Below are 57,296 nucleotides of genomic sequence, written 5' to 3'. Positions count from 1 at the left end.
GGCCTGATGCGACGTGTCCTCGCACGCGATATGACACAGGCCGCACTTGATGCACTTGTCCTGATCGATGCGCGCCTTGATGTCGTACTTGAGATTGAGGTACTTCCAGTCCGTGACGTTCGGCACGGCGCGGCCGCGAATGTCGTCGAGCGTGGCGTAGCCTTTTTCGTCCATCCAGTTCGAGAGGCCGTCCGCGAGATCGGACACGATCCGGAAGCCGTAATGCATCGCCGCCGTGCAGACCTGCACGCTGCCCGCGCCGAGCACGATGAACTCCGCCGCATCGCGCCAGTTCGAAATGCCGCCGATGCCGGAGATCGGCAGGTTGGGCGTTTCCTTGTCGCGCGCGATCTCCGCCACCATGTTGAGCGCGATAGGCTTCACCGCCGGTCCGCAATAACCGCCGTGCGTGCCCTTGCCATCGACGGTCGGCATCGGCGCCATCTGGTCGAGATCCACCGCGACGATCGAGTTGATCGTATTGATGAGCGACACGCCGTCCGCGCCGCCCTTGTACGCCGCGCGCGAACCCATGCGGATATCGCTGATGTTCGGCGTCAGCTTGACGAGGCACGGCAGCTTCGTCGCTTCCTTGACCCAGCGCGTGACCATCTCGACGTATTCGGGCACCTGTCCCACCGCCGCCCCCATGCCGCGCTCGCTCATGCCGTGCGGACAGCCGAAGTTCAGCTCCACGGCATCCGCGCCGGTGTCTTCCACTTGCGGCAGAATCCACTTCCAGTCGCTTTCGTTGCACGGGACCATCAGCGAGACGATCAGCGCGCGGTCAGGCCAGTCGCGCTTCACTTGCGCGATCTCGCGCAGGTTCACGTCGAGCGGACGGTCGGTGATCAATTCGATGTTGTTCAGTCCCGCGATGCGCTGCCCGTTCCACTGCACCGCGCCATAGCGCGAACTCACGTTGACGACGTGCGGATCGAGACCGAGCGTCTTCCATACCACGCCGCCCCAGCCGGCTTCGAACGCGCGGTTCACGTTGTAGGCCTTGTCGGTCGGCGGCGCGGACGCGAGCCAGAACGGATTCGGCGATGCAATGCCCGCGATGTTGCAAGTCAGATCGGCCATGTTCTTGTGTCCCCGTCAGGCGGCTTTGATGGCGGTAAGCGCGAACGACGCATCGATGGATGCCGCCGCGATCTTCCCGTCCTGCACGGCTTGCACCGTGAGATCGAGTCCTTCGTGCGTGGAGCAGTCGCCGCCGGCCCAGACCTTGGCGAGCGTCGTCTGACAGTTCTCGTCGATGACGACGCGCCCTCCGTCGAGCGTCAACAACTCCCGCGACATGCCGACCGGGACCAGCGTTTGTCCGATCGCTTTCAAGACCATGTCGGCATCGATGACGAAACGCCCGCTTAGGCCCTCGAACTCGACGCCCGTGACAAGTCCCGCATCGCCTAGCAAGCGCTTCGGACTCGCGTGCGTGACGAGCGTCACGCCGCTTGTCTGCGCGAACTCGCGTTCGGCCCACGTCGCGCTCATGTGCTCGATGCCGCGCCGGTATGCCATCGTCACCGACTGCGCGCCGAGCTTGCGGCTCTGCACGGCGGCATCCACGGCGGTGTTGCCGCCGCCGATCACGACCACGCGCCGGCCCACCGGCACGCTCGCGAGGTCGTCGGCCTGGCGCACTTGTTCGATGAAATCGACCGCGTTCATCACGCCATGCAGCGCTTCCCCTTCGAGCGCGAGTTCACGCGTGCCCGCGAGTCCGAACGCGATGAACACGGCATCGTGTTGCTGACGCAGTTCGTCGAGCGTGACGTCACGGCCGAGCGCGATGCCGTTCCTGAACTCGATGCCGCCGATTCCATGAAGCCACTCGATCTCGCGCTGCGCGAAGTCGTCGACCGTCTTGTAAGCCGCGATGCCGTATTCATTGAGTCCGCCCGGTTTGTCCCGCGCATCGAAGACGATCGCGCGATGCCCCGCCAGCGCGAGCCGATACGCACAGGCGAGCCCAGCCGGTCCCGCGCCGACGATCGCGATGCTTCGCCCGGTCTCGGGCGCACGCCGGAACAACGGCTCGCCGCGCGCCATCGCCCAGTCGGTCGCATGACGTTGCAGCGCGCCGATTGCAACCGCTTCGTCATCCTGATGATTTCTCACACAGGCGCCTTCGCACAGGATTTCGGTCGGGCACACGCGTGCGCACATGCCGCCGAGCGGATTGGCCGAAAGAATATCCACCGCCGCGCCCTTCAGATTGCCGTTGCCGATCTTGCGGATGAAGCTGGGTATGTCGATATGCGTCGGGCACGCCTGCACGCAAGGCGCGTCATGGCAATAATGGCATCGGCTCGATGCAGCCGCGGCCGCGGTCGCGTCGAGCAGCGGCGCGACGTCCGCGAACTGGCACGCGAGCGCGTCCTGCGAGAGACGTTGCGGCGCGATATCGCCCGTTGTCTTGATGGTCATGCGCGTTCCCTCGTCAATGTGAGGACGTGACCCGGCCCGTGCGGTCCCGCGACCGCATTCTCCGGACAAACAAACGAAAGCCGCCGCGAACTACGAAGCGCGCTCCAGCATGGCGTGCAGAAGCACGTTCGCGCCCGCCTCGATCCATTCGGGCGTCGCGTCTTCGATCTCGTTATGGCTGATGCCGTCGACGCAAGGCACGAAGACCATCGCCGTCGGCGCGACCTGCGCGAGATAACACGCGTCGTGGCCCGCGCCCGACACCATGTCGCGGTGCGAATAGCCGAGACGCTTCGCCGCCGCGCCCACGGACGCGACGCAGTCGGCATCGAATTTGACGGGCTCGTAGTAGAAGATCTGTTCGAGCGCGGTGAGCAAGCCAATTTCGTCCGCGATGCGCGCGACGCCTTCACGCAGCGCTGCATCCATGCGCGCGAGCACGGCATTGTCGGGATGGCGGAAATCGACGGTGAAGAACACGCGCCCCGGAATCACGTTGCGTGAGTTCGGATGGACCTGCATCATGCCGACCGTCGCACAAGCGAGCGGCGCGTGGTCGAGGCCGATGCGGTTCACCAGATCCACCACGCGCGATGCACCCAGGAGCGCGTCCTTTCGGCGCGGCATCGGCGTGGGGCCCGCATGCGCTTCCTGTCCGGTCAGCGTGATCTCGTACCAGCGCTGGCCTTGTGCATCGGTGACCACGCCGATCGTCTTGTTCTCCGCTTCGAGAATCGGCCCCTGTTCGATATGCAGTTCGAACGCCGCATGCACCTTGCGCCCGCCGCACGGCACGTCGCCCGCATAACCGATGCGCTTCAGTTCCTCGCCGATGGTCTTGCCATCGACGTCCGCGCGCGACAGTCCGTATTCGAGCGGGAACACGCCCGCGAACACGCCGGATGCGACCATCGCCGGCGCGAAGCGCGAGCCTTCCTCGTTGGTCCAGATCACGAGTTCGACAGGATGCTCGGTCTCGATGCGATGATCGTTCAGCGTGCGGATCACTTCCAGCCCGCCTAGCACGCCGTAGATGCCGTCGAAGCGTCCGCCGGTCGGCTGCGAATCCGCGTGGGAGCCGGTCATGACGGGAGCCGCGTCCAGATTGCGCCCGGCGCGCCGCATGAAGACATTGCCCATCTGATCCACGCTGACGGTGCATCCCGCTTCCTTCGCCCAACTGACGACGAGATCGCGCCCTTCGCGGTCGAGGTCCGTCAGCGCGAGACGGCAGACGCCGCCCTTTTGTGTGGCGCCGATCTTCGCCATCGTCATGAGGCTGTCCCACAGACGGGGGCCGTTGATTCTGATCGATGTATCGAAACCTGCGATTCCCACTGCATCTGTGACAGCGTTCATTCGCGTTGCTCCGGAGCGTCGACTTCGTTTGAGGGGACTGACTGATGCGTTTTTGTTCTGACGAACCGGATGCAAATCTTGTCCGGATGGACAGGTTGTAGCCGATTAAAATAAGCAAATCAACGTCTTTCTAAAAAGCGTGTGCGGCCGGCCGCGAGAGCGAGAACCATGCCATCGCGCGCTGGCTGACAGTCAATACAATGGATGCACGACCACCCGGACGCGCCATGACGACTACAACGACGACGCATGAAGAAGAGGCCGCGGCTCCCTCTTTGCGGCCCAAGCGGCGCAAGGCGCATATCCGCGAATCGAACGAGGCGCGTCTGCTCGAATGCGCCGAAGCCGTGTTCGCGGAGAAAGGGCTGGAAGGCGCGAGCACGGCCATGATCGCGGAGCGCGCGGGCCTGCCGAAAGCCAACCTGCACTACTACTTTCCGACGAAACTCTCGCTGTACCGGCGCGTGCTCGAAGATCTCTTCGAAGACTGGCATCGGGCGGCGGATACGTTCGAATGCAGCGACGATCCGGTGATCGCCATCGGCGGATACGTGCGCGCGAAGATGGAGCTGTCGCGGCGGCGGCCGCTCGGCTCGAAGGTCTGGGCAAGCGAGATGATCCACGGAGCGGAGCACATGCGCGACATACTCGATGCGCGCGTGAAGCCCTGGCTCGATACGCGCGTGGCCGTCATTCGTGCGTGGATCGATCGCGGGCTGCTCGCGCCTGTCGATCCGAAGACCTTCATGTTCCTGATCTGGGCGATCACGCAGCATTACGCGGACTTCGATGTGCAGATACGCGCGCTCAAAGGCACGCGCGCGCTCAACAAGACGGCGTTCGATGAGGAAACGGAGGAAGTGGTGCGCCTCGTGATTCGCGCATGCGGAGCGGTGTCGCCGAAGGTGGCGTGCTGAGCGCGGCGACACTCACGGTCTTGTTCGTCGCTGTCTCGCGCGCTTGTGAGACTTCGAATCGTTCATAAGCGCGGTGGCTGGCCAGGCAGCCACCGCGCTTCGTCAAACGGGTGCCTCACGCACTGGCTTCCTTCGACCATCCCGCATACCACTTCCGGAACAGTTCGAATTGCGTTTGCGCATAGCGACGCTGCGCTTCGCTGAGTGCATCCGTTTCATTAAAGTGAAGCGTGTATTCCTTGTCGCCGTTGAGCACCATCAGATACTTGTAGTACAGCACGAGATCCGTGCCTTCGTCGAACGATGACAGCACCGCGAGCGCCGCTTCGAGTTCACGCGCCTGACGACGCGCCGTCACGTCGCCGTCGCTGGCCTTGCGGCACAGATCGACCAGATGCAAGACTTCGCGCGGCAACGCATTGCCGATACCGGTGATCGCGCCTCGCGCGCCGCAGTTGACGAAGCCGTGGAAGACCGCAGTGTCGACGCCCACCATCAACGTGACGCTGTCATCCTGACTGGTGATGTGCTCGGCTGCATAGCGCAAATCGGCAGCACCGCCGAACTCCTTGAAGCCGATCAGGTTCGGGTACTTCGCACGCAGTTCGAAGAACAGGTCTGCGCGCGTGGCAAAGCCGTAGTAAGGACTGTTGTAGATGACCGCGGGCAATGCGGGCGCCGCTTCGAGAATCGCGGAGAAATGGGCCTTTTGCGCGGCAGGCGAAGCACCGCGCGACAGCACGCGCGGAATGACCATCAGGCCGCTTGCGCCGACCTTTGCCGCGTGCGCCGCATGCGATACGGCTTCCTTCGAATTCACCGCGCCCGTGCCGACGATAGTCGGCACGCCGGCATCGACCAGCCGCGCCACGCCTTCCTGACGCTGCGCTTCGCTCAAAAGGGGCCAGTCACCCATCGATCCGCAGTACACCACTGCGTTCATGCCGAGGCCGACCAGTTCGCGCCCCTTGGCGACGAGCGCGTCGAAGTCCGGCGTGCGTTGCGCTGTGCACGGCGTCATTAGCGCCGGAATGGTGCCTGTGAAGATGTTGTTGCCCATGTTGTTGCCCTCGACGTTCGGTGACTTTGATCCGTGAAATGAACTCGCCGATCCCTCTGGCGATGCCTTGCAGTATCACAAGCCAGAAGCGTTCCGGCTTGCGTCGATTCGCGGTGTCGCGTGACGAAATCGGCACAGCGGCGCGACGTGTTCCGTTGAACTATCGCGCTTTGTCGGCGCGTATGAGCGTGCGATATTCGCTAGGCGTGAGGCCGACCGTCGCCTTGAATTGCCGCGTGAATGCGCTGTGGTCGTTGTATCCGCATCGCGCGGCGATGCCGGTAATGCTGAGATCGCTCGCGAGCAATCTGGATGCGGCATCGAGCCGTGTCTTGAGCAGCATCTGACGCGGCGTGAGATGAAAGATCTTGTCGAAATAGCGCTCCATTTGCGCCACCGACATGTCGATGAGCGATGCGATATCCGCAAGCCTGATCGGCTGCGCGTAGTTGTCGTGGATATTCCTGGCCGCCACCGCGAGGCGATGATACGCAGGATGAGTGCCCTCGGCCGCACGCAGATCACGCGAAACGCCCGCGACGCCGAGCACGCGTCCTTGCGCGTCCTGCAACGGCAACTTCGACGTGAGGCACCATCCGGGTTCACGTCCCGGATACAGATGAAGCTCCAACTGATCGGTAAAGCGCGTTCGCGTATGGACGATGCTTCTGTCCTGAGCCGTATAAGCCTGCCCGAAGCGCGCGGGAAAGACTTCCTCGGCGGTCTTTCCAAGCAGCGTCGCTTTCTCTTTCATGCCGCAACGCCTGGCAAGCGCGGTATTCACGATCACATATCGCGCCTGATCGTCCTTGACGAAGAAGACCACGTCGGGCATGGCATCGAAAAGCGGCTCGAGCAACGAGAAATGCGCCACCATGTGCTGCATGGATTGCGTTGCCGTGGCAGCAGGCAAGACGATGTCGATCATTGCGCGTCGGTTTCGAGCAGCGTTGCGATGCGCGCAGGCGCGAACGGCGGACGTTGCGCGCCCGTGTTCCAGCCGAAACAGAAGGCAGCCGCTTCGCCGCAAACTTTTCCCTGGCATGGTCCCATGCCGCAGCGCGTGTGCAGCTTCGCGTCGCGCCACGAGCGATACTTCGACGCATCGCCGAAAGCGACGTCTTCGCATCGGCACAAGATGGTGTCGGGCGTGGCCAGCGTGCGAAGTGCCGCGTTCAAGGCGAACGCTTCGTGCAGGCGCCGCGCGAATTGCCGATACGTTTCGCGCGACGCAAAAAGCGCCCGCGCATGTTCGCGATCGCCCATCGCCGCGTGCGCGGCAATGCGCCCTTCGAGCGCGGAAAGCTCCATGCCGCCCACGCCCGTGCATTCACCCGCCGCATAGACATCGGGCACGGAAGTGGCCTGCCATTCATCCACACGCAACGCGGTTTCAGACGGCGTCTCGACACGCTCACAGCCGAGCGCGATGCCGATTTGCGCGTTCGGCACCAGTCCGTACGCACAAGCGAGGCGATCGCAGTCGATACGCATGTCGCTTTCGCCATGACGCACGCGCACGTGCGTAAGCTGCGTCTCGCCATGCGCTTCCGCGACGTAAGCGCCGCGATAGTACGGCGTCGCGCGCAGATCGAAGCGCATGCGCGCCGCCTGAACGAGCTTCGCGGGCGTCTTCAGGAGACCGGCAGCGAAGTGCCGAACCTTGCTTGCCGATGCCTGCTCGACGATAGCCGCCACATGCGCGCCCTGTTCGCGCGCCGTGATCGCCGCAGCCCAAAGCAGCGGCCCGGTGCCCGCAATCACGATACGCTGCCCCGCAACGGGCATGCCGCCCTTGATGAGCGCCTGCAAGCCGCCCGCGCCTGTCACGCCCGGCAATGTCCAGCCGGGATACGGCAGAAAGCGCTCGCGCGCGCCTGTCGCCACGATCAGCTTTTCATAGCCGACTTGATAACCGCGCGCGGCATCTTCGACGAGCAGCTTCTTGTCGTCCAGGGATTGCACCACGCGGGTGCCGGACAGACGCGTGATGTTGTCGTATCGGGAAAGCGCGTCGATGGCCGCGCGCGCTTCGCCTTTCGGCGCATGTCGCGGGCCTTGCCGCCAGATTTGACCGCCGGGCAGCGCGTTATCGTCGATCACGCCGACCTTTGCGCCCGCTTCCGCCGCGACGCGCGCCGCGTGCAGACCCGCCGGACCCGCGCCGATAATCAGGATATCGAACTTCATTTCATCGCTCTTCCCGTCTCGACCGACATGCCCTGTGCACACAACGTCTGGCAGGCGAGCCGATGCTGCACGCCGTCGATCGTGACTCTGCATTCCTGGCATATTCCCATGCCGCATAACGGGCCACGGACCGCACCGCTGACCGAGCGCCGCGTGACGACATCCGCGCCGCCCGCGGCGAGCGCCACTGCCGCCAGCACCGAACTGCCGCTTGCCACGCTCAAGGCGCGTCCGTCGATATGAACCGTCAACGATTGCTCAGACATGCGCGGTTCCTTTGCTGACGCCATCGATCACGCCGCTCGTCTGGAATCGCGACGGCAGATACGGCGTCGCGTCGATCGGCAACCGGGACGACGCGCCCGTCATTTGCGCGGCGATGAGCTTCGCGGTGGCAAGCGCCGTCGTCACGCCGAGGCCTTCGTGCCCCGTCGCGATCCATGCCGGAACGCGGGCCGCATCGTCGTCAACAAAATGCGCCGCCGGGCCGATGAGCGGCAGGCCGTCCACCGTCGCGGGCCGGAAGCCGGTCCACGCGCGGATCGCGTTGAGGCCGGGAAGCCCGGGAAGATACTGGCTCGCGCGCCGAAGCATGCGCGCCATGATGTCGGGTTCGATCGCGGGATCGACGTTGTCGAACTGGCGTGACGAGCCGATCAACAATTGCCCGGTCGGACGCGGCTGCACGTTGAACGCGACCGACGTGCCGCTCGCGTGATGCGCGCTCTTGATATAGCCGAGTTCGAGGATCTGATGCCGGATGGTGCCCGGATAGCGATCCGTGATGAGCAGATGCCCCTTCTTCGCCTGCATCGGCAATCCGGGCATCAGGTCGATGGCCTGCAGGCCGTTCGCGATGAGCACCGCGCCCGCCGCGATCACTTCGCCGTTGTCGAGCACGACGCCTTCGCGCGTCAATCGCGCCACCGATGCGCCGAGCCGGCACGTCACGCGGCCTCCGCTCGACTGCTCAGACGACGCGTCCGCGATGAGCCACGCGGCGGCGGACGGCGCGTAGACGACGGCGTCGTCGGGCACGATCATGCCGCCGCGAAAGCCGTCGCGAAGCTCGGGCTCGGCTTCGCGCAACTGCTGCGCATCGAGCATCTCGCACGCAATGCCCTGACGCACGAGCGAATCGCGACGCTCACGCGCGAGATCGAACTCTTCGTCGTCGGCGGCGACCCAAAGCGTGCCGCAACGCACGAAGTCCTGACGCTTGTCGAGACGCGGCGCGAGATCGAGCCATAACTGACGCGACCACGACGACAGCGCGAATTCAGCGGGCGTATCGTCCATCACGACGACGTGGCCCATGCCCGCCGCCGTCACGCCCCCGCCGATTCCCGCGCGATCGAGCAAGAGCACATCCATTCCGTTACGCGCGAGTTCACGCGCGCACGCCGCGCCGACGATGCCCGCGCCGATCACGATCACATCGGGGCGAGCGCGTCCCGAGGCGGCACTCGCTTTCACGTGCGGATGCCCCACGCGAAGGGATCGTCGTTCGAGAAGACGAGCTTCGCTTCGGCATTCACGTGCGCGGTTCCGCGAATGCTCGGCCGCACGCGTCCCGCCGCGCGATCGCCGATGCTTTCATAACGCGCCTCGAACACGCTGCCGACGATGCTTTCCTGCCGCCAGAGCGCGCCTGGCGCGAGCAGGCCATCGGCGGCGAGGCAGGCGACTTTCGCGCTCGTGCCCGTTCCGCACGGCGAGCGGTCGTACGCCTTGCCGGGGCACAGCACGAAGTTGCGGCTATCGACATTGGGCGTGGTCGAATCGGCGAACAGTTCGATATGGTCGATGAGCGCGCCGCCCTCGCCCGTGATGCCGTTCGCTTCGAGCGCTTCGCGGATCGCCCAGGCGGTCGCGGTCAGCGATTCGACGCGCGCGAATTCCAGCGCCTGACCGTGATCGGACACGAGAAAGAACCAGTTGCCGCCCCACGCGATATCGCCGTGCACGCGCCCGAGATTCGGCACGTCGAGCGGCACTTGCGTACGGTAACGATACGCGGGAACGTTGTGCACGGTCACGCTGAGATCGCCGTGCAGTTCGGCTTCCACGATACCGACAGGCGTTTCTATCCGATGCACGCCGGGCTGCATGCGCCCGAGATGCGCGAGCGACACGACGAGTCCGATCGTGCCGTGACCGCACATGCCGAGAAAGCCGACGTTATTGAAGAAGATCACGCCCGCCGAGCACGATGGATCGTGCGGTTCGCACAACAGCGCGCCGACCATCACGTCCGAGCCGCGCGGCTCGTTGACGATGCCCGCGCGCACGCGATCGTAGTCGCGGCGAAAGATTTCGACGCGCTCGGAGAGCGGACCGCGACCGAGATCGGGGCCGCCCGCGATGACGAGTCGAGTCGGCTCACCGCCGGTATGCGAGTCGACGACTTCGATGTGTGTGAGTGTTTTCATGGGGCAATGGTAAGCGGCCGCACTGCCAGCGTCTTGGCCGAACGCGCCAGCGCGAATGATGAAATCGGCATAGCGTCGCTTGAGAAAGCCCGCTTTCTGCGCGACGAATAACGTCACCGGTAAAAACCCGACTAGTCAAAGACGCATACCGTCGCCGGCCGTGAGCGCCGCGCGACTATGCGGATTTCTGCATCGCCGCTGTTTATTTTCCGCAAGACGCGGCAATGCCCGGCTTCGTATATTTGTGCGCCACGTGCCCGAAGACGTGCCGATAAAACTGAAAAACGGCTACACCGGTTCGAGTTTCACCACTACGACACACGATTAAACCAAAGAGGATGCCTGAGAAATGAAAGTCGCCACTTCGTACGTTTCGGCCGCGCTGGTTGCGTGCTCGACCTTTGCCAGTGCATCGTACGCGCTCGCTGCATCGGCATCGCCGCAGAATGTCCAGATCGGCTTTGCGGCGCCGCTCACCGGCGGCCAAGCGCACTATGGCGCGGATTTTCGAAGCGGCGTCGAGCTTGCGATTGCAGACATGAATGCGACGAAGCCGGTCATCGGCGGGCAGCCCGTGCAGTTCGTGCTCAACGCACAGGACGATCAGGCCGATCCGCGCACCGGCACGACGGTCGCGCAAAAGCTCGTGGATGACGGCGTGGTCGCCGTCATCGGCCATTACAACTCGGGCACGAGCATTCCCGCCGCGCCGATCTACGCGAAGGCGGGCATCCCCGAAGTCGCGATGGCGACCGCGCCTTCCTACACGCGGCTCGGTTTGCCGACGACGTTCCGCCTGCTGACATCGGACACGCAACTGGGCAGCGTGCTCGGCGAGTATGTCGCGAAGGGCCTCAAGTTCAAGCGGCTCGCCATCGTCGATGACCGCACCGCGTACGGACAAGGCGTCGCCGAAGAGTTCGCGAAGGCGGCGAAGGCGGCGGGCGCGACCATCGTCGATCAGGAATACACGACGGACAAGGCGGTCGATTTCCGCGCGATTCTCACGAAGATCAAGTCCGCCGATGTCGATGCGGTCTTCTACGGCGGCGCCGATACGCAAGCCGCCCCGATGCTCAAGCAAATGCGCTCGCTGGCGATCAAGGCGGTGCTGATCGGCCCGGACATGCTGCAATCCGAGAATCTGATCAAGATCGCGGGCGGCGCGGCTGAAGGCACGCTGGCGGCATCGGAGGGAAGTCCGCTCGCGCAGATGCCGGGCGGCAGTGCATTCGCGGAGCACTACAAGGCGCACTTCAGCAAGCCGGTCGAACTGTACGCGCCTTATGCGTACGACGGCACGATGGCCGTTTTCAACGCGATGAAGAAAGCGGATTCCACCGATCCGCGCGTGTTCCTCACCGCGCTCAAGAGCACGAACATGAAGGGCGTGACCACGAGCGAGTTGTCGTACGACAATTACGGCGACCTGAAATACGGCGGCGTGACGGTGTATAAGGTCGCGAACGGGAAGTGGGTGCCGTTGCAGACCGTGGGCACGAAGTAAAGGGGAAGCGGTGGCCGCGTGCTTGGGTCAGCGCGGCCATCGATGCGACGTACGGTTGCGAGCGCGGGCGTATCGCCGGCAACGTAGCGTTCCGTGCGCCAGTCCGATGTCAGCTTCGTCTCGACTGCAACGAAGCCGGAATCGCTTCCGTGCCGATACCGGATGCACGTGAATCCTGCGCAACGGTGAAGCGATCGCGCACGAAGCGTGAACCATGACGTTAGGCCGAAGACACGCTGCGCGCTAGAATCGACACCCACCCTTCCTCCGTTCCCTTGCCTTGATCCGCCGCCCCGACCGCCTCCAGTTCGATCTCACGACGCTGCGTCTCTTCGAGGCGACCGCGGAACTCGGCGCGATCACGAAGGCGGCGGAGCGGCTCTCGCTGGCGCCTGCGGCGGCTTCGCGCCGCATCAGCGAGATGGAAGCGCAATTCGGCATCGCTCTGTTCGAGCGCCGTCCGCACGGCATGGCGCTGACCGACGCGGGCCGCGCGCTCCTCGCCCACGCCCGCAGCATGATCCACTCCGCCGCCCGCATGCATGACGATGCCGCCGCGTTCCGGCAAGGCGCGCGCGGCGTCGTCAAGATTGCGGCGTGTACGTCGGCGGTGCTGCAGTTTCTCGCCGAGGACGTGCGGCGCTGCCACGCGGCGTATCCGGGCATCGACATCGACCTGCAAGAGGCCAACAGTCACGGCGTGATGCAGGCGCTCACGCGCGGCACGGTCGATATCGGCATCTACGAGGCGTCGCTCGGACGGCTCGATCTGCCCACGCGGCTGTATCGCGAGGACCGCATCGTCGTGTTGACGACTGAGGATCATCCGCTCGCCGCGAACACGCAAGTGCGCGCCGAAGCGCTCCTCGACTGCGACGTGATCGGTCTCACCGAAGGCTCCGCCATCTCCATCGCGCTGAGCCGGCTCGCCGTCCAGATGGACCGCACGCTGCACATGCGCATCCGCGTCGGCAGCTTCGACAGCATGACGGCGATGGTCGCGGCCGGCGTGGGCATCGGCGTGATGCCGCTCGGCGTGGCGCGCGTGCTCGCGACGGCGGCGCGCTTTCGCATCCTGCCGATAGAAGGCACGTGGGCGGTGCGCCAGATGCTGCTGTGCCATCTTTCCGCCGATGCGCTTTCGTCGTCCACGCTCGCCGTGCTGGAACTGCTCGCCCAGCCGGTTTCGCAAAACGCGAAACCTGCGTAAGCCAATGAGCGATGGCGTGCGCCGGAGTTTGACCTTAATTTAAGGACATTCCGCCCGCACGAGGCGAAGCCTTCTCCCCGTCAAACGCAGGAGTGTCATGGCATCACCACCCGTTCACATCGCGCTCAGTATCGGCGACCCCGCGGGCATCGGTCCCGAAATCATCGCGCGCTTGCTGGCCGATCCGGCCACGCGACGCATGGCGCGCGTCACGCTCATCGGAAACCGGGATGCGCTTTCGCGCGGCGCCGCGTCCGCCGGCGTGCCGGTCCCGCAGCCCGACGACTGGCTCGACATTCCGCACTGGTCCGGCAGCGACGCCGTGTTCCCGCCCGGCGTCATCAGCGAGGCGAGCGGACGCTTCATGCTCGACTCGCTGCGTCTTGCCGTGCGTCATGTCGTCGACGGACCCGCCGATGCCGTCTGCTTCGGCCCGCTCAACAAAAGCGCACTGCGCGCGGGCGGCATGCAGGAAGAAGACGAGATGCGCTGGTTCGCGAAACTGCTTGATCATCGCGGCGTGTGCGGCGAACTCAACGTGCTGGATCCGCTCTGGACCGCGCGCGTGACCTCGCATATTCCGCTCAAGGAAGTGTCCGCGCGGCTTTCGCCGGAAAGCGTGGCCGACGCCATCGAAATGCTCGCGGCGGCGCTGCGGGCGTCGGGCGTCGCCTTGCCGCGCATCGGCGTCTGCGGGCTCAATCCGCATAACGGCGATCACGGCAATTACGGCAGCGAGGAAACCGACATCATCGCGCCCGGCATGCGGCTCGCCGCGTCGCGGGGCGTTGCGTCGTCCGGTCCCTTTCCCGCCGACACGATCTTCCTGCGCGCCCGCGCCGGCGAACTCGACGGCATCGTCACCATGTATCACGACCAGGGGCAGATCGCGACGAAGCTGCTCGGCTTCGAGGTCGGCGTGACCGTGGAAGGCGGCCTGCCGATACCGGTGACGACACCCGCGCACGGCACGGCATACGACATCGTCGGGCGCGGAGAGGCGAGCGGCACGGCGATGGCGCGCGCGTTCGACCTTGCCTGCCGGATGGCGCGCTCGAAGAACGCCGTGACCGCCTGACGAGCGCGGCAGACCGCGCGGCTCTGTTGCAGCAAACGGCGCACATCCCATTTGAACAAAAGACCGGCGGCGCGCGAAGCGCCGTAACGGCCCCTGCCATTGGTGGAGACATGATCCCGCAATCGATGCGCGTACCGCGCACTCACGTTCAGAAGTATGTGCTCGCGCTGCTGTGCGCGATGTCGTTCATCCTGTATCTCGACCGCGTCAATCTCGCGGCGGCCGCCGGGCCGATCAAGGCCGAACTCGGGCTTTCGAACACCACGCTCGGGGTCGCGTTCTCGGCGTTCGGCTACACCTATGCGATCTTCCAGATCATCGGCGGCTGGCTCGCCGACCGCATGGGCGCGCGCCGTACCCTGTTCGTGTGCGGCTCCATCTGGGTGGTCGCGACTATCGCGACCGGCATGGTCGGCGGGCTCGCGTCGTTGTGCGCGGCGCGGTTGCTGCTCGGTATCGGCGAAGGCGCGGCGCTGCCCGCGCAGGCCCGAGCCATTGCCAACTGGTTCCAGATGAAGGACCGCGGCTTCGTGCAGGGCATCACGCATTCGTCGTCGAGGCTCGGCAACGCGGTCGCGCCGACGCTCGTCGCGCTGCTCGCGACGCTGTATTCCTGGCGGCTGTCGTTCGTGATCGTCGGCGTCCTGACGGCGGTATGGATCGTCGCGTGGGTCTGGTACTACCGCGACGATCCACGCGAACACCCGCGCATCAACGAAGCGGAGATCGCGCTGCTGCCGGCGGCGGGCGCATCGCAAGCGAAGGCGGCGACGCCGTGGCGGCGCATCCTGAACCGCATGTCGCCTTCGATCTTCGTGTACTTCTGCCAGGTGTGGAGCAACACGCTCTTCTTCAGTTGGGTGCCGTTGTTCTTTCTGCACGGCTATGGACTCAACCTGAAGGAATCGGCGATCTTCTCGTCGGGTGTCTTCCTCGCCGGCGTGGTCGGCGACGTTACCGGCGGCCTGCTCAGCGATCGCGTCTTGAAGCGCACCGGGAGTCTCAAGCTGGCGCGTCAGGGCGTGATCGCGTTCAGTCTTCTCGGCGCATTCGCGTTCATGGTTCCGGTAATGCTAAGCCGTGACCTCACGGTCGCCACGACCTGCTTGTCGGGCGCCTTCTTCATGCTCGAATTGACGGTCGGGCCCATATGGGCCGTGCCGATGGACGTGGCGCCACTTCATGCCGGCACCGCGAGCGGCATGCTCAACACCGGCGCGGCACTCGCGACGATCATTTCGCCGGTGGTATTCGGCGTCGTGATCGACGCGACGGGCAACTGGAGCCTGCCGTTCGTCGGGTCGCTGCTGTTCCTGCTGATCGGAGCGTTGATGACCCTCAAGATTCGCCCTGACCGGTCCATCGACGAGTATCGCGTCACGAACGATGTTCACGCGAATGCGCCTGCCGCAGCGGAGCGCAGTCTGTAGGCGCTTCGATATTCCGTGTCGGTCCCGACCTTTCACGCCGTGTTCTTTGCGAGAAAGCGCCCCACGCCGACACGGTCGCGCTGCTAATCAGGACTTTCGGCGCGCGCGAGGCTTCGCGCCGATGAGCGCGAGCACCGGCCTCGCCGCGCCTTCGAGCAGCTCGCGCTTCGGATTGACGCGCGCGAGCACGCGCAGTCCAAGCAGCGAGGCGAGCAGCGCCTTGGCCGTGTCGGATGTGTTCAGTTCCGGCGGAATGGAGCCGTCCGCCTGACCGGCTGCCACGCAACGCGAGAAGAACCCTTCCATGTCCTTCAGCACGCCATTCAAGGCGCGATGAAAATGCGTGTCGTGCGGTGCGAGTTCTATCGCCGAATTCACGATAAGGCATCCCTTGCGATGCGGATCGCTCGCGGAAAGCCGGATGATCTCGTCGAAGAACGCGGCGATCGCCTCGCGCGGCGGCATGTGATGTTCGAGACGCCGCACCCGCTCGCGAAAGCCGCGCTCCACGTACGCTTCGAGCGCGCGTTCATAGAGCGCGCGCTTGTCGCCGAACGTGTTGTAGAGACTCGCCGCCGCCAAACCCATGGTCGCGGCGAGATCGCGCACGGAAGTCGCCTCGTAACCATGCGACCAGAACTGCGCGATGGCCGCATCGAGCACGGCCTCCTCGTCGAACTCACGCGGACGCGGCATGCGACTCCCTTCTCAAGCCGTCTTCGGGTAGTTCGAGGGGAACAGCGCGCGCCTGGTTTCGTCGTCGTTCACCGTCTTGAAGGCGTGCTTCTTGTTCACGCTGCGCGCGCGTTCGACAGCGGGCCGCGCGTCGATCTTCGCGAACCAGCGTTTGAGTTCGGGATACGGCGCAAGCGGATCTTCACTGGACTTGAACACGCGCGATGCCCGATCGATCCAGCCCCACGCCGACATGTCCGCGATCGTATAGCTTTCGCCGACGATGAATTCGCGGCCCTTCAGCCAGTCATTGAGCACTTGATAATGACGGTCCGCTTCTCGCCGATAGCGGTTCACTGCGTAGTCGAGCCCTTCCGGCGCCGCATACTGGAAATGCACCGCCTGCCCCGAGAACGGCCCGAGACCGCTCGCGACGAACATGAGCCACGAAAGAAGCTGCGGACGATCTTCCGGCGCACCGAGAAACTGGCCGGTCTTGTCCGCGAGGTAAAGCAGAATCGCGGTGGAGTCGAACACGAAAGCCGGCTTGCCGCCCGGCCCTTCAGTATCGACGATAGCGGGCACCTTGCCATTCGGGTTGATTGCGCGGAACGCGGGCGAATGCTGCTCGCCCTTGCTGGTGTCCACGGGCTTCAGTTCGTAAGGCAGTCCGGATTCCTCGAGAAACAGCGCGATCTTCGCGGGATTCGGCGTGGGGTGAAAATAGAATTCGATCATGCGGGTCGTCTCCGTGCCGTGGCCAGTGTCGCATCATTTTAGAACGATCGATCCAGAACGTGCAATCGCCTTCGAAGGCGCCGGCATTGATGCATGCCCGCCATCGCACGCGTATTGCGCCCACGGCTTCGCGCGTGGTGTACAACGATCGACCGCGCATCGCCCAATTGGTATGCCGATTCCTGTGCAACGCAGCATGATCGACCAGGGTTTCAGCCCGCGCGCGGCAAGCATCGGGCACGCTGGTAAACCACTATCGCGCGTGGGTGGGTATGCCAGTAGTGTCAGACGCGAACGCGCACGCGCGTACCCTTCCTGTCGCCTCGCGCGGGCACCTTTGCAAAGGTTGTTCTGCTAGTCCGATCCAGTTCCGCTATAGCAAGTCCGCAAGATTTCGTGCTTCCCGCATATCGTGCCGCCCATCCACGACGTGCCATGTGCGCCAGCAGCCGGTGAGTTCTATCCAACAAAAAGGAGACGCCATGCTTGCAGGAATCAAGGTGCTTCGAGTAGTGGTGACTGCGGCGCTGGCGCTGGGCGCGAGTGCGGCCTTCGCGCAGGCGTCGATCGTTTCGGGCCCGGCCAGCGATCCCACATGCATGGTCCCCTGGAAGAGCGACACCAAGTTCATCAAGTATCCGAAGAAAAACGCGCCCTACCGGATCGCACTCGTGAACGGCTATATCGCGAACACCTGGCGGATCCAGATGATCAAGACCGCCAAGGCCTACACCGCGCAACCGGCAGTCGCCGCCAAGCTGAAGGAATTCAAGGTCGTCTCGACGGGCGAGGACGTGCCGGCGCAGATCTCGGCCGTCAATAACTTCATCGATGCGGGCTATGACGCGATCATCGTGGATGCGCAGAATCCCTCCTCGTTCGGCCCGGCGATCCGTCGCGCGAAGAAGGCCGGCGTCGTGCTGATCGCGTTCGACAACACGCTCGACAGCGAAGACGCGATCAACGTCGACGTCGACCAGTATGGGCTCGGCGTGCTGTGGGCCAAGTGGCTCGCGGAACACGTGCCGAACGGCGGCAAGGTGCTCGAGGTTCGCGGCGTGGCAGGCACGTCGGTCGACACGGACCGGCACAACGGCTTCCAGAAGACGCTGGACCAGACAGGCAAGAAGTGGAACATCGTCCAGGTCTACGGCAAATGGGACGACGGCGTCGCGCAGAAGGCCGCCGCCGATGCCATCGCGGTGCAGGGCCATTTCGACGGCATCTCGGCGCAGGGCGGCGACACGGGCGTCGTGCGCGCGATGCTCGACGCGAAGCATCCTTTCGTCCCGTTCGGCGGCGAGACGGAAAACGGCTTCCGCAAATTCTGCGAGCAGTACGGGAGTCAGGGCCTGAAGTGCACGTCGGCGGGAAGCGGTCCCGCGCAGGTGGCCGTCGCGATCAAGACAGCGCTCGCCGCGCTCGACGGCCAGACCGTTCCGGTGGCGATCAAGCTGCCGCTCGACATCACGGACGATTCGAAGCTGAAAGCCGGCGTCAACTACTTCCCGAACGAGTCCGATAACTTCTTCGTCGGCAACTCGTTTCCGACTTGCGGCATCAACTTCTCGGCGCAGGAAATCATGACGCAGACCCAGGGCAACCAGTAACCGGATCGTGGCCGGCGACATGACGGGAGACCCAAGCATGCGGCGGGACGCAGAGCGGCCGTTCTTTCAGATGTCCGGGGTATCGAAAAGCTATGGCGGCGCCGTCGCGCTGGATCACGCGGAACTCGCGGTGCGCCGGGGACGCATTCACGCGGTCCTCGGCGAGAACGGCGCGGGCAAGTCCACGCTCCTGAAGGTGATGTCCGGCGTCGTGCAGCCGGACCAGGGCACGATGCATCTCGATGGCCGCGAGGTCTCGTTCGCGTCGCCGGCCGTGGCGAACGCGGCCGGCATCGTCTGCGTGTATCAGGAACTGTCGCTGATCCCCGACCTGAGCGTGGCGGACAACATCTTCGCTTCGAACCCGCCGCGCCGCTTCGGCATGATCGACCGCCGGACGCAGCGCCGGCAGGCCGAGGCCGCCCTCGCCCGCGCGGGCGCACCCGACATCGATCCGCTCGCGAAAGTCCGCGACCTGCCGCTGTCGCGCCAGCAAATGGTCGAGCTTGCAAAGGGGCTTGCGCACGAACCGCGCATCCTGATTCTCGACGAGGCCACGTCGGCGCTGACCGCAGCCGACGTGGCGCGCGTCATCGAAGTGCTCAAGCGCCTGCGCGACGAAGGGCTCGCGCTGCTCTTCATCTCGCACCGGATGCACGAGGTGAAAGCGCTCGCGGACGAATGCACCGTCTACCGCAACGGCCGTCATGTGATGAGCTTCGAGGCGGGCACGCGCTCGGACAACGAGGTCGTCGAGATGATGATCGGGCGGAAGTATCAGCACGTTTTCCCCGACAAACCCGCGAACGGCCCCGAGACCGGCGCCGCCGCGAAACCCGTGCTCGCCTGCCGCGATCTCGCGTGGAACGACACGCTTCGGGGCGTCAGCTTTTCGTTGAGGCGCGGCGAAATCCTCGGGCTGGGCGGCCTCGACGGACAAGGCCAGCGCGAACTGCTGCTCGCGTTGTTCGGCGTGCTGCGCGGTTGCGCGGGTCAGATCGAGATCGACGGCAAGGCGGTGTCCGTTACGAGTCCCAGGTCGGCGCGCGCCGACCGGATCGGCATGGCGCTGATTCCGGAGGATCGCAAGACCGAAGGGCTGATGCTGCCGATGTCGCTGCGCGAGAACCTGTCGTTTGCCGCGCTCGACCGCATGTCCACGGCAGGCGTGATCGATCGGGGCCGCCAGCAGTCGTTCGTCGACCGGATGATGAGCCTGCTCGCGATCAAGTCGTTCAGTCTCGATGCGGCCGTGGACTCGCTTTCGGGCGGCAATCAGCAGAAGGTGGTCATCGCGAAATGGCTGATCCGGCAGCCGAGAATCCTGCTCCTCTGCGACCCGACGCGCGGCATCGACGTCGGCACCAAGCAGGAGATCTATCAGTTGCTCAGGCGCCTCGCCGACGAAGGCGCCGCCATCGTCTTCTATTCGACCGACTACGACGAGCTGATCGGCTGCTGCGATCGTGTGCTCGTGCTCTACGAAGGCAGGATCAAGAAGGAACTCGCGGGGCCTGCCATCACCGAGCAAAGCCTGATTGCCAGCGCGCTGGACCTGCCGGTCGGTCAAAGTCCGGCTACAAGAGGAGTCGCGCCATGAGCGGCTTGCGTTACTGGTATGCGGAGAATCGCGGGTCGGCGTTCGCCTTCGGCCTGTTCGTGCTGATGTTCGCGATCTACCTCGTCAACTATCCGTCGAGCTTGTCGGCGAACGTGTTTCAGACGGCGGCGAACAAGGCGGTGTTGCTCGCGCTGGTGTCGATGGGACAGACGCTCGTCGTGCTGACCGCGGGGATCGACCTCTCGATCGGCATGATGCTCGTGCTCACGAACTGCATTGCATCGTGGATCGTCACGGGCGACGCGCTGCACAGCGCGCTCGGCATCGCCGGCGTGCTCGCGGCGGGCGCGCTGTGCGGCGCGCTCAACGGCGTCATCATCATCTTCGGCCGCCTTCAGCCGATCGTCACGACCATCGCCACGGGGGCCGTCTACTACGGACTCGCGCTGCTGCTGCGCCCGGTTCCCGGCGGATCGATCAACGAAGATCTCGCCGACGCACTGACCGGCAAGGTCGCGGGCGTCGTGCCGGCGAGCCTGCTGATTCTGCTCGCGGCGGTGGTGATCGTCTGGGTTCCTTTCAAGCGTTCGGCGGTCGGGCGCGCGGCCTATGCGACCGGCTCCTCCGAGCCTGCGGCCTTCCTGTCCGGCATGCCGATCCGCCGCGCGAAACTGGTGAGCTACACGCTCGCCGGCGTGCTCGCCGCGATCGGCGGACTCTTTCTGACGTTCTTCACGGACACCGGCGAAGCCAGCCTCGGCAGCGCCAATTCGTACACGTTGTTTTCGATTGCCGCCGTGGTGATCGGCGGCGTGTCGCTGCTCGGCGGCCGGGGCAGCGCGATCGGCGCGGTCTTCGGCGCATTCGCGTTCCGCTCCATCGGCGACCTGCTGTTCGTGTTCAACGTCGATGCACTATGGCAGCCGCTCTTTCAAGGCATCATCCTTTTGCTCGCCGTTTCTATCGGCGCGTGCGGGCTGTTCAGGGTGCGCAACCGGCTGGAGTGGTTCCAATGAGCGACGTTCCCGCAAACGGCCGCACGACGCTCGTGTCGAGGCTCGCGCGCAGAATCGACAAGCCGATCGTGATCGCGTTCGGGTGCATCGTCGCGCTGCTGCTTGTCGGCGGCATGTTTTCGCGCAACTTCACGTCGCCGGAGTACATCCTGCTGCAACTGAAGGTCGGCGCGTTCCTCGGCATCATCGCGACCGGCCTGATGATGGTGATCCTGCTCGGCCATATCGACTTGTCGCTGCCGTGGACGATCACCGTCGGCGCGATGATGGCGTGCGCCGTCGCGGGCCACGGCGAACTCGGACGCGTGCTCGCGATTCCCGCCGGAATCGGTTGCGGCGTGCTGATCGGCATCGTCAACGGCGTGCTCGTGGCGCTGCTGCGCATTCCGTCGATGATCGCGACGCTCGCGACCAATGCCGTCGCGCAGGGCATCATGATCGTGTACACGGGGGGATCGTCGCCGCAGGATTCCGCGCCGGACGTCATGCGATGGCTCGCGGCGGGATGGCTCGTGCCGGGCGTGCCGAATGCGGTCGCATTGTGGGTCGTCATCGGCGCCGCGACGATGTTCCTGCTCTCGCGCACGACCTTCGGCCGGACGCTTTACGCCATCGGCAACACGGAACGCGCGGCCTATCTTTCGGGCATCAACACGCGGATGGTGACCGTGGCCGCATTCGCCGTGTGCAGTGCGTTCGCGGCCTTCGGCGGCGTGCTGCTGGCGGGTTATGCATCGAAGGCCGCGCAGTCGATGGGCGATGCGTACCTGTTGCCGGCCATCGCGGCGGTCGTGCTCGGCGGCACGTCGATTTTGGGCGGCCGGGGATCGTACCTCGGGACCGTGGCCGGCGCGATCCTCATCACGCTTTTGCAGTCGATCCTGTCGGTCGCGCAAATGCCGGAAGCGGGGCGTCAGATCATCTATGGCGTCGTGATCGCGGCGATGCTGCTGCTGTACGGACGCAGCAAGCGGCAGGCGTAGGTCGTCAACCAGGCGACGGGACATCGCACATATAGGATGCCTAAACATATCGGGGATGATCGGAAACAGGCCAGCGTCGCCGTGAAATAAAAGCCCGAGCGTGCCGATCACAATACTTCAATCGCTGGCTGAAGGGCCCTCTTCCTGACGCCACACTCATGCAGTTCGCCGACCTTAAGCGTGCTTTAAGCACCGCAGACTAGTTTGAATCATGGGCAGTTCGAGTGACTTCACGGCCGATAAACCGCCGTTGATGCCGCCACGTCCATCCGACGACGAGCCGCGAACTTAATGCCCTGCGCGAACTTCTCGATAGGGAGAAAGCCATGAGAAAGAGTCAGCTTACCGCGTCCACCTTGGTTGTGATCGCCGCCGCTTGTTGCGCAGGCGCCGTGCAAGCAGCCGAGTCACCCCGAACCGTCGCCTCGGATATGGGGAAAGTCTCCGGAAAGGGAAACGAGGCATTTCAACAAATCGAACTCGCGCGTCTCGCGATCTTCAACGGTCAAGGGGCTCGAGCGGCCAAGCTCGTGAGCGCCGCCCAGAAATCGCTGCAGGAAGCGCAGGCGGACAACACTGCATTCACCAAAGCCGAGAAAGACCTGAAACTCCCGCCGACGGCTCATCCCGCTTCGCCGGGTGAGTCGGATGTCGCCAAGGCGTCGAAGGCGCTCGTGTGGCTTCCGGTCGGCGCTGACGTAACCGTCACCGATAACCTCGTTCAGTCAGCCGATAAAAGCAAAGCCGTGGCGTCAGCGAATGAGCTTATCAAGCACGGTCAACGCGACAAGGCGCTTAATGCATTGAAGGTCGCGAATATCAACGTCGCCTATACCATGGAGCTTGTGCCACTCAAACTGGTGATGGCAGACGTCGATGACGCGGCAAGGCTGATGAACCAACACAAGTACTACGAGGCAAATGGCGCACTGCGGCAGGCGCTGGCGAGCGTCCGGTATGACTGGGTCGATCTGAACGCAATCCCGCAGTCGACAGTTGCTGCAACCTCCGGCCACCCCGCTTCATCGACGAGCGCGAAATGAACCCGTTCAGCAAGAAGACGTCTCTCGAAAGCGGTCCGGAGAGTCGGTTCGCTCTAGCCGATACGAAAGGGGGCTGCCGTGCAAAGCGTTAGCGACTTTTGTGACGACACGGCCCGGCGAAAGCTGCTCGTCGCGACAACCAGCGCGGGCGCGCTCGCCGGCGCCGCGACGCTTGTTCCGTTCGTCGGCTCACTCGCCCCGTCCGAGAAAGCGCGCGCATTGGGCGCGCCCGTGGAGGCAGACATCAGCACGCTACAGCCCGGCACGATGACGACTGTCGCATGGCGCGGCATGCCGGTCTTTCTTGTCAATCGAACTCAATCGATGATGGCAAGCGTCGTCAGGGCGAACTCCATGGTCGCGGATCCATCGAGCGAACATTCCTTTTCAATGCGCATGCCCGCTTACTGCTCGGCGCAATACCGGTCGCGAGCGAGTCATCCGAATCTGCTCGTGGTGGTCGGCGTGTGTACGCATCTCGGTTGCACGCCGACGCCCCGCTTTATTCCGGGCGCGCAGCCAAACTTGCCGGACGATTGGCCCGGCGGATTCTTGTGCCCTTGTCATGGCTCGACCTACGATCTCGCCGGCCGCGTCTTCAAGGACAAACCGGCCCCGAGAAACCTCGACGTTCCGCGCTTCGAGTTCATATCGTCGACCGTTGTCATTGGAAGAGACGAGAAAGGAGAAGCCTGACGCGCTTCGAGCGCCGGAAGGCCGGCTGCTTTCGACCAGCGGTTCACGCCGACGCCAGTGCTTGCTGCAGTGCAGATGGATCAGGCAGCGGGCGGCATCGTCTGCATACACCCGCAGCGTGCTCGTCAATATCTCACGCTCTACAAATCGAAAGCTTAGTTCGGCTCTCACCGGGTTCGAATCGTCCTTGCCGATAAGGACATTGAAGTACCGATCGAGGCCGTGCACTCACCGATGTTCGCAGCCCCTCGGGAAAGCGCTGATTGAGAGTGCCTTGCTAAAAGCGTGGCTTTGCTCTAAAAAAGTTGAAGAGCAAATCTAACTGTCGCCCTCGCAAATCAAGGACGACCCCACGGAGAGCACGACAGTCTATGAGTCTTCTCGAGCTCAAGGAGATCTCGAAGCACTTCGGTGCAATCCAGGCCCTCAGTGACGTGACGCTCAGCCTCGAGCCGGGCGAAGTGGTCGGTCTCATGGGCGACAACGGGGCAGGAAAGTCGACTCTGGTGAAAGTCATCGCAGGCAATTTCCCGCCATCGCACGGCGAGATTCGTATCGACGGCAAACCCGTGCATTTTAGTAAGCCTGTCGATGCGCGCGCGAAAGGAATCGAGGTCGTCTACCAGGATCTCGCGCTCTGCGACAACCTCACGGCAGCCGCGAACGTGTTTCTCGGCCGCGAGCCGCGGATCGGCTTCGGGCCCATTCGCATTCTCGATCACGCCAGCATGTACCGGCGCGCCAGCGAACTCTTCCGCGAACTGAAATCCGAAACGCGTCCGCGTGATCTCGTCAGGCAGATGTCGGGCGGTCAGCGGCAGGCGGTGGCGATCGCGCGCACGCGTCTGTCCGAAGCGCGGCTCGTCATCATGGATGAGCCGACCGCTGCGATCAGCGTGCGCCAGGTGGCCGAAGTGCTCGGTCTCATTCACCGGCTGTCCGAACATGGCATCGCGGTCATCCTGATCAGTCACCGCATGCCGGACGTGTTCACCGTCGCGCATCGCGTCGTCGTGATGCGGCGCGGCCGAAAGGTCTCCGACAAGACGACGGCAACGACCTCGCCGGAGGAAGTGACCGGCCTCATTACCGGAGCCATCGCCACCGCCTGATGTCCCACCGCCTGGAGACCCGAACTTGAAGGACGCCCCACAGAGGCCGAATCCGATGCCGGTCGTGCTCGATGACCCGCAGTCGGCGAAGACCCACACGCGCTGGACCGGCATGCTCGCAAGCCAGGTCTTCTGGGTGGTGCTCGCGACGATCGTCGCCTGCATCGTGTTGTCGCTGGCGACTTCGACGTTCGCGACTTCGCAAAACCTGTTCAACGTCACCCGCAACTTTGCGTTCGTGGCCATCGTCGCGCTCGGGATGATGGCGGTGATCGTCACGGGCGGCATCGACATCTCGGTCGGCTCGACCATCGGCCTCAGCGGCGTGGTGCTTTCGGTCGTGATGAACGCCGGCTATTCGATCTGGGCCGGAATCGGCATGGGGCTGCTGACCGCCGGTCTCGTCGGCGCGATAAACGGCGTCCTGATCGCGTATCTCGGCATGCAGCCCTTCGTCGTGACGCTCGGCATGCTGAGCGTCGGACGCAGTCTCGCGCTCGTCGTTTCCGGCAGCCGCACCATCTTCGATTTCGGTCCCGACGGCAGCAAGCTCCTTGCGCTGGGCGGCGGCGCGACGCTCGGCGTCGCCAATCCGGTCTGGTTTCTCGTCGTGCTCGCGCTGCTGTTCTGGTTCGCCTTCAGCCTGACGCGTTGGGGCCGCTACGTGTTCGCGGTCGGCGGCAATCGCCATGCGGCGAATCTCACCGGCGTGCCGGTGCGCCGCGTGATCTGCTCGGTGTACGTGCTGGGCGGCTTGATGGCAGGCGTCGCCGCGATACTCGAAGTCGGCTGGCTCGGCGCGGTGACGACCGGTCTCGGCACCGGCGACGAACTGCGCGTGATCGCCGCCACGGTGATCGGCGGAACCAGTCTGATGGGCGGCATCGGCAGCACGCTGGGCACCGTCGTTGGCGCGGCGCTGATCGAAGTGATTCGCAACAGTCTGATCCTGCTCGGCGTCGACTCGTTCTGGCAGGGAACGGTGGTCGGCTCGTTCATCATCATCGCCGTGCTCTTCAACCGGCTCGGCGGCGATCGCCCGACAGGTTGACGGACTGCGTGGCACCGGTTGCATGGTCGTCAGTGCGAAGGGGCGGTCGGACGGTATGCGGCGCTCATGGCATCGCGAGGATCCGCGGGGAATGTCGAGACGCGCATGGCTTTTTCTTGCGCTCACGAAGACAGTCGTGCGGGGAAGACATCGGCGCCGTCGGACCGGCGTCCAACAGGAGACGAAGATGAAAAAGGCATTGATGTGTCTTGCTGCTATCGGAAGCCTTGCGATGCTGGCCTCGCCCACGTTCGCGGCGGACAAGACGCTGGCTCTGGTCGTGAAGGGGCTCGACAACCCCTACTTCGACCTCATGCATCAAGGCTGCGACCGGGCGAACAAGGAACTCAGCAAGCAGGGATACACCTGCTACTACACGGGTCCGGCGACGGCCGCCGACGAAAGCGCCGAAGTGCAGATCATCGATGACCTGCTGACGAAAGGCGTGTCCGCGATAGCCATATCGCCTTCGAACGCACCCGCCATCGCGGAAGTGATCCGCCGGCGCAACACGAAGATCCCGATCATCACCGCCGACGCGGACCTGCTGCCGAAAGACCAGTCGCTGCGCAAGAGCTATGTCGGCACGGATAACTACGAACTCGGCGTGAAGCTCGGCGAGCAATTGAAGTTGCTGATGCCGAAGGGCGGCAACGTCTGCCTCGTGATGGGCAATCCCGCAGCGGAGAACATCAACCAGCGGGCGCAGGGCACGCGCGACGCGCTCGCCGGCAAGAAAGGCGTCTCGAAGCTCGCAGGCGAAAACGGCTGGCGCGAGATCAGCGCCTGCCCGCTGTATGTGAACGACGATGCCGCCAAGGCGAATCAGATGATGCAGGACACGCTCACGGCGAACGCCACCGGTCTCGATGCATTCGTGCTGGAAGGCGGCTGGCCGCTGTTCGCGCCGCAAGCGTATTCGCAGGTCGTCGCGCCGATCATGGACAAGATTCAGAGCGGCAAGTTCGTGATCGTCTCGGCCGATACGCTCGGGCCGGAACTGCAGGCGCTGAAGGACCACAAGGTCAACGCGCTTGTCGGCCAGCGTCCGGAGGAAATGGGCTATCAGGCGGCGATGGTCATGCGTGATCTCGCGCAAGGCAAGACGGTGAAGCCGATTGTCCACACCGGGCTCGACACCTGCACCTGGAAGAACGCCGACACCTGCCTCAAACACTGACTCCGGGCGTGCGCGATTGGACGTGCGAGGCGCCTGGCCGAGCCGTCCAATCCAGCGCATGCGGCGCGGTGCTATCGAGCGACGCCAACACGCGACGTTCCGCGCTCCGCGCTGCCGCCTAGCGAATCTCCCTGGCGACCGCCTGCAAGCGCGTGAACGCGCTGAATCGCGCATCATGCAACGCGCGTACATCGCGATGGGGCTCATAGACTTTGCTGACCTGAGACATGACGCCCATCGCGGTCTGCACATCGCTGAACTGCCCGCCCGCCACGGCACCGAGAATCGCCGCGCCGAGCAGAACGGGTTCCTCCGCGCGCGTGGCCAGCAGCGGCTTGCCGACCGCATCGGCGAGCAACTGACGCACAAGCTCATGGCGCCCCGCTCCGCCGCTGATCATCACGCGTTCGATTGCCGCGCCCGCCGACGCCTGCGTCTCGACTATCTGGCGCAAGCCGTATCCGATACTGCAGATGCCCGCGATATACAGCGATACGAGACTGTCGAGGTCGGTTTCCATGCCGAGGCCTGCGATCACGGCTCGCGCGTGGGGATCGGCGAACGGTGCCCGGTTGCCCAGAAATTCGGGGACGACATGCACGCCTTGCGCCAGTTTCACGACGTCGGACAAGGTGTCCGACGCCTGCGTCGCGAGATTGGCGAGCATCGCGGGCAGCGACTGTCCCGCTTCCTCGGAACGGCTTCGCGCCTCGGCGGTTGCCGGATGCAGCGTGAGCAGCCTTTCGATGGCCGCGCCCGCAACGGACTGGCCGCCTTCATTGAGCCAGGCGTTCGGGACCATCGCCGAAAAATACGGTCCCCAGACGCCGGGCACGAACACCGGTTCGCGCGTCGTCGTCATCGTGCAGGACGACGTGCCGAACACATAAGCGAGACAGGCTTCCGGCTCGCCTTCCGCGCCCACCGTGCCGATGCCGCCTGCGTGCGCATCGATCACGCCCGCGGCGACGGGCGTCCCGGCGCGCAAGCCGAGCTGCGCCGCTGCGTCTTCCGTCAGGCCGGATCCCAGCGGCGTGCCGGGTTCCACCACGTTTTGCCCGATGCGGGCAAAATCTTCGTCCGCGAGCACGCCCAGTCCGACGCTGCGAAAGTAAGTGCCGTCCCAGCGGCGCTCATGTGCCAGATAGGTCCACTTGCATGTGACCGTGCAAGTGGATCGCGAGAGGTCGCCCGTCGAACGCCACGTCAGGAAGTCGGTGAGATCGAAGAACTGCCATGCATCGTCGAATACGGCGGGACGATGCTCGCGAAGCCACAGCAGCTTCGGCGTTTCCATCTCCGGCGATATCTTGCCGCCCACATACTTCAGGACATCGTGGCCGGCGGCGTTGATGCGTTCCGCCTGCTCGATGGCGCGGTGATCCATCCAGACGATGATGTCGCGCTCCGCTTCCTCCGACGGTCCCACCGGCAGCGGCTTGCCGCCGTCACCGAGCACGACCAGCGAGCAGGTGGCATCGAATCCGATCCCGACGATCCGTTCCGGCGGCACGTCCGCCTGCGTCACCGCATCCTTGACCGCGTGACAGACCGCGTTCCAGATTTCCGTGCTCGATTGTTCGACGATGGACCCGCTCTCCCGATACAGCGTGATGTCGTGCTTCGCCGTCCCCAGCATGCGGCCGTCGAGGTCGAAGACTCCCGCGCGCGCGCTGCCGGTGCCGACGTCCACGCCGACGACAAACCGCGCGTTCGTTGCGTCCTGGGTCATGTAATCAGAAGTCATGGCTCCCTGCCTGGCTAAGCGTTGGATCGATGTCGAGGGACATGCGCGCCCCTCGCATGCCTGTTCGTTTCAGAGATCGACCGCGTTCGGAAGGATCACGAGGTCGCGAATGGTCACGTTGCGCGGGCGCGTCAGCATGAAAAGCACGCAATCGGCCACTTCCTTCGGCTGCATCAGGCTGCCGGACGCGAGCGCCTCTTCCATCTTCGCCTTGGGCCAGTCGTCCAGCAACGCGGTCACGACCGGTCCCGGCAATACCGAGCCGACGCGCACGCCGTGCTTCGAGAGCTGACGCCGCGTCGTGTGCACGAAGGCCTGCACCGCGAACTTCGAAGCGGTGTAGATCGGCTCCCAGACCACCGGCACCATGCCCGCGATGGAACTCGTGAAAATGATGTCGCCGGACTGCTGTTTCACCATGTGAGGGAGAACGGCGTGCACCGAACGGAACGCGGCATTGATGTTCAGGTTCAGCATGCGGTCCCATGCGTCGGGATCGCCTTCGGTCACGTCGCCGCCCACGTACGCGCCGGCATTCGCGTGGAAGATATCGAGGCCGCCGGCGGCATCGAGAATGCGCGGCAGCAGGCCGGACACTTCCGCCGGATTCAGCAGGTCCGCAACGAGCGGAAATGCCTCGGGCCCCAGCTCCGCGCACAGCGTGTCGAGCCGCTCTTTGGCGCGGTCGATCAGCACGACCTTCGCGCCATGCGCAATGAGTTCGCGCGCGCATGCCAGGCCGATACCCGACGCAGCGCCTGTGATGGCCGCGACCTTTCCTTTGATCGTGTCAGTCATTCATCTATCTCCTGAATATCCGAATCATGCGCGACCATGCGAGACGCGCGACTGACGGGCAAGCGAATCGACGATGACGGCAATCGCCAGGACAGCGCCCGTAATCATGAAGCGCAGCGAGGACGAGAGATTCAGCAGCGTCAGTCCGCTCGCGATCGACTGGATCACGATGATGCCGAGCACCGCCGAATACGCGCTGCCGCGCCCGCCGAAGAGACTCGTTCCGCCGATCACCGCCGCTGCGATCGCATTGAGGTTGACATCGCCCGTGCCCGCCTGCTGACTGGCCGATGCGAGCCGCGCCGCCGACAGAACGCCGCCCAGCGCCGCGAGTCCCGAGCAGAGCACGAAGGCGCTCATATAAATGCCTTTGACGTTGATGCCCGCGCGCCTCGCCGCTTCCTTGTTGCCGCCGACCGCGTGCATCGAACGGCCCCATCGGGTGCGCCTGAGCATGTAATCCATCACCACCGCGAGCGCCAGGAACAACGCGAAGAGCAGCGGAATGCCGCGACTCTGATTCAGATACGCGACCACGACCTCCAGCAGCACCGTGATGACGACGCAGCGCGTGAGCAGACTGCTCATCGAGGGCGACGAAAGATTCGATGCCCGGCGGCGTTGTTGCGTGCGGATCCCGAGAACCAGCATGAGGACGCCCGGCACGAGCGCTATGACATACGAAACGACCGGCGGCAGCACGATCAACTGCCCGAGGTTCACCATCGCCGAACCATACGGCAGGTTGATGGAACCACTGGAGCCGAGCACGTACAGTTGCAGCCCGAGCAATGCGAGCAGGCCCGCCAGCGTGGCGACGAAGCTCGGCATCCCGAGGCGGTTGAGGAGCGACGCATACAGCGCGCCGACGACCGCGCCCACGACGATGGCCGCAGCGATCGCCAGTCCAACGGGCCATCCCTCATTCACCCAGAGCATGCCCACCAGCGCCGAAGCGAAACCGCTCATCGAGCCGACGGACAGGTCGATCTCACCGACCATCAGCACGCAGACGATGCCGAGCGAGATGACGCCGATGGTCGAGCAGTCGAAAAGAAGATTGACGAGATTGTTGGCGGATAGAAAGACGGGATTGAGGCTCGTGAACACGGTCCAGATAATGACCAGACCGACGACCACGGGCAATGAACCCAGGTCACCCGACTTCACCTGATCGACGAATGCGGAGATCGCGCCTCCGACGCCCGTCGCGTGCTTCACGCGCACGTCGCTGCGATCGAGCAATGTGGAAGCTTGTTCCGGCTTGTCCGGCTTTCCGTGCGGAGCACCCTGAATCTGGTTACTCATGTCGTGTTCTCCCACTAGGCATTCGTTTGAGCCTGACGCCGGTCGGCGCGGCGCGAGACTGCGTTCTCGGTTGCGCCGGTGATCGCGGCGACGAGCTCCTGATTCGACGAGTCGGGATAGAAGACGCCGTTGTTCTTGCCGAGCCGCAGCACGACGATCCGGTCCGCCACGGCACGCACGTCTTCCATGTTATGGCTGATGATGATCACCGCGTGCCCGCGATCGCGCACGCGTTCGATGAGGTTCAGCACTTCCGCGGTCTGCGCCACGCCGAGCGCGGCAGTCGGCTCGTCCAGCATGATCAGTTTCGGATCGAGCAGCAGCGAACGTGCGATGGCGACGGTCTGCCGCTGCCCGCCGGACAGCGACGCCACGACATCGCGCACATCGGGAATGCGCGCCGACAGTTCATTCAAAAGGGTCCATGCCCGCATCTCCATCGAAACTTCGTCCAGGCGCATGGGACTCATTTCTCGCCCGAGGAAGATGTTCGCGACCACATCGAGGTTCTCGCACAGCGCCAGATCCTGGAACACCGTGGCAATGCCGAGGTCGAGCGCCGCCGACGGGTTCGCCAGCGTGACTTCCTTGCCGTCGAACGTGATCGTGCCCGAACTCGGCTGATGCACGCCCGCCAGCACCTTGATGAGCGTCGACTTGCCCGCGCCGTTGTCGCCAACCAGCGCGACGACTTCTCCCGCGTGTACGTCGAGTTCGATGTCCGTCAGGGCCGAGACCGCTCCGAAGTGCTTGGATATGTTGCGCAAACTGAGCACCAGCTTTCCCGGGGCGGGCCGCTTCGTGGAGTTGTCAGTCATGGACCGTACCTCTGCTTGATTGAATAGAAAACGCCGCGAGGCGCCGGTTTCGTCCGGCGTCGCGCCGGTTCAGTTCGTGATGCCGAGCTTCTTGCAGCCTTCCGCGTAACGGTCGGTACACAAGGTCTTCGCGCTCGCGAAACCCTTGTCGACCACTTCCGCCTTGAGGTTTTTCGCCGTGATGACGGTCGGCGTGAACAGTTGCGTCGGCGTGTTGAAGAGCGTCGTTTCGCCCTTCGCGGCCTGTCCCGACAGGAACCCGACGGCGACCTTGGCCGCGGCCGCCGCAACGGTTTCGCTCGGTTTCAGGATGGTGTTGTACTCGTCGCCGGCGATGATCAGTTGCAGACCGGCGATGGTCGCATCGTTGCCCGTCACCGGCGGCACCGGATTCACGCCGGCTGCCTTGAAGGCCGCGACCGTTCCGCCGGCCGTGCCGTCGTTTGCGGCCACGACGCCGACGATCTGCGACTGGAAGCGGGTGATCTGTCCGCTGACCCATTGCTGAGCCTTCGGCGGCGCCCATTCGGGGGTGTCGTACTCGGCGAGCGTCTTGTAGCCGCTGGAGGCGAGACCGGAATGGATGCCTTTCTTGATCAGCCCTGCTGCTGCGTCGGTGGGAGAGCCGTTGACTTCGAGAAGACCGCCCTTGTTGGTCGGCACGCCGGTGTCTTTCAAGTGCTGCACGAGCGACTGCGCGATCATGCGGCCGATGCCTTCGTTGTCGAACGAAACATAGTAGTCAGCTGGCGTCGACGGAACCGGCCGGTCGTATGCAATCACCTTCACGCCCTGGCTTTGCGCCATATGAACCAGCGACGCCGCCGCGGTCGAATCCACGGGGTCGAGCACGATCACCTTCGCGCCCTGGGCGATGACGGAGTTGAACTGCTGCTGCTGAGTCGAAACGTCCGCATTCGCGTTCTGATAGAGCACCTTGCAGTCGGGACACAGCTTGGACATCGTTGCCTTGAAGCCCGGAAAATCGTGCTGTTCGTAGCGCGTGGACGCCTGATCCGGCATCAGGAACGCGACCGTGCCCGAAGGCGCCGCCATTGCCGATCCGCTTAGCATACCTAACGTGATCGCGCTGATGCCGCCAACGAGTGTCGAAAGCTTTTTCATTCGGTGTCTCCTTTATTTATTGGGTGACGGCACTCGCCGCCGAGTAGGATGGCGCGGAACCGCGCGCCTCGTCTGCGCTTGCCGCATTGAGTTGCTGATACCCGCGCCATCTGGAAGGCGACATGCCTTTGATCAACAGAAACTGACGGTTGAAGTTGGACAGGTTATTGAATCCGACCTGATAGCAGATATCGCTGATACTCAGTTCCCCGGACATCAGCAACTGGCACGCGAGATTGACGCGCAGCCGGTTCACGTACTGCACGAAAGGCACGCCGGTATGGCGGCGAAAGTATCGCGAGAATGCGCTCACGCTTTGACCCGCAAGGCCTGCCAGGTCGGCTTCGCGAAGTTCCTGCGCGAGGTTCTTGCCGATGTACGTCAGCACGTGATTGATGCGCGTCTCAGCGTAGCGCGCCGGATCGGCCCGATATGCGGCGCTTGCCAACCTGACCGGCTCCCTGCTCTGAAGAAGGAGCGCGAAGAGCGATACGAAGAGCGCGATCCGCCGCATTCCCTGCGCGTGCAGCATCTCACGCATGATCGGCTCGGCGGCCGCGCCCGTGTCCTCGGTGAACACCAGGCCCCAGCCCGACGCATCGAGCAAGCCAGTGAGTTTTCTGAATTCGGGAAACGCATCGATTGCACGCACGACGAATTCGGAATCGAACTGAAGCACGAGGCAGCGTTCGCTCACCTGCTCGCCCCGCGACACGTTGCTTACCCAGTTGTGCGGCAGATTAGGCCCGGTCATGACGAGATTGCCGGGCGCGAAATCTCCGATGTAGTCGCCGACGAAGTACTTGCCCGTCGTGGCAGTGATGAGGTGAAGCTCGTACTCGGGATGAAAGTGCCAGCGCACCGTGCTGTAAGGATAGCCGTGCGACCACACCTTGAACGATTCGTCGCGCGGTACGGCGACCAGCTCCAGGTCGGGCTCGGCAACCCGCGGGCGACGGCGAGTGCTGCCTCCTGCGACATCGGCGCTGTCGTTCGTCAATTCTGTCTCCATGAGCCACCGTCTCTATCGACGATTGTTCGGTTTGTCACCGCTTCCATGGATTCAAGAATAGCCGTTGAGCGAAAATTTCACTACACGGGATAGGACGCGTTACTGATATTTTTTTGCATTCGGGAAAGCCCTATCGTCTTTCCCGGTCAAAAATCGTGCAGTGCAGCAGCCTTGCGCGGGGCTCGCCGCATTCGGACGAGAGGCGACGGCGGCCCCGTTCCAGACCCGATGAGCCGCGTCATCGATGGTACTTCGCATCCACCTGATTGATGGCCTGTACGTTGCCCGCGCTGCGTCCGTTTTCGTCGAACGTGTTCACGAGAAACGCATCCGCAATCGCCTTCGCCACTTCCGGGCCGATCACGCGCGATCCCATCGTGATGATCTGCGCGTTGTTCGAGAGCGCCGCGCGTTCGGCCGAATAGGTATCGTGGCAAAGCGCAGCCCGAATGCCCGGCACCTTGTTCGCCGAAATACTCACGCCGATGCCCGTTCCGCACACGAGAATCGCGCGGTCGTACTGGCCGCTGACCACGCCGGATGCCACGCGATCGGAGAGATCGGCGTAGAACTCGCCGGGATTCGATTCGTTGTTCGACACTTCGAAGACATCGAAGCGATCCTTGAGATACTCGGCCAGAACGCGGGCCAACCCGACGCCGGCACTGTCGCCGCCGATGGCAACCTTCATGATGAGCTCCTTGATAGCAGGGTTTTGCAAGTCAGCGCCGCGGTTCAGAGCACCGCTCCGGCGCGCTTCACGATGTCGAGATAGCCGGCCACGTTCCAGGCCGACCGGCCGATGAACAATCCGTCGATATTCGGGCAGGCGGCGAGTTCGGCGCAGTTGCCGGTATTGACGGAGCCGCCGTAGAGGCAAGGGATCCGGCGGCCGAGCATCTCCTGCGCGACCCGGACGATTTCCGCCTGACGCGCATCCGCGTAATCGGGGTCGGCGGGCGTTCCGCTTTCACCGATGGCCCATACCGGCTCGTACGCGAGCAGGATCGGCGCGGTCTTCTGTTCGGCATTCAGGCGCGCCAGCGCGCCGCGCACCTGCGTCGCGAGCACATCGGCCGCGCGGCCGCCATGCTTGTCGGCCAGCGTCTCGCCGATGCAGATCAACGGCGTCAGGCCATGACGCACGGCGGCTTCGACCTTGAGTCCGACAGCGTCATCGGTTTCACCGAAGTGCTCGCGTCGCTCGGAGTGACCGAGCTCGACCAGATCCATTCCGCAATCGACCAGCATCGCCGGGGAGATTTCGCCGGTCCAGGCGCCGCGCTCGGCCCAGTGCATGTTCTGCGCACCGACTTTCACATTGGTCTCGGCAAGGATCGACTTCACTTCGCGAATCGCGGTGAACGGCGGAATCACGAAGCACTGGATACGCGGGTCGTCATGGCTTTCGAGCAAGCCCTCGGCGAAAGCGATCGCTTCCGCCAGTGTCTTGTTCATCTTCCAGCTCGTGCCGACCCAGAACAGGGAATCAGACATGGATACGTAGTCGTTCAATAGGTCCGGATTCAGGCGCGCACGGCCGATGCCGCCGCCGTGCGCGCCGGGGCCGTCTGTCACTTCGAGAGGACGAACGGCGCGGTGTACTTCGAAACGTTCGCCTTCGTGATCAGCACGCAATCGAAGAGCTGCTTCTCGCCCGAGGCGCCCGTCTTGCCGGTCTTCAGGAACTGATCGGCTTCCTGAACGGCTTTCGCGGAGAACTCGGCGACCGGCTGAAGCACCGTGTATTGCAGCTCGCCGGCCTTGACTGCCTCGACTGCCGCGGGCGAACCGTCGAAGCCGCCGACCTTCACGTTCTTGAGCTTGCCGGCCTGCTTGAGCGCCGCGATCGCGCCGAGCGCCATTTCGTCGTTGCCGCTGATCACGCCGATCACGTCGGGATGCGCCTGCAGCAGGCTCTGGGTCGCGTTGAAGCCTTTCGTGCGATCCCAGTCCGCCACTTGCGAGCCGGCGAGCTTCAGGTCCGGATACTGGCTCAGCACCGACTTGTAGCCGTTCGAGCGCGTCGCCGCGTTGTTGTCGGACGGCGCGCCAAGCAGTTCCACGTAGTTGCCCTTGGCCCCGACGTCCTTGACCCATTGCTGCGCGCCGAGCGCCGCGCCCTGCGCGTTGTTCGACACGAGCTGCGCCTTGGCGAGCCCGGGCTGATTGATTTCCGCGTTGACGAGGAACACCGGAATGTTCGCGGCCACGGCCTTCTTCACGGCGCCGACCGAGCCGCTGGCGTTCGCCGGATCGAGAATGATCGCGACGGACTTGTTGGTGATGGCGGTGTCGATCTGCTGGCTTTCGGTGTTCGTATCGCCTTTCGATGCCGACACGTTCGCGGTATAGCCCAGCTTCTTCGCTTCGGCGGACGCGATGTTGCCTTCGGCCAGCCAGTACGGATTCGCCGGATCGTTCACAATGATGCTGATGAGGCCGCCTGCGGCGTGAGCCTGCCCGGCGAACAGGGGTGCAGCCAGAGCGGCAGCGGCGAGCATCAGAGTCTTTCTCTTCTTCATAGTCATGGCTTGTCTCTTTCTAAAAGTTGGTGTTGGCGCAGGACTTACTACGGATGTACTTCTCACTTGCCGGACGTAACGCTCAAGCTTTGCTGCCGCCTTGCGGAGAAGCCAGTTGGCCACCGGTCGGCGCGGGCCGCTTCGCCCGGCGGCGATATTGAATGGCGTTCAGCAGCACCGCGAGGACGATCACGGCGCCGGTGAACACGGTTTGCCAGTAAGACGAGATGCCGATGATCACGAGACCGTCGGACAAGAAGCCGATGACGAACGCGCCGAGCAGCGTGCCGCGGATATTGCCGGTGCCGCCCATCAGCGATGCGCCGCCGATCACCACGGCGGCAATGGCCGTGAGTTCGTAGGTCGTGCCGGCGGTCGGGCCGGCGGACGTGAGCTGTGAAGAAAGAATCAGCCCGGCGATGGCCGCGCACACGCCCGACAGCATGTACACGCTGACCAGCACGCGCTTGACCGGCACGCCGGAGAGTTCGGCGGCGCGATCGTTGCCGCCCGACGCATAGAGCCATCGTCCGAAGGCCGAGCGGTTCAGCGCGATGCTGCCGAGAATGGCGATGACCGCGAGAATCAGCACGCCGACGGGCACATGGAACAGCCGGTCGAAGCCGAGATAGTCGAAGCCCGTGTTGCCCAGATCGGCCGAGCCGCCGAGGTTGTTATAGGTCAGGCCGTTGGTCATCAGGAGCGCGAAGCCGCGCACCACGTACATCACGCCGAGCGTGGCGACGAACGCGGGCACCTTGAAGCGGGCGATCAGAATGCCGTTCACGAGGCCGATGAACGCGCCCAGCGCGCAGCACAGCACCACGACGACCCACACCGACGGATACAGCACGACGCCGAACATGTTCAGCGTGACGCCCTGCATGAAGAATCCCGCGACGACGCCGGACAGCCCGAGCGTGGAACCGACGGACAGATCGATGCCGCCGTTGATGATGACGAGCAGCATGCCGATCGCCAGAATGCCGTAGATAGCCACGTGAGAGGCCATCGTAAGGAAATTTTCCAGTGCGAAGTAGTTAGGCGAAAGAAACGAAAAGATCGCGATGATGGCGATCAGCGCGAAGAAAGCGCGCCCTTCGAGCAGCATCTTGCCGAGGTCGAATCCTTCTCCTGAAGAACCGGAGTGGGTCGATCCCGAAGTCTTGGCGGGGTTGTTCATGTCGAGTGTCTCCTGGCATTGCTACGATCAGGCCACCACGGCTTCGCCCGAAGCGGCCATGATGTCGTCCTTGTTGGCGTCGGGGCCGAACTCCGCGGATATCTTGCCGCGCCGCATCACGATGATGCGATGCGCGACACTCAGGCACTCGCCCACTTCCGAGGTCGAGTACACGACGGCGAGCCCCTTCTTCGCGTTCTCGGCGAGCAGGCGGAATACTTCCGACTTCGCGCCGATATCGATGCCCCGGCTGGGTTCATCGAGCAAGATGACTTTCGGATTGGTCGCGAGCATCTTGCCGATCACGACCTTCTGCTGATTGCCGCCGGAAAGCGAACGGATCGACGCGCCCGCGCCCGAGGTCTTCACGTGAACGTTACGGATCGACTGCCCGACGAGCTGGCGCTCGGCGGGCGGCGACATCAGCAGGCCCTTCACGAACGTGCGGATGCTGGCAAGCGACATGTTGGCGCCGACGCTCATCGTCGGCACGAGACCGTCGCGCTGGCGGTCCTCCGGCACCAGCACGAGGCCGCGCCCGATGCGCGCGGCAATGCCGAGCCCCGCCATGTCCTCGCCTTCGAGCAGGATCTTGCCGCCCGTCACCGGCAAGCGCGTGCGTCCGGCCACGGCTTCGAGCAGCTCGGTGCGGCCCGCGCCCATCAGCCCATAGATGCAGACGATCTCGCCCGCGCGCACCTCCAGCGACAGATGATCGACGACCGATGCGCCCGAGCCGGATTCGTCCGCGACGCTGACATCGTCGATATGCAGCGCGACGTCGCCGAATGCATAGCCGGTCGGCGGCGAACCCAGATCGAAGTTGTCGCCCACCATGTTGCGCACGATCCAGCCGAGATCGATATCCTTGCGCTCGGCCGTGGCGGTGATGCGCCCGTCGCGCAGCACCACCGCGTAATCGGTCACCTGCAGCGCCTCTTCGAGATGATGCGAGATGTAGACGATCGACACGCCACGGCTCGTCAGATCGCGTATCACCTTGAAGAGCACTTCGACCTCGGATGCGCTCAGCGCCGAGGTCGGCTCGTCCATGATCAGGATGCGCGAATCGACGGACAGCGCCCGCGCGATTTCGACCACCTGCTGCTGGCCGAGGCGCAGATCGCGCACGAGCGTCATCGGATCGACGTCTTCTTCCAGTTCCTGCATGAGCGCGCGCGTCTGCCGCGCTTCTTCCGCGAAATTCACGCCAGTGCGCGTGCGAATCTCGCGGCCCATGAAGATGTTGTCGCGCACGCTCAGATTCGGCGCGAGGCTCAGTTCCTGATGGATGATCGAGATGCCGTGATCGCGCGCATCGCTCGACGAAGTGAAAGCGACACGCTTGCCGTCGAGGTCGATCTCGCCGGACGTCGGCTTTTCCACGCCCGAGAGGATCTTCATCAGCGTCGACTTGCCCGCGCCGTTCTCGCCGAACAGCGTCGTGACCTTGCCGCGATGGATCTCGAAGTTCACGCCCTTGAGCGCATGCACGCCGCCATACGACTTGACGATATCTCGCGCCGACAGCAGCACGCCGTCTTTCGCCGGGGCTTGTGCGGGGGTTTCGGTCAGTGTGCTCATTTCACGTCCAGCTTGACGGGAGTGACGAGCCAGCCGTTCGGATTCACGAGCTGGAAGACGCCGACGACCGAGACGGTCTTGCCCGTCAGCTTGACCGTATCGACCTTGGCGAGAACCTGCTTTTTCATCGCCGTGTTGATCGCATAACCCGCGTTCTGATAGTCGATCTGATTCGTGAACTGGCCGAAGCTGATGTCGCCCGTGGCGTCGCGCAGATCGGTGCCGTTGATCGCCGGGCCCGTCTGCACGCGAATCAGGAGCGAATCCGGCAAGCCGGGCACCTTGACTTCATAGACGCCGGAATCTTCCTTGCCCGCCACGCCGGTGAACTTCACCGACATTTCCGGCCCGATGCCGCCGCCCGCCACGCCGTATTGCTTGCCCGCCGCGTCCTGATCCTTGGCGATGGCCGCGGCCAGCGTGGCCGCATCCACCGCGCGCTTCTCGATCGCCGCCTGCGTTTTCGGGAACTGCTTGTTGCCGTACGCCTCCGGCTCGAACTCCTTGGTTTGCGTATCCGCGCCCGAGCCGATCTTCACGACCTTCGTGCTCATCGCCATGGCGGCGAGCAGGATCAGCAACAGCACCACCTCGATCAGCAGGCGAACGCCGCGGTTCGGATGTCTCTTCGTCGATGCGACCGCGCTCATTGGCATACCTCCATCGCTTCAGTCAGTTTCATGTTTGCCCCACTCGTTGGCCATCACGTCGAGCACCATCGCCGCGCTTGCCGCGCCGGGATCCACGTGTCCGAGACTTCGTTCGCCGAGACGCGCGGACCGGCCCTTGGTGGCGACCATCGATCGCGTCGAATCCGCGCCCGCCGCCGCGGCCTCGCGAATGCGCGCCATGATTTCGCTCACCGGCAAGCGGTCCGCCATGCCTTGTGCGGCCACCGCCGCTGCGGGCGCCCACACGTCCACCATCGTCTTCTCGCCGGTCTCGGCCTTCCCGCGCGAGCGAATGCCCTCCGCCATCGCGACGATCAGGCCGGGCGCTTCGTTCATCGGCATCTCGGCGCGCGCGCCCGCAGCCTTCGCCGCGCGCATGAACGCCGTGGCGTACAGCGGTCCCGACGACGCGCCGACCGCGTTCAGAAAGCCCTTCGCCGCCGCGTTCAACTGGTCCGCGAGCGTCGCCCCGGCGGGCAGCGCATCGACCGCTTTCGAGGCGGCGCCGAAGCCCTGCTCCATCGCGATGCCGTGGTCCGCGTCGCCGATCACGCCGTCGAGCCGGCAGAGTTCGTCGCGCGCCGCCGCGATGCTCTGCGCGAGCGCGCGAAAGAGATGCGCCATGTCGGCGGTCGTCAGCGCGCGCATCGTGCGGCCTCCTGCTGAAACATCGCGCATTCGCACGGGTGATCGATGAGCCGCTGAAGCTCGTCGTCGAGATGCATCACCGTGATCGATGCGCCCGCCATCTCCAGCGACGTGCACAGCGGCCCGACCAGCGTTCTGTGCACGACGAGACCCGCGTCTTTCAGGCGCTGCGCGACGCGGCGGTTGAGAATGTAAAGCTCCATGAGCGGCGTGGAGCCGAGCGAGTTGACGAGCACGGCGACGCGATCGCCCTTCGCCGCGCCCATCTCCGCGAGAATCGCGTCCATGATTTCGTCCGTGATGGCGTCGGCGGTGCGCAACGCCTCGCGGCGCATGCCCGGCTCGCCGTGAATGCCCATGCCGATTTCCATATCGCCGGCAGCGATCTCGAAATTCGGACGGCGCGTCTGCGGCAGCGAGCACGGCGCGAGCGCCACGCCCAGCGTGTAGGTGCGGGCGTTGGCGTGACGCGCGACGCGCTCCACGTCGTCGAGCGGCATCATCAGATCCGCGGCGGCGCCCGCTGCCTTGAAGATGAACACGTTGCCCGCGACGCCACGCCGTGTCTCGCGCTTTTCGCGCGGCGCGGACGCGATGTCGTCGGTCGTCAGCACCGTGCGCGCCTCGACGCCTTCCAGTTCGAGCATCTCGGTGGCCATGTCGAAGTTCATCACGTCGCCGGCATAGTTGCCGTACATGAACAGCACGCCCGCGCCGCCGTGCGCGGCGAGCGCCGCATCGACGGCGGGCTGCGGCGGCGGGGACGCGAAGACGTTGCCGATCACCGCCGCATCGGCCAAACCCTTGCCGACGAAGCCGAGAAAGGTCGGCTCGTGGCCCGAACCGCCGCCGATCACGAGCGCAACCTTGCCTTCGCGCGGACCGTGGCGCGCGATGATCGCGCGCGGCGCGGATTCGCTGCGCATCAGCAGATCGCCGTGCGCGGCCATGACGCCTTCCAGCATTTCGTCGACGGCGGCGTCGCCGTCATTGATCAGCTTCTGTGTCATCGTGTCTGGCATCGTCGTGTCCTCAGATGTGCAGGTCTTGCACGCCGCTGTCGAAATGCGGCGCCCAGAACGCCACCGATTCCGCGATCTGTTCGACCACCTGACGATCGGTCGGCTCGCGTTCCTTGAACGACAGCTCCAGGCAGATTTCGTTGTCGCGGCCGCCGCCGTCGTGCAGCGCGCGAATCAGCGGTTCGGGCTGAATGCGGCCGCGCGCGTTGTACTCGGCGGTGAACGGGCGATGCCCGCCCTTGTCCATCAGCGACTGCTTGATGTGGATGATCGGCGACACGCGCGGCACGGCGCGCGCCCATGCGTAGGGATCGAAGTCGTCGGGGTTCGGGCTCGTGACGTCGCCGTGATCGATGTCGGCCATCATCCACATGGGAATAGCCGTCTTCGCCGCGCTGAGCCGGTCCTGAAGCGCCATGCACGCGGCGATGGTCTCGCCGAATTCGCGTCCGACCGACATCGGTTCCCAGAACACGTACTTCAATCCGGCCGCCTTCGCGTGTTCCGCGACTTCGGCCCAGCAATCGATGGCGGTCCGGATCAGCGCGTCGCGGCGCGCGGCGTCGTCGAAATCCTTGTACGTGAAGATGGCGAACTGCGTGCCGATGGAATCGCCGCCCAGGTCCGCCGTGATGTCCGCGAAGGTCTTGAACCAGTCGATGTAGTAGCGGCGCACATCGGCATCCGGATGGCCGAAGTGGTTCAGACGGCCATACGGCCCGGTCATGCCCGACGTGATGCGCACGCCGGTGCGCGTCATCGCCGCGCGCATCTCGCGGGTGAGGCGGCGCGTGACCGCCGCCGGCCACGACGGGTTGATGAACTCGTGCGTCAATTGCACGTCCCGGACCTTGATGTCGTGCGCGATCGTCTCGATCAGATCGCCCGGCTCGGCGAAGCGGTTCACCAGCGGATTCGTGTTGAGTGCAAGCGTGAATGCCATGTTCGTCCCGTCTCCTGTATGTTTCGGCGCGGCCGCTTACGCGGATTGCCTGACGAGGCTGCCAAGCCACGCCTCGAACGCGGACTTCTGCGCCGCGCTCATGTGCAGGCCGTGCTTGGTGCGGCGCGTGAGCATGTCTTCCGCCGTCGCAGCCCATTCGTGGGCCATCAGATAGCGCGCTTCCGCTTCGTAGAAATTCGGCCCGAACTGCGCGCCGAGACCGTCGAGCGACGTGGCGCCGTCGATCACCCGCGCCGTGAGCGTGCCGTAGGTCTGCGTGTAGTAGCGCAGCAGGCTGCGCGGCAGCCAGTCGTACTGGCTTTGCAGGCGCGCGGTGAAACGCGCCACATCCGCGTCTTCGATGTCGCCGCCCGGCAGCGTCGCGGAGGCGGTCCAGTCGGCGCCCATCGACGGGAACGTGCCCTTGAGCCTTTGCAGCGCGTGCTCCGCGAGTTTGCGGAAGGTCGTGATCTTGCCGCCGAAGACATTGAGCAGAGGCGCGCCGTTGCTGTCGTCGAGATCGAACACGTAGTCGCGCGTGACCGCCGATGGATTGCCCTTGCCGTCGTCGTAGAGCGGCCGCACGCCCGAGAACGTCTGCAGGATGTCCTGGCGGCGCAGCGGATGCTTGAAGTAGCGGTTCACCGCCGACAGCAGATAGTCGATCTCCTCGTTTGAAATCTGCACGGTTTCCGGCGCGCCGTCCCATGGAACATCGGTCGTGCCGATGAGCGCCTTGTCGCCTTCGTAGGCGTTGATGAAGATCACGCGCTTGTCGTGGTTCTGCACCAGATAGGAATGCGGGCCGTCCCAGAACTTCGGTGTGACGAGATGGCTGCCCTTCACGAGCCGCACTTTGCGCGTCGAGGTGGCGCCCGCGCGCCCGATCACGTCCGATACCCACGGCCCCGCCGCATTGACGAGCGCCCTGGCCGTCACGACGCGCGTCGAGCCGTTGCGTGCATCGCGCAATTCGACGCGCCACGCGCCGCCCTCGCGCCGCGCCGATACGCACGCGGTGCGCGTGAGCACTTGCGCGCCGCGCAGCGCGGCATCGACCGCATTGAGCACGACGAGGCGCGCGTCATCGACCCAGCAATCCGAATATTCGAAGCCGCGACGGTACTCGTCCTTGATCGGCGCGCCTTCGGGGTTGCGCCACAGATCGAGCGACCGCGTGCCCGGCAGCTTCTTGCGGCCGCCGAGGTGGTCGTACAGAAAGAGGCCCGTGCGCACGAGCCACGCGGGACGATCGCCCGGACTGTGCGGCAACACGAACCGCAGCGGCCAGATGATGTGCGGCGCGGCATTGAGCAGCACTTCGCGCTCGATCAGCGCCTCGCGCACCAGCCTGAATTCGTAGTATTCGAGGTAGCGCAGACCGCCGTGCACCAGCTTGCCGGAACGCGACGACGTGCCCTGCGCCAGATCGTCCTTTTCGCACAGGATCACCGACAGCCCGCGGCCTGCCGCATCGCGCGCGATACCCGCGCCGTTGATGCCGCCGCCGATGACACACAGGTCCACCATGTCTCTCTCGCTCATCTCAGCGTTCCGTGTCGATGTGCTCGACGTTAGTTGAGGGCTGCGGAAACGGCTTCTGGCCGATGCCGCGACTTCAGCAGCCGCGCGGTCTCATCCCACGTCGGCGCGAGCGCCTGACGCGCGTGGCGATAGGCCGGAAAAAGCCGCGTGTAGAGCTGGGTCAGTTCGGCATCCGGCGTTTCGAGTTCTCCCAGGAGCGGCGTCACCCATTCGGCGATGCACGCGTCCATGTCGGCGTGGACGCCGAGCGCGACCGCCGCCATCATCGCCGCGCCCGCCGCGCCGGCTTCCTCTCGCGCGGAAATGCGCGTCGGTGCGCCGACCACCGCGCCGAGCACGCCGCGCAGGGCGCGCGAACGCGTCGCGCCGCCGGTGAGGCGCAGCTCGTCGGGCATCGGCAGGCCCATCGACGTGTAGCAGTCGCGCGCCGCCATGCCGAGCCCTTCGACCACGGCGCGGAACAGGTCCGGATAACGGCTTTCGCTCGTCAGTCCGATGAAATCCGCGCGGGCGTTGGGATCGACGAACGGGCCGCGCTCGCCTGCATCGGAGATATAGGGGTGATACAGCAGCGCGCCCGGACGCCCGGATTGCAGCCAGCCGTCGATGCATTTCATCCGGTCGGCGTGCGAGAGACTCGTGCCGAACTGCCTGAGCAGATCGCAGGCGAGATTCAGCGCCCAGTCGACGTTCAGGGTCGCGGCCATGTTCGACTGCACCTGCGCCGACATGCCGGGCAGCGGCAACGCGATCACATAGCCCGTGCCTTCGGCGTTCAGATGCACGTCTTCGTTGCGCATCGCGCGCATGTGCATGCCCGTCGAGCCGACGATCGAGCAGCTCGCGCCCGCCGCGCCTTCCGTATGAATGCCCGCGCCCAGCGCGGTCAGCACGATATCGACGAAGCCGAGACACACGGGCGTGCCTTCGAGAAGGCCCGTCGCGCGCGCGGCATCCGCCGACAGCGGATGCGTGGTCTCGGTGCCGTCCACGATGTCGGGCAGCAAGCCTCGCCACTCGACGAGGCCGAGCGCGTCGATCACCGTGTCGTCGTAGCGGCGCGTCCGGAAGTCGCCGAAGGTGAAGCTCGCCTCCGACGGATCGGTTGCGCGCACGCCCGTCAGATTCAGGTACAGCCAGTCCTTGCAATGCAGCGCGACTTCGGCGCGCTTCAGCACGTCGGGCATCGTCGCGGCCATGTGGGCGATCTGCGCGCCCTGGCTGCACGACGCGAGCCCCGTGCCGGTGGCCTCGAAGCGCGCCCGGCTCGATGCGCCTTCCTGCAGCCGCTGCACGGTGCTCGCGGCGCGCGCATCGAGCCACAGCCATGCATCGCTCGCGGGACGATTGTCCGCGCCGACGAGCCATGTGCCGTCGCCCTGCCCCGTGACCGCGAGTCCGCACGTGCGCTGCGCGAGACCTTCGACTTTCGCGCCGAGATCGCGCAGCGTCTGCGCGCAGTCCGCCCAGGTCCGGTCGAGCGGCTGGGTCGCCGCGCCGTCGGCGCTCGTGGTGTATCGGTTCGGCACCGAAGCGACGGCGATTTGCCGCCCGCTGAGATCGAAGGCCACGGCCTTGATGACCGACGTGCCGGCGTCGATGCCGATCAGCAGATCGCGCGTGTGCCCGTTCATCACGCGTGCTCCGCTGCGGTGGGCTCGTCGTTGAGCGCGAGCGCCGACACTTCGTCGGTGATCAATCCGCTCAACAGGCCGCTCTTCAGCACGGCGCGAATCGCCGCGATCTTCGACGCGCCGCCCGCGATGCCGACGATGCGCCGGCCCTTCAGATCCTCCAGTTCGGGCGCCACGGTGCGCGCCGCGAGCGACGTCTCGACCGATTCGCCCTCCGCGCTGAAAAAATGCCCGAGCACTTCGCCCGCACCGCCCATCTCGCGCACTTCGTCGATTTCCGCCGGCTCGATCATCTGCGAGGCGACCAGTTGCGCGTCCGCGTTCACCGAGCCGATGCCGACGAGCATCAGATCCGCGTGCGCCGCCAGATCGAACACCTCGCGCGCGCCGCGCTGCGACAGCAACACTTCGCGATCCTCGGCCGTATTCGCGAAGAACGGCAGCGGCATCACGTAGGACATCGCGCCCGTCTGCTCGGCCAGACGATGAATCACGTCATAAGGATTCGCCGTGTATTTGCGCGTGACGCCGCCCAGCAGCGAGACGAAGCGCACGGTGCCCGCGTCCATGCGCGGAATGTTCGCGACGGCGGCCGCGAGCGTGCGGCCATGCCCGATGCCGATCACGCCGTTCTGCAACGCGAGGATCTCGCGCTGAAGGAACTGCGACCCGGCGAATCCCAGCGCGCGCAACGGCAGTTCGCCTTCGTTGAGATCCGGAACGACTTCGCAATAGCTGAGACCGTAGCGATGCGCGAGTCCGGCTTCGAGCACCGCGCATTCGGCCACGTCGCCGTCGATGCTGAATTTCACCGCACCGCTCTGGTTCGCACGCATGATGAGCCGATGCGCCTTGAGGCTCGTCACCCCGAGACGCGATGCGACGTCCGCCTGCGTCTGGCCGGCGACGTAATGCAGCCACGCCGCGCGGATCGCAAGGCTGTCTTCGGCATCGCGCCTGTCGGCGGATTTCGTCATGTCGTCTCCATGAGCACGTCGAAAAGTGATATTTTTTTAATGCGCTGAAATTTTTTTCAGTTCAGTCACGATAGGCACTCGTCTCTTCCATCGCCATCCGCGCTAACCCTAGCTTGGGAGCGTCGGCAAAAAAGACCGGGACGGCCTGTCAGTGACGTAAAAAGAACGGAGACACGATGGAGACGTATCTGCTGGGCATCGATAGCGGATCGACCGCGACGAAGGCCGTCATCTTCGACACATCCGGGCGCACCGTCGCCGTCGGCAGCCGCCGCGTGGAGCAGCGGCAGCCCCGCGCGCGGCATGTCGAGCGCGACATGCGGGAGACATGGGACGCCGCCTGCGGCGCGATTCGCGATGCGTTGAGCCAGATTCCGGGCGGCGCGGTGGAAGCCGTCGGCGTGACCGGTCACGGCGACGGGCTCTATCTCGTCGATGACGCCGGCGCGCCGCTCGGGCCGGGCATCCTGTCGCTCGACAGCCGCGCGTTCGACGTGCACGAACAATGGCGCGAGCAAGGCGTGCTGGATCACGCGCTGCAACTGACCGGGCAGCGGCCTTACGCCTACGCCGCCGTCAGCCTGCTGAAGTGGATCGAGCGCCACGAACCCGAGCGGTTCGCCCGCATCGGCCACGTGCTGTTCTGCAAGGACTGGCTGCGCTTCTGTCTGACCGGCGTATTCGCGACGGATCCGACCGAAGCCAGTTCCTCGTTCACCGATGTCAACACGCAGACCTACAGCGACGATGTGATGGCGCTCTACGGGCTCACGGCGATCCGGCGCGCGCTGCCGGACATCGTTCCGTCCGCGGCGCAGGCCGGACGGATCACCGCGTTCGCCGCCGCGCAGACCGGCCTCAGGGAAGGCACGCCCGTGGCCTGTGGCCTGCATGACGTCACATCGAGCGCGGTCGGCATGGGCAATTCGGAGCCGGGCGTGTTGTCGGTGACGGCGGGCACGTTCAGCATCAACGAGATACTCTCCGACCGTCCGAAGCTCGATCCGCGCTGGTCTTGCCGAAACGGCACGCGCGCCGGTCAATGGATGAACATGTCCATATCGCCCGCGTCGTCCAGTAACGTCGACTGGGCGCTGCGCGAGCTTTTTCGCCACGAGACGCGGGAAGCCGCGCGGCGCGGCTGCTCGCTGTTCGATCTGATCGGCGACGAAGTGCAGGCCGCGTTCGACGAACCGGGCGCCGTCATGTTTCACCCGTTTCTATTCGGCTCGCCGTTCGAACAGCCTGCGAGCGCATCGTTCTTCGGCATCCGCTCGTGGCACAGTCGAGCCCATCTCGCGCGCGCCGTGCTGGAGGGCATGGTGTTCAATCATCGTTGGCACATCGAAGCATTGGCCAGCGCCTTTCCCGCGCGCCGTGCGGGGCTGACCGGCGGCGGATCGTCGAGTCCGATGCTGGCGCAGTTGTTCGCCGACGTCCTCGGCCGCGAGATCGACATTCCGGAGAGCCAGGAGGCCAGCGCGCACGGGGCCGCGCTTTGTGCCGGCGTGAGCGTGGGCCTCTTCGCGTCCCTGTCCGATGCCGCCGCGCGTGCGTGCCGCGTGCAGCGCACCCACACGCCGGATGCCGCCCGGCACGCCCGTCTCGACGATGCATACCGGTTGTGGACGCAACTCGCCGCCGCCGTCCAACCCCTGTGGGCCGCGCTCGACCGCCCGCCCGCCGCACAATGAAGCCGGAGAACGACGATGACCGAACGACACCGCGATTTCTTTCTCGACCGGCTGAAGCGCGATCCGAAAATCAGCGTGTTGATCATTGGCGCAGGCATCAACGGAGCGGGCCTGTTTCGCGACCTGTCGTTGCAGGGCGTCGACTGCCTTCTGATCGACAAGACCGACTTCGCTTCCGGCGCGAGCAGCGCGCCGTCGCGGCTGATTCACGGCGGCGTGAAGTATCTGGAGACAGGAGAGTTCCGGCTTGTCGCCGAGTCCACGCTGGAGCGCAACCTGTTGCTGAAGAATGCACCGCATTTCGTGCTGCCGCTCGAAACCGTCCTGCCGATTCACTCGTACTTCGGCGGACTGCTCTCGTCCGCTCTAAGGTTCTTCGGTATGAAGGCGAAACTTGCCGATCGCGGCGCCGTCGTCTCGAAGATCGGACTCGCCCTCTACGATTTTCTCGGGCGGCACGACCGCACCATGCCACTGCACCGGTTTGCGTTCAGGAAGCGCTCGCTCGCGTCGCTGCCCCTGCTCGATCCCGCCATCAAGGCGACAGCCACGTATTACGACGCCAAGGTCACGCATGCGGAGCGCCTGAACTACGAACTCGTCGCCGATGGGCTGGCTGCGTGCGCTGAATCGGCGGCGGCGAATTACGTGAGCGTCGCGCGCGCGGAAGGCGGCGTCGTGTGGCTGCGCGATCTCGTGAGCCAGTCGCTCGTCGCGGTCGAACCGGATGTCGTCGTCAACGCGGGCGGCGCCTGGATCGACAGCGTGAATGCGGCGCTCGGCATCGAACGGAAATACATCGGCGGCGCGAAGGGATCGCATCTGATCGTCGATCATCCGGAGCTGCATGCGCAGTTGCGGGGCCGCATGGTGTACTACGGCTCGAAAGACGGACGCATCTCGCTCGTCTATCCGTTCATGGGCAAGCTGCTGATCGGCTCGACCGATATCCGCGTGACCGACCCGGACCAGGTGCGTTGCGAAGACGACGAGGTCGCCTACATGCTCGGCGTGCTCCGCGAAGTGTTTCCCGGCGTGGCGCTGAATGAGTCGGACATCGTGTTCCGATACAGCGGCGTGCGCCCCTTGCCTTATTCCGACGCTGCGAATCCGGGCGATGTCAGCCGCGATCACGCGATGCACGTCGATCGTCTGCCGGGCGCGCAGACGCCCGTCCTTTCGCTCGTCGGCGGCAAGTGGACGACGTTTCGCGGCTTTGCGGCGGCGGCCGCCGACGACACGCTCGCCCGACTCGGACGTTCGCGCAAGGCCGACACGCGTCACGAACCGATCGGCGGCGGACACGGCTTTCCGCGCGATGCAAAGGCGCGCGCCGCGTGGATCGACGACACCGCGAGGCGCTTCGCGGTATCGACGGTACGCGCCGAAACCCTGCTTTCACGCTACGGCGCGACCGGATTCGATGTCGCTGCTGACTGCGCGCAAGCGCACGATGACGGCCCGGACCGGCCGCTCGCGCACGAACCGGGCTACACCGTCCGCGAAATTCGATACCTGTGCGAGAACGAAATGGTGACGCACCTCGCCGATCTATTGTTTCGACGCACGACTCTTGCGATCTCCGGCTTGTTGACGAAAGCGCTCGTGTCCGAAGTCGCGGAGACCGCTGCGCCGGCGCTTGGCTGGGACGCGAACCGACTGCAGCAGGAAATCGACGCAACGTGCAGGGTCGCACGAGAACGTCATGGAATGGCGCTCGCCAGCGACGAGACATATACGACAGTCCGATGAGCGAGGCGCGGTGCCTGATCCGGGAGTGAAAACAGGTGTCGTTTCAGCCTTTGTCACGAGGCGGACTCGCTTTGACCACTGAGCCGTCGCGGTCGATGGCCGACGCGCTTAAGGTGCTGCGATTAGAATCGTCGGCTCGGCTTTCAGCGCGAAGACGCTCAAGCGGCCGATATCAACGGAACGACAAGGACATCGAGACCATGCCCCGAATGAAGGTACTGCCGTTCGTCATCACTCTCCTTCTCCACGCTTTGCCGGCTAGCGCGCAACAAACAACGAACCGGGACGAGTTTTACTGGCTGGGCGAAATCAACAAGGCTACTGCCGTCATCAATACGCAGGAGGGTTTGCTCGATAAAACGCTGGCGCCCGGCATCGCGGCGGGTCTCGCTAAAGTGCTTCACGACGGCAATCAACCCGGCGGCAAACGCCCTGCCACCGTCATCACTTTCGAGCCGCTTCTGATTCAGGCTGCGGGCATGGATGTCACCCTTCTGCACGCCGGACGATCGAGTCAGGACATGCATGCCACGTATCGTGCAGCCATATTGCGCGACGACATGCTCCGCCTCGCCGAGCAACTGGACAAGACGTCCGCGACAATCGTCACGCTCGCGCAGAAGCATGAGCACACCATCGTGCCGAACTACACCAACGGCGTCGCAGCCCAGCCGAACAGTTATGGCCACTATCTCCTCGGCTACGCTGCCGCGCTCGATCGTGACGCGCAGCGCATCCGCGAAGCGTACGCGCGCATCGATCTGTCTCCGATGGGGACAACGGTTCTGAACGGCACGAGCTGGCCACTGGACCGCGTTCGCATGGCCCATTATCTGGGCTTCCCCGATATCGTCGACAACGCCTACGATGCGCATCAGATTGCGGCGGTCGATCATCCGGTCGAAGTCGGATCGATCGTCACGGAAATCGCGCTTCATGCGGGCAGCTTCATCGAGGACGTCATGACGCAGTATGCGCAGCCGCGTCCGTGGATTCTCCTTCAGGAGGGCGGCGCCAACACCTACGTTTCCAGCGCCATGCCTCAGAAGCGCAACCCTGGCCTGCTGAACTCCACGCGGGCCGACGCATCCACCGCCATTACGCTCGCGATGGGGCCGGTCATTCGGGCGCACAATCTGCCGCCGGGCATGCCCGACGCGAAAGAAGTCAGGGACAACAAGGAAATGGTGAATAGCGCCATTACCGTCCTGAGAAAGTGGGATCAGATTCTGCAAGCGCTGGTGATCGATCAAGGCAGAGCGCTGGATGAACTGAACAGCGACTGGACCGCATCGCAGGAAATCGCCGACGTGCTGATGCGCAAATACAAGTTGCCTTTCCGACTGGGACATCACTTTGCGTCGGAGATCGTGGAATACGCGAGGGCGAACAATATCAAGCCCAGTGATTTCCCATACGAACAGGCGAAGCGAATCTATGCTGAAACCACTAAAGGTTATGGCGATGGCGTGCTTCCGATGAGCCAGGAAGAATTTCGCGCGACGCTCGATCCGATCGCGATCGTCAACAACCGGCGAACCATCGGCGGCCCGCAACCCGCCGAGATGGAGCGCATGCTGACCGCGGCGAGAGCGAACATCGCGCAACGTGATCAATGGGTGAAAGAGAAGCGCGCGAAGATCGATTCATCGCTGGCCGGCCTCGATCGTGACTTCGACAAACTACTGAGCGAATGACATCCGAGCCTGCCGGATTATGGCTGCGCATCAGGCGTGAATATCTCGCGATTTTGAAGGACGTAATCGCGCACGGTCATCGGCTTGCGGCCAGTGATCCGTTCGACCGTGTCGTCGTGACCGGCAAACTCACCCGCCTGATACGCACGATAAACCGACGTGATGTGCTGAATGAAATGCTCCGGCAGTCCCGCGTGTCCGAGGCGCGCCTCGAATGCATCGAGGCTTTCCGGCACATAGCGAATCGTGCGTCCGAGCGTATCGCCGACAATCCGCGCCACTTGCTCGTGATCGAACTCTTCCGCGCCGAACAACGGATACGTCTTGCCGATGTGATCGGCAGGTTCGAGCAAGATGCGGGCGATGACACGCCCCTGATCCGCAGCGGCAATCGGCGCGTGCCTGCCATCTCCCGCAGGCACGCTCAACATGTCATGCTTCACGATCTGCGGCAGTTGAAAACCGTACGTCAGCCACTCCATGAAAAATGTGGGTCTCAGATGCGTGACCGGGACACCGCTCCAGTCGAATACACGTTCTCCATACCAGTGTGCGAGCGCGGCATGGCTCTGTGCATCGGCTTTCGCGCTGATCTGAGACATGTTGACGATCGATTGCACACCGGCGACTCTGGCGGCCTGTGCGAAATACACTGTCGCCTCGATGAGTTGCGGCTGCATGATCGGATACACGAAGTACGCGCCCGAGACGTCTCGGAGCGCGGCCTGAACGGCCTTATCGTCGAGCAAGTCGCCGGTCAGCACGTCCACGCCCCTCGCGCGCAATGCCGCCGCGCGATCGTCGTCACGATGCACGAGCGCCCTCACGCGGGCACCGTGCAGAAGCAATTCGTCGATGGCGGCCCCGCCTGTCGCGCCGGCCGCTCCGGTAATCAGGTATAGCTCGTCTTTCATGTTCGCTCCGGACTGGAAAGTTCGTTTGCCTGGCTTGTTCAATTGGCCGACGCGCGCAGTGGCGCAGCGGGAACGATAGTCTCGACACGTCCGGTTTTGACGTCGTAGACGAGACCGCTCACCATCACGTCATCGGGCAATTGTTCGTTGGCCTGCAGCGCTGCGACGTCGAGCGCGACTGCCTCATAGGGATCGGTCACCGCGAGGTCATCGAGCGAATCCGGAGCGACACCCAGATGTTTGGCGAGCAAGCCCGGCGCGTGCCTGTAACAGCCGATGATTCCGCAGTCCGTATGCTGCAGAAGCACGAGATTGCGGGCACCGTTCGGACGGCCCGCCGATTTCGCGACGACGGACAGCACCGCGAGCGTTTCGAGCAGGTGCTTGTCGACCCTGCCGCCGACATTGCGGATGATCGCCGCCTCGCCTTGCTTCAGGCCCAGCACGTGAGCGGGATCCACGCGCGGATCGACGCAACCGACCACCACGGTTCCCGTCGTGGGCATCATCTTCAGTTCAGACGAAAAGGTGGTCTCGACGAACGCGGCGTTACGTTCGAGCATGACAGCATTGAAGTCCATTCCGTGCACTCCCGGGTTGGCGGGCGATGTCGCCCGTTTGATTGCGAAGTGCCTGTACCTTAGCGCCGCGTGCCACTAGCATGTAGGTCGTTGTTGCCACCATTCGTGCCATCGTCTGGTGCTGGCGGCGCGAACTCGTTATGTGAGAACGCGCGACGGAGAATCGTTTCAGGAGTGGACATGCATCGGATCGGCTTCATCGTGCCGCAGCGATTTCAGATGATGAGCGTCGCGGCGCTCACGACGTTCGAACTCGCGAACATGCCGCCGAGAGGCGCATGCTACGAGGTCCAGTTGTTGTCGGAACACGGCGGCCCGGTCGAATCTTCCGGGGGCATGACGCTGCAGACCACGGCCTACGGAGACCCTGCTTTCGACACGGTCATCGTGGGTTCGATCACCGAGGTTACCGGGACGCCCTTCGACCGTGCGACCATCGCATTCGTGAAGGAAGCGGCGAAGGCGTCGAGGCGGATCGCATCCATTTGCAGCGGCGCATTCGTTCTCGCCGAAGCCGGCTTGCTCGACGGACGGCGCGCGACGATGCACTGGGCGCACGCATCCGAATTCCGGGCACGCTATCCGAATGTGACGACGGAAGAGGACCGCATTTTCATCAACGACGGCACGGTCTGGACGTCCGCGGGCATGACCGCGGGTATCGATCTCGCGCTGGCGCTGCTCGACCGCGATCTCGGTCCTGACGCGGCCAAGCTCGTCGCCAGGATACTCGTGATGAATCAACGCCGGCTAGGCGGGCAGAAGCAGCATTCCGCCTTGCTGGAAATGACGCCGAAATCGGATCGGATCGAACTCGTTCTCGTGCATATACGGCGCAACCTGCGCAATCCGCTCACCATCGAAGAACTCGCAGATGTTGCGAATCTCAGTCCTCGTCAGTTCAGCCGGGCATTCTTGGCGGAGACGGGTCAGTCGCCGGCGAAAGCGGTGGAACAGCTCAGGCTGGAGGCCGCGCGATTCATGATCGAGCAAGGTCGCCATACCGTGCACGTGGTGGCGCAGGAGACCGGATTCGCGGACAGGGAGCGCATGCGCCGCGCGTTCATTCGGACCTACGGCGTGCCGGCCGAGGTACTGCGCAGGAATGCTCAACGCGGCGCGGCAGGCCACAATTAGGCGGTCGGCGCCCCCCCTCTGCTTGCATAGTCCGAGTGTGTTGCAGCGACCGGTTGAGTCCGCCAAGCGGAACAACCGGTCGTGCGCCGCGCGATCAGAATGCGTGCACGATCCCGACCACCACCGCGAGCTGATTGGCCCCGGTCGCAACGACGGTTGTCGACCCCGTAGCGCTCAACGCGGACTTCGAACTGTTGATGACATAGGTTATGTCCGTGTAAAGCGTGGTGCGCTTGGACAGCGAATAATCCGCGTTGACACCTGAACTCACCGCGTGAGCCGAAACCGTGCGAAACGCGTGATAGTACGAAGCCGCCGACACCTGAAACGCGGGAGTGATCTTGTAGCGAACGCCGCCGAATGCCATCGTCTGCGGTGGCGATGCGCCGAGCGTCGCGGCGATGTCGTTCAGGAGAAGCTCGTAACCCGCGTATAACGTTGCGTTTCCGATAGCCCACGATCCGCCCACGAGATAGCGCCGCTCGCTGTCGCCGGACGATGCAGCGGTCGTGCCTTGTCGCTGCTCATAGACGAGGCTCAGGTTGAACGGCCCTTGACGATACCGCGCGCCGATGTCGAACTGCTTGCCGACACGAAATTCCCCCGGCACCTGCGCTCCATCCGCAATCGTCGAATCGTAGCCAAAGCTGTACAGCGCGTTGAGTTCGAACGGACCGGCGTGCCCGAGATATTCGAGCGCGTTATCGGCACGTCCGACGAACTGCGCGTCCTGCGCCGACAAGCCGTAGCTGGAGTAATTGAGCGGGTCGAGCGCCAGAAAAAAGCGATACATCGGCGTCATCTGCCGGCCGGCCATCACGGCGCCGAACTTGTCGCTTTCCAGGCCGACGAACGCCTGCCGCCCGAACAGCCGGCCACCCTGTTGCAGCGTGCCGTTGTTCGTCGCGAAGCCGGATTCGAGTGTGAAGATGGAGCGCAGCCCCGCACCGAGATCTTCCTTGCCCGTGAATCCCCAACGCGAATTGATGCGATTGCCGGTATTGAGACGAAACAGCGTGCCGGAGCCTTGCTTCGCCGCATGCGTCACGTACTCGACGCCCGAGTCGAGAATGCCGTAGAGCGTCACCGACGACTGAGCGTGAACCGCCATGCTCGCCGACGCGCATATCGCAGCGGCAAGCGTGGTCCTGACCAGCCGCGTAGCGTGGTTCGATTTCAAGCGATGTCTCCTTACTTTTATTTATTACGTATGCCTAACTGAATGAAGCCGGAATGCAAGCCGGGTGATCGACTTGCGTCCGGGCGAACGTGGAATCAGATCTGTGCGATGCGCTTGCTCACGAACAACATCGCGATCAAGCCGACGACCGGACCGACGGCAAGCGTGAGAACGGCGAGCACGATCGAATGCGTCCCGCCATAGACATGCCCGACCGCGAGAGGCGATACGGCGCTGCCCATTTGCCAGATGGCGTTCGTCCAGCCGGCGCTCGCTCCGGCCAGCCGTTTGCCGGACGCATCGCTCACTTGCGCCATCAGCACCGGCAGATAGCCATAAGAAAACGCGCCCAGGATCGGCGCCACGATATAAAACTGCGTGACCGTCGAGCACATGCCGAACACCACCAGCGTCAACGCAAACGCAATCAGAACCAGAATGGACATGAGGCGCCGCGACATGCCCGGCAGGTCGGAGATCCATCCGAGCGTCGGTTTCGCGATGACCGCGCCGATGCCGAACGACGCGATGATCGATCCGGCCACGACGGGAGAGATGCCGTATTGCCGCGTCATCAGCGCATTGCCCCATGCGCCGAAGCCCACGGTCGCCCAAAGCCCGCCGCATCCGGCGATGGACAGAAAGATCAGATTGCGGTTACGCAAAAGGCCGAGCATCTCTTTTGCATTGTTGCGGGCGGGAGCGCGTTCGCCGCCCGGCCGATTCTTGAGAAAGAGAAAGGAGACGATGCCCCACGCGAACGTTGCAACGCCCAGCATGCGAAACGCGCTGGACCAGCCGTACTGCGCGGAAATGGTCGGCACGACGGCGTTCGCGAGCACGACAGCGAGCGACGTCGCCGTGGTGTAGATGCCCATCGCTCGTCCACGGTCACGCGTGAACCACGCGGGAATCACCTTCATTCCAGCCGAATAGTCGGCTCCCGCGGCGAAGCCCATCGCCAGTTGAATCAGAATGCCCACGCTCAACGAAGTCGTCTCGCCGAAAAAGAACGTGAAGACACCGAGCGGAAGCAACGCGAGCGTCATCATGGCCCGCCCGCCGAGAAAGTCGGTCAGCATGCCTCCGATGATGTTCGCCACCACATATCCCGCGTAGAAGGCCGTGACGAAGGCGCCCAGCAGCGACACCTTGATGCCGAGCGAAGCGCCAACCGGCGCGGCGACCGTGCTCCAGGCGACGCGGTCCACATAGCTGAGAAGAAACGCCGCCCAGACGATGAACAGGGCGACCCAGCGATAAGGGCTCGTCTGCGTTTCGCCCACGCTCGACGCGGCCCAGTCCGCGCCCGGCGCGTCACTCGATGACGCCAGATTTTTCTCCACGACTCCTCCATGCAGGGCGTGCGCATGCCGCCCTATTCTCGTTTCGTTTCGACATCCGGCGCATGAGGCGCGCCGGGCGATGTATTGCGGGATTGCGGGCTTGCGTCAAAGGTCCAGCACGAGTCTCCTCGACTTCGAGCGTGAGCAGCACGGCATGAACTGATCGTTGCG

52 protein-coding genes (2 of these 52 only partly in view) are annotated in these 57,296 nt (G+C 64.3%); 18 read left to right on the top strand and 34 right to left on the bottom strand.

The window, feature by feature from the left end; all coding sequences use genetic code 11:
* The 3 genes from preA to NCR39_RS28930 form a co-directional block, all read right to left on the bottom strand.
* On the bottom strand, positions 1 to 1,086 hold the 5' portion of the coding sequence (preA, locus tag NCR39_RS28940; RefSeq protein ID WP_250456218.1) for an NAD-dependent dihydropyrimidine dehydrogenase subunit PreA. It extends 201 nt beyond the left edge of the window; 1,086 of the gene's 1,287 nt are visible here — the first part of the coding sequence; the start codon lies at positions 1,084 to 1,086; the stop codon falls past the left edge of the window.
* A 15-nt stretch (positions 1,087 to 1,101) separates the two neighbouring features.
* The gene (locus NCR39_RS28935) at positions 1,102 to 2,436 is read right to left on the bottom strand and encodes an NAD(P)-dependent oxidoreductase (RefSeq protein ID WP_250456217.1); all 1,335 of its coding nucleotides are present in this window, start codon (positions 2,434 to 2,436) and stop codon (positions 1,102 to 1,104) included.
* 90 nt (positions 2,437 to 2,526) lie between these two features.
* The gene (locus tag NCR39_RS28930) at positions 2,527 to 3,795 is read right to left on the bottom strand and encodes a Zn-dependent hydrolase (protein ID WP_250456216.1); all 1,269 of its coding nucleotides are present in this window, start codon (positions 3,793 to 3,795) and stop codon (positions 2,527 to 2,529) included.
* Between the two features lie 227 nt (positions 3,796 to 4,022).
* Between NCR39_RS28930 and NCR39_RS28925 the strand changes: the two genes are divergently transcribed.
* Positions 4,023 to 4,712 (top strand): TetR/AcrR family transcriptional regulator, encoded by a 690-nt coding sequence (locus tag NCR39_RS28925; protein WP_250456215.1) that lies wholly within the window; start codon positions 4,023 to 4,025, stop codon positions 4,710 to 4,712.
* A gap of 115 nt (positions 4,713 to 4,827) precedes the next feature.
* Here NCR39_RS28925 and NCR39_RS28920 read toward each other — a convergent pair whose 3' ends face one another.
* The 6 genes from NCR39_RS28920 to NCR39_RS28895 all read right to left on the bottom strand — a co-directional run bounded on the left by NCR39_RS28920 (position 4,828) and on the right by NCR39_RS28895 (position 10,394).
* Complete coding sequence (locus NCR39_RS28920) at positions 4,828 to 5,772, bottom strand: dihydrodipicolinate synthase family protein (RefSeq protein ID WP_250456214.1); 945 nt, start codon at positions 5,770 to 5,772, stop codon at positions 4,828 to 4,830.
* Positions 5,773 to 5,932: 160 nt separating this feature from the next.
* A complete protein-coding gene (locus NCR39_RS28915; protein ID WP_250456213.1) occupies positions 5,933 to 6,700 on the bottom strand; it encodes an AraC family transcriptional regulator in 768 nt (255 codons plus the stop codon).
* A complete protein-coding gene (locus NCR39_RS28910) occupies positions 6,697 to 7,962 on the bottom strand; it encodes an NAD(P)/FAD-dependent oxidoreductase (RefSeq protein WP_250456212.1) in 1,266 nt (421 codons plus the stop codon). The genes NCR39_RS28915 and NCR39_RS28910 overlap by 4 nt, the downstream gene beginning before the upstream one ends.
* Entirely contained in the window at positions 7,959 to 8,228 is a 270-nt protein-coding gene (locus NCR39_RS28905) for a 2Fe-2S iron-sulfur cluster-binding protein (RefSeq protein ID WP_502800292.1), read from the bottom strand. The genes NCR39_RS28910 and NCR39_RS28905 overlap by 4 nt, the downstream gene beginning before the upstream one ends.
* A complete protein-coding gene (locus tag NCR39_RS28900) occupies positions 8,221 to 9,438 on the bottom strand; it encodes an NAD(P)/FAD-dependent oxidoreductase (protein WP_250456211.1) in 1,218 nt (405 codons plus the stop codon). Before NCR39_RS28900 ends, NCR39_RS28905 begins: the two co-directional genes overlap by 8 nt.
* A complete protein-coding gene (locus tag NCR39_RS28895; protein WP_284507397.1) occupies positions 9,435 to 10,394 on the bottom strand; it encodes a 4-hydroxyproline epimerase in 960 nt (319 codons plus the stop codon). Before NCR39_RS28895 ends, NCR39_RS28900 begins: the two co-directional genes overlap by 4 nt.
* A gap of 349 nt (positions 10,395 to 10,743) precedes the next feature.
* Between NCR39_RS28895 and NCR39_RS28890 the strand changes: the two genes are divergently transcribed.
* The 4 genes from NCR39_RS28890 to NCR39_RS28875 all read left to right on the top strand — a co-directional run bounded on the left by NCR39_RS28890 (position 10,744) and on the right by NCR39_RS28875 (position 15,619).
* Complete coding sequence (locus tag NCR39_RS28890) at positions 10,744 to 11,901, top strand: branched-chain amino acid ABC transporter substrate-binding protein (protein ID WP_040049858.1); 1,158 nt, start codon at positions 10,744 to 10,746, stop codon at positions 11,899 to 11,901.
* 280 nt (positions 11,902 to 12,181) lie between these two features.
* Positions 12,182 to 13,111, top strand: a complete 930-nt coding sequence (locus tag NCR39_RS28885; RefSeq protein WP_250456210.1) for a LysR family transcriptional regulator — start codon at positions 12,182 to 12,184, stop codon at positions 13,109 to 13,111.
* 97 nt (positions 13,112 to 13,208) lie between these two features.
* Entirely contained in the window at positions 13,209 to 14,189 is a 981-nt protein-coding gene (locus NCR39_RS28880; RefSeq protein WP_250456209.1) for a 4-hydroxythreonine-4-phosphate dehydrogenase PdxA, read from the top strand.
* 110 nt (positions 14,190 to 14,299) lie between these two features.
* On the top strand, positions 14,300 to 15,619 hold the full coding sequence (locus NCR39_RS28875) for an MFS transporter (RefSeq protein ID WP_250456208.1): 1,320 nt from the start codon (positions 14,300 to 14,302) through the stop codon (positions 15,617 to 15,619).
* An 87-nt stretch (positions 15,620 to 15,706) separates the two neighbouring features.
* Here the strand turns inward: NCR39_RS28875 and NCR39_RS28870 are convergent, their stop codons facing one another.
* A complete protein-coding gene (locus tag NCR39_RS28870) occupies positions 15,707 to 16,315 on the bottom strand; it encodes a TetR/AcrR family transcriptional regulator (RefSeq protein WP_250456207.1) in 609 nt (202 codons plus the stop codon).
* Between the two features lie 12 nt (positions 16,316 to 16,327).
* On the bottom strand, positions 16,328 to 17,032 hold the full coding sequence (locus tag NCR39_RS28865; RefSeq protein WP_250456206.1) for a glutathione S-transferase family protein: 705 nt from the start codon (positions 17,030 to 17,032) through the stop codon (positions 16,328 to 16,330).
* A gap of 482 nt (positions 17,033 to 17,514) precedes the next feature.
* On the opposite strand from NCR39_RS28865, the gene NCR39_RS28860 reads away from it, so the two are divergent.
* The 9 genes from NCR39_RS28860 to NCR39_RS28820 all read left to right on the top strand — a co-directional run bounded on the left by NCR39_RS28860 (position 17,515) and on the right by NCR39_RS28820 (position 27,284).
* Complete coding sequence (locus NCR39_RS28860) at positions 17,515 to 18,642, top strand: sugar ABC transporter substrate-binding protein (protein ID WP_250456205.1); 1,128 nt, start codon at positions 17,515 to 17,517, stop codon at positions 18,640 to 18,642.
* Between the two features lie 37 nt (positions 18,643 to 18,679).
* Entirely contained in the window at positions 18,680 to 20,242 is a 1,563-nt protein-coding gene (locus NCR39_RS28855; RefSeq protein ID WP_250456204.1) for a sugar ABC transporter ATP-binding protein, read from the top strand.
* Positions 20,239 to 21,219 carry an ABC transporter permease gene (locus NCR39_RS28850; RefSeq protein ID WP_250456203.1) on the top strand — a complete coding sequence of 327 codons (981 nt, stop codon included), beginning with the start codon at positions 20,239 to 20,241 and terminating at the stop codon, positions 21,217 to 21,219. Before NCR39_RS28855 ends, NCR39_RS28850 begins: the two co-directional genes overlap by 4 nt.
* A complete protein-coding gene (locus NCR39_RS28845) occupies positions 21,216 to 22,202 on the top strand; it encodes an ABC transporter permease (RefSeq protein ID WP_250456202.1) in 987 nt (328 codons plus the stop codon). The genes NCR39_RS28850 and NCR39_RS28845 overlap by 4 nt, the downstream gene beginning before the upstream one ends.
* Before the next feature lie 326 nt (positions 22,203 to 22,528).
* Positions 22,529 to 23,245, top strand: a complete 717-nt coding sequence (locus NCR39_RS28840) for a YfdX family protein (RefSeq protein WP_250456201.1) — start codon at positions 22,529 to 22,531, stop codon at positions 23,243 to 23,245.
* Positions 23,246 to 23,323: 78 nt separating this feature from the next.
* Positions 23,324 to 23,941 (top strand): ubiquinol-cytochrome c reductase iron-sulfur subunit, encoded by a 618-nt coding sequence (gene petA, locus NCR39_RS28835; protein ID WP_250456200.1) that lies wholly within the window; start codon positions 23,324 to 23,326, stop codon positions 23,939 to 23,941.
* 371 nt (positions 23,942 to 24,312) lie between these two features.
* A complete protein-coding gene (locus NCR39_RS28830) occupies positions 24,313 to 25,053 on the top strand; it encodes an ATP-binding cassette domain-containing protein (RefSeq protein WP_250456199.1) in 741 nt (246 codons plus the stop codon).
* Between the two features lie 25 nt (positions 25,054 to 25,078).
* Positions 25,079 to 26,104 (top strand): ABC transporter permease, encoded by a 1,026-nt coding sequence (locus tag NCR39_RS28825; protein WP_250456198.1) that lies wholly within the window; start codon positions 25,079 to 25,081, stop codon positions 26,102 to 26,104.
* 187 nt (positions 26,105 to 26,291) lie between these two features.
* On the top strand, positions 26,292 to 27,284 hold the full coding sequence (locus NCR39_RS28820) for a sugar-binding protein (RefSeq protein WP_250456197.1): 993 nt from the start codon (positions 26,292 to 26,294) through the stop codon (positions 27,282 to 27,284).
* Between the two features lie 118 nt (positions 27,285 to 27,402).
* Here the strand turns inward: NCR39_RS28820 and NCR39_RS28815 are convergent, their stop codons facing one another.
* The 18 genes from NCR39_RS28815 to NCR39_RS28730 form a co-directional block, all read right to left on the bottom strand.
* Positions 27,403 to 29,031 carry an FGGY-family carbohydrate kinase gene (locus NCR39_RS28815; protein WP_250456196.1) on the bottom strand — a complete coding sequence of 543 codons (1,629 nt, stop codon included), beginning with the start codon at positions 29,029 to 29,031 and terminating at the stop codon, positions 27,403 to 27,405.
* A gap of 69 nt (positions 29,032 to 29,100) precedes the next feature.
* Positions 29,101 to 29,829: an SDR family oxidoreductase gene (locus NCR39_RS28810; RefSeq protein ID WP_250456195.1), complete on the bottom strand. Its 729-nt coding sequence runs from the start codon at positions 29,827 to 29,829 to the stop codon at positions 29,101 to 29,103.
* 24 nt (positions 29,830 to 29,853) lie between these two features.
* Positions 29,854 to 31,137, bottom strand: a complete 1,284-nt coding sequence (locus NCR39_RS28805; RefSeq protein WP_250456194.1) for a sugar ABC transporter permease — start codon at positions 31,135 to 31,137, stop codon at positions 29,854 to 29,856.
* A 14-nt stretch (positions 31,138 to 31,151) separates the two neighbouring features.
* Positions 31,152 to 31,955, bottom strand: a complete 804-nt coding sequence (locus tag NCR39_RS28800; RefSeq protein ID WP_250456193.1) for an ATP-binding cassette domain-containing protein — start codon at positions 31,953 to 31,955, stop codon at positions 31,152 to 31,154.
* 69 nt (positions 31,956 to 32,024) lie between these two features.
* Positions 32,025 to 33,080, bottom strand: a complete 1,056-nt coding sequence (locus NCR39_RS28795; RefSeq protein ID WP_250456192.1) for an ABC transporter substrate-binding protein — start codon at positions 33,078 to 33,080, stop codon at positions 32,025 to 32,027.
* A 16-nt stretch (positions 33,081 to 33,096) separates the two neighbouring features.
* Positions 33,097 to 34,080, bottom strand: a complete 984-nt coding sequence (locus NCR39_RS28790) for an AraC family transcriptional regulator (RefSeq protein ID WP_250456191.1) — start codon at positions 34,078 to 34,080, stop codon at positions 33,097 to 33,099.
* Between the two features lie 250 nt (positions 34,081 to 34,330).
* Positions 34,331 to 34,783 (bottom strand): D-erythrulose-4-phosphate isomerase, encoded by a 453-nt coding sequence (derI, locus tag NCR39_RS28785; protein ID WP_250456190.1) that lies wholly within the window; start codon positions 34,781 to 34,783, stop codon positions 34,331 to 34,333.
* 44 nt (positions 34,784 to 34,827) lie between these two features.
* Entirely contained in the window at positions 34,828 to 35,589 is a 762-nt protein-coding gene (locus tag NCR39_RS28780; RefSeq protein ID WP_284507407.1) for a triose-phosphate isomerase, read from the bottom strand.
* Positions 35,590 to 35,666: 77 nt separating this feature from the next.
* A complete protein-coding gene (locus NCR39_RS28775; protein WP_250456188.1) occupies positions 35,667 to 36,623 on the bottom strand; it encodes a D-ribose ABC transporter substrate-binding protein in 957 nt (318 codons plus the stop codon).
* A 76-nt stretch (positions 36,624 to 36,699) separates the two neighbouring features.
* Positions 36,700 to 37,800: an ABC transporter permease gene (locus NCR39_RS28770; RefSeq protein WP_250456187.1), complete on the bottom strand. Its 1,101-nt coding sequence runs from the start codon at positions 37,798 to 37,800 to the stop codon at positions 36,700 to 36,702.
* A gap of 27 nt (positions 37,801 to 37,827) precedes the next feature.
* A complete protein-coding gene (locus tag NCR39_RS28765) occupies positions 37,828 to 39,384 on the bottom strand; it encodes a sugar ABC transporter ATP-binding protein (RefSeq protein ID WP_250456186.1) in 1,557 nt (518 codons plus the stop codon).
* Positions 39,381 to 40,034: a DUF2291 domain-containing protein gene (locus NCR39_RS28760; protein WP_250456185.1), complete on the bottom strand. Its 654-nt coding sequence runs from the start codon at positions 40,032 to 40,034 to the stop codon at positions 39,381 to 39,383. The genes NCR39_RS28765 and NCR39_RS28760 overlap by 4 nt, the downstream gene beginning before the upstream one ends.
* 18 nt (positions 40,035 to 40,052) lie before the next feature.
* On the bottom strand, positions 40,053 to 40,703 hold the full coding sequence (dhaL, locus tag NCR39_RS28755) for a dihydroxyacetone kinase subunit DhaL (RefSeq protein WP_250456184.1): 651 nt from the start codon (positions 40,701 to 40,703) through the stop codon (positions 40,053 to 40,055).
* Positions 40,691 to 41,725, bottom strand: a complete 1,035-nt coding sequence (locus NCR39_RS28750; RefSeq protein ID WP_250456183.1) for a dihydroxyacetone kinase subunit DhaK — start codon at positions 41,723 to 41,725, stop codon at positions 40,691 to 40,693. The genes dhaL and NCR39_RS28750 overlap by 13 nt, the downstream gene beginning before the upstream one ends.
* 10 nt (positions 41,726 to 41,735) lie before the next feature.
* A complete protein-coding gene (locus NCR39_RS28745) occupies positions 41,736 to 42,668 on the bottom strand; it encodes a sugar phosphate isomerase/epimerase family protein (protein WP_250456182.1) in 933 nt (310 codons plus the stop codon).
* Between the two features lie 36 nt (positions 42,669 to 42,704).
* The gene (locus tag NCR39_RS28740; protein WP_250456181.1) at positions 42,705 to 44,213 is read right to left on the bottom strand and encodes a glycerol-3-phosphate dehydrogenase; all 1,509 of its coding nucleotides are present in this window, start codon (positions 44,211 to 44,213) and stop codon (positions 42,705 to 42,707) included.
* A gap of 29 nt (positions 44,214 to 44,242) precedes the next feature.
* Positions 44,243 to 45,847 (bottom strand): FGGY-family carbohydrate kinase, encoded by a 1,605-nt coding sequence (locus NCR39_RS28735; protein ID WP_250456180.1) that lies wholly within the window; start codon positions 45,845 to 45,847, stop codon positions 44,243 to 44,245.
* On the bottom strand, positions 45,847 to 46,824 hold the full coding sequence (locus NCR39_RS28730) for a sugar-binding transcriptional regulator (RefSeq protein ID WP_250456179.1): 978 nt from the start codon (positions 46,822 to 46,824) through the stop codon (positions 45,847 to 45,849). The genes NCR39_RS28735 and NCR39_RS28730 overlap by 1 nt, the downstream gene beginning before the upstream one ends.
* A 176-nt stretch (positions 46,825 to 47,000) precedes the next feature.
* On the opposite strand from NCR39_RS28730, the gene NCR39_RS28725 reads away from it, so the two are divergent.
* From NCR39_RS28725 to NCR39_RS28715, 3 genes are all read left to right on the top strand, one after another.
* Positions 47,001 to 48,518: an FGGY-family carbohydrate kinase gene (locus tag NCR39_RS28725; protein ID WP_250456178.1), complete on the top strand. Its 1,518-nt coding sequence runs from the start codon at positions 47,001 to 47,003 to the stop codon at positions 48,516 to 48,518.
* Between the two features lie 15 nt (positions 48,519 to 48,533).
* Positions 48,534 to 50,270 carry a glycerol-3-phosphate dehydrogenase/oxidase gene (locus NCR39_RS28720; RefSeq protein WP_250456177.1) on the top strand — a complete coding sequence of 579 codons (1,737 nt, stop codon included), beginning with the start codon at positions 48,534 to 48,536 and terminating at the stop codon, positions 50,268 to 50,270.
* A 200-nt stretch (positions 50,271 to 50,470) separates the two neighbouring features.
* The gene (locus NCR39_RS28715) at positions 50,471 to 51,967 is read left to right on the top strand and encodes an argininosuccinate lyase (RefSeq protein WP_250456241.1); all 1,497 of its coding nucleotides are present in this window, start codon (positions 50,471 to 50,473) and stop codon (positions 51,965 to 51,967) included.
* 17 nt (positions 51,968 to 51,984) lie between these two features.
* Here the strand turns inward: NCR39_RS28715 and NCR39_RS28710 are convergent, their stop codons facing one another.
* Complete coding sequence (locus NCR39_RS28710) at positions 51,985 to 52,881, bottom strand: NmrA family NAD(P)-binding protein (protein WP_250456176.1); 897 nt, start codon at positions 52,879 to 52,881, stop codon at positions 51,985 to 51,987.
* Positions 52,882 to 52,919: 38 nt separating this feature from the next.
* Complete coding sequence (locus NCR39_RS28705; RefSeq protein WP_250456175.1) at positions 52,920 to 53,462, bottom strand: carbonic anhydrase; 543 nt, start codon at positions 53,460 to 53,462, stop codon at positions 52,920 to 52,922.
* A 180-nt stretch (positions 53,463 to 53,642) separates the two neighbouring features.
* On the opposite strand from NCR39_RS28705, the gene NCR39_RS28700 reads away from it, so the two are divergent.
* Positions 53,643 to 54,599 carry a GlxA family transcriptional regulator gene (locus tag NCR39_RS28700; RefSeq protein ID WP_250456174.1) on the top strand — a complete coding sequence of 319 codons (957 nt, stop codon included), beginning with the start codon at positions 53,643 to 53,645 and terminating at the stop codon, positions 54,597 to 54,599.
* A 94-nt stretch (positions 54,600 to 54,693) separates the two neighbouring features.
* Here the strand turns inward: NCR39_RS28700 and NCR39_RS28695 are convergent, their stop codons facing one another.
* From NCR39_RS28695 to NCR39_RS28685, 3 genes are all read right to left on the bottom strand, one after another.
* Positions 54,694 to 55,779 (bottom strand): porin, encoded by a 1,086-nt coding sequence (locus tag NCR39_RS28695; protein WP_250456173.1) that lies wholly within the window; start codon positions 55,777 to 55,779, stop codon positions 54,694 to 54,696.
* 95 nt (positions 55,780 to 55,874) lie between these two features.
* Entirely contained in the window at positions 55,875 to 57,125 is a 1,251-nt protein-coding gene (locus NCR39_RS28690) for an MFS transporter (protein ID WP_250456172.1), read from the bottom strand.
* Between the two features lie 105 nt (positions 57,126 to 57,230).
* Positions 57,231 to 57,296, bottom strand: partial view of a PDR/VanB family oxidoreductase gene (locus tag NCR39_RS28685; protein WP_250456171.1) — the end only. The gene runs 900 nt beyond the window's last position; only the last 66 of its 966 coding nucleotides appear in the window; its start codon lies off the right edge, out of view; its stop codon occupies positions 57,231 to 57,233.

Origin of the sequence: Caballeronia sp. ATUFL_M2_KS44 (genome assembly GCF_023630965.1) — a bacterium.
GTDB classification, from domain to species: domain Bacteria; phylum Pseudomonadota; class Gammaproteobacteria; order Burkholderiales; family Burkholderiaceae; genus Caballeronia; species Caballeronia concitans.
The sequence above is the reverse complement of the archived record's forward strand: the minus strand, read 5'-3'. Positions and strand labels throughout refer to the sequence as shown.

What these genes read in the sequence shown, in the direction of transcription:
- NCR39_RS28935 (WP_250456217.1), bottom strand. Translation starts at nt 2,436, where the DNA reads ATGACCATCAAGACAACGGGCGATATCGCGCCGCAACGTCTCTCGCAG.
- NCR39_RS28930 (WP_250456216.1), bottom strand. Translation starts at nt 3,795, where the DNA reads ATGAACGCTGTCACAGATGCAGTGGGAATCGCAGGTTTCGATACATCG.
- NCR39_RS28925 (WP_250456215.1), top strand. Translation starts at nt 4,023, where the DNA reads ATGACGACTACAACGACGACGCATGAAGAAGAGGCCGCGGCTCCCTCT.
- NCR39_RS28920 (WP_250456214.1), bottom strand. Translation starts at nt 5,772, where the DNA reads ATGGGCAACAACATCTTCACAGGCACCATTCCGGCGCTAATGACGCCG.
- NCR39_RS28915 (WP_250456213.1), bottom strand. Translation starts at nt 6,700, where the DNA reads ATGATCGACATCGTCTTGCCTGCTGCCACGGCAACGCAATCCATGCAG.
- NCR39_RS28910 (WP_250456212.1), bottom strand. Translation starts at nt 7,962, where the DNA reads ATGAAGTTCGATATCCTGATTATCGGCGCGGGTCCGGCGGGTCTGCAC.
- NCR39_RS28905 (WP_502800292.1), bottom strand. Translation starts at nt 8,228, where the DNA reads ATGTCTGAGCAATCGTTGACGGTTCATATCGACGGACGCGCCTTGAGC.
- NCR39_RS28895 (WP_284507397.1), bottom strand. Translation starts at nt 10,394, where the DNA reads ATGAAAACACTCACACACATCGAAGTCGTCGACTCGCATACCGGCGGT.
- NCR39_RS28890 (WP_040049858.1), top strand. Translation starts at nt 10,744, where the DNA reads ATGAAAGTCGCCACTTCGTACGTTTCGGCCGCGCTGGTTGCGTGCTCG.
- NCR39_RS28880 (WP_250456209.1), top strand. Translation starts at nt 13,209, where the DNA reads ATGGCATCACCACCCGTTCACATCGCGCTCAGTATCGGCGACCCCGCG.
- NCR39_RS28875 (WP_250456208.1), top strand. Translation starts at nt 14,300, where the DNA reads ATGATCCCGCAATCGATGCGCGTACCGCGCACTCACGTTCAGAAGTAT.
- NCR39_RS28870 (WP_250456207.1), bottom strand. Translation starts at nt 16,315, where the DNA reads ATGCCGCGTCCGCGTGAGTTCGACGAGGAGGCCGTGCTCGATGCGGCC.
- NCR39_RS28865 (WP_250456206.1), bottom strand. Translation starts at nt 17,032, where the DNA reads ATGATCGAATTCTATTTTCACCCCACGCCGAATCCCGCGAAGATCGCG.
- NCR39_RS28860 (WP_250456205.1), top strand. Translation starts at nt 17,515, where the DNA reads ATGCTTGCAGGAATCAAGGTGCTTCGAGTAGTGGTGACTGCGGCGCTG.
- NCR39_RS28855 (WP_250456204.1), top strand. Translation starts at nt 18,680, where the DNA reads ATGCGGCGGGACGCAGAGCGGCCGTTCTTTCAGATGTCCGGGGTATCG.
- NCR39_RS28850 (WP_250456203.1), top strand. Translation starts at nt 20,239, where the DNA reads ATGAGCGGCTTGCGTTACTGGTATGCGGAGAATCGCGGGTCGGCGTTC.
- NCR39_RS28845 (WP_250456202.1), top strand. Translation starts at nt 21,216, where the DNA reads ATGAGCGACGTTCCCGCAAACGGCCGCACGACGCTCGTGTCGAGGCTC.
- NCR39_RS28840 (WP_250456201.1), top strand. Translation starts at nt 22,529, where the DNA reads ATGAGAAAGAGTCAGCTTACCGCGTCCACCTTGGTTGTGATCGCCGCC.
- NCR39_RS28830 (WP_250456199.1), top strand. Translation starts at nt 24,313, where the DNA reads ATGAGTCTTCTCGAGCTCAAGGAGATCTCGAAGCACTTCGGTGCAATC.
- NCR39_RS28820 (WP_250456197.1), top strand. Translation starts at nt 26,292, where the DNA reads ATGAAAAAGGCATTGATGTGTCTTGCTGCTATCGGAAGCCTTGCGATG.
- NCR39_RS28815 (WP_250456196.1), bottom strand. Translation starts at nt 29,031, where the DNA reads ATGACTTCTGATTACATGACCCAGGACGCAACGAACGCGCGGTTTGTC.
- NCR39_RS28810 (WP_250456195.1), bottom strand. Translation starts at nt 29,829, where the DNA reads ATGACTGACACGATCAAAGGAAAGGTCGCGGCCATCACAGGCGCTGCG.
- NCR39_RS28805 (WP_250456194.1), bottom strand. Translation starts at nt 31,137, where the DNA reads ATGAGTAACCAGATTCAGGGTGCTCCGCACGGAAAGCCGGACAAGCCG.
- NCR39_RS28800 (WP_250456193.1), bottom strand. Translation starts at nt 31,955, where the DNA reads ATGACTGACAACTCCACGAAGCGGCCCGCCCCGGGAAAGCTGGTGCTC.
- NCR39_RS28795 (WP_250456192.1), bottom strand. Translation starts at nt 33,080, where the DNA reads ATGAAAAAGCTTTCGACACTCGTTGGCGGCATCAGCGCGATCACGTTA.
- derI (WP_250456190.1), bottom strand. Translation starts at nt 34,783, where the DNA reads ATGAAGGTTGCCATCGGCGGCGACAGTGCCGGCGTCGGGTTGGCCCGC.
- NCR39_RS28780 (WP_284507407.1), bottom strand. Translation starts at nt 35,589, where the DNA reads ATGTCTGATTCCCTGTTCTGGGTCGGCACGAGCTGGAAGATGAACAAG.
- NCR39_RS28775 (WP_250456188.1), bottom strand. Translation starts at nt 36,623, where the DNA reads ATGACTATGAAGAAGAGAAAGACTCTGATGCTCGCCGCTGCCGCTCTG.
- NCR39_RS28770 (WP_250456187.1), bottom strand. Translation starts at nt 37,800, where the DNA reads ATGAACAACCCCGCCAAGACTTCGGGATCGACCCACTCCGGTTCTTCA.
- NCR39_RS28765 (WP_250456186.1), bottom strand. Translation starts at nt 39,384, where the DNA reads ATGAGCACACTGACCGAAACCCCCGCACAAGCCCCGGCGAAAGACGGC.
- NCR39_RS28760 (WP_250456185.1), bottom strand. Translation starts at nt 40,034, where the DNA reads ATGAGCGCGGTCGCATCGACGAAGAGACATCCGAACCGCGGCGTTCGC.
- dhaL (WP_250456184.1), bottom strand. Translation starts at nt 40,703, where the DNA reads ATGCGCGCGCTGACGACCGCCGACATGGCGCATCTCTTTCGCGCGCTC.
- NCR39_RS28750 (WP_250456183.1), bottom strand. Translation starts at nt 41,725, where the DNA reads ATGCCAGACACGATGACACAGAAGCTGATCAATGACGGCGACGCCGCC.
- NCR39_RS28745 (WP_250456182.1), bottom strand. Translation starts at nt 42,668, where the DNA reads ATGGCATTCACGCTTGCACTCAACACGAATCCGCTGGTGAACCGCTTC.
- NCR39_RS28740 (WP_250456181.1), bottom strand. Translation starts at nt 44,213, where the DNA reads ATGAGCGAGAGAGACATGGTGGACCTGTGTGTCATCGGCGGCGGCATC.
- NCR39_RS28735 (WP_250456180.1), bottom strand. Translation starts at nt 45,847, where the DNA reads ATGAACGGGCACACGCGCGATCTGCTGATCGGCATCGACGCCGGCACG.
- NCR39_RS28730 (WP_250456179.1), bottom strand. Translation starts at nt 46,824, where the DNA reads ATGACGAAATCCGCCGACAGGCGCGATGCCGAAGACAGCCTTGCGATC.
- NCR39_RS28725 (WP_250456178.1), top strand. Translation starts at nt 47,001, where the DNA reads ATGGAGACGTATCTGCTGGGCATCGATAGCGGATCGACCGCGACGAAG.
- NCR39_RS28720 (WP_250456177.1), top strand. Translation starts at nt 48,534, where the DNA reads ATGACCGAACGACACCGCGATTTCTTTCTCGACCGGCTGAAGCGCGAT.
- NCR39_RS28715 (WP_250456241.1), top strand. Translation starts at nt 50,471, where the DNA reads ATGCCCCGAATGAAGGTACTGCCGTTCGTCATCACTCTCCTTCTCCAC.
- NCR39_RS28710 (WP_250456176.1), bottom strand. Translation starts at nt 52,881, where the DNA reads ATGAAAGACGAGCTATACCTGATTACCGGAGCGGCCGGCGCGACAGGC.
- NCR39_RS28705 (WP_250456175.1), bottom strand. Translation starts at nt 53,462, where the DNA reads ATGGACTTCAATGCTGTCATGCTCGAACGTAACGCCGCGTTCGTCGAG.
- NCR39_RS28700 (WP_250456174.1), top strand. Translation starts at nt 53,643, where the DNA reads ATGCATCGGATCGGCTTCATCGTGCCGCAGCGATTTCAGATGATGAGC.